Source organism: Micromonospora globbae (genome assembly GCF_003610785.1).
Classification (GTDB): domain Bacteria; phylum Actinomycetota; class Actinomycetes; order Mycobacteriales; family Micromonosporaceae; genus Micromonospora; species Micromonospora globbae.
The window spans coordinates 1-56,416 of record NZ_RAQQ01000029.1; the positions used below are offsets into that span (position 1 = coordinate 1).

The following is a 56,416-nucleotide window of genomic DNA, read 5'->3' on the forward strand; positions in this document are numbered from 1 at the left end:
CCCGTACGGCACCAGCACCGTCTGGAACCGCATCGGCACCAACCGCTGGGTCTCCGACGCGTACGTCCTGACCGGGCACAGCGGATACATCCCGGGCGTGCCCCGCTGCTGACGACGTCGGGCGGTCAGGTGGTGGTCCGGACGATCGCCGAGCACTCCCGGTCGACCTGGTCGGCGCTCGTGCAGGCCCGGAAGCGCACCTCGCTCCCCTCGTACATGTTCTTGTTGCAGTAGCCCCAGTCGCCGTGGTTGTTGACGCACTTGCCCTGCCGGTAGAGCGCGCCGCCGCGGTAGTTCCACCACCAGCCGACGGCCTGGGAGCCGTAGCTGAGCACCCAGACCACGTCGCCGTACGGTTCCCAGCAGGCGAGCGCGCTGTTCGTCCAGTCGAAGTCGCCGCAGACGACGTCGTCCGGCGGCGTTCCGGGGGTGGTGAAGTCGATCTCGTAGTCCACGGCGGCGGCCGCGGCGGCGCCGGGCGCGGAGCCGGGGACCGGAGCCGTCGCGGCGGTGGCCCCGACGGTGGGAACCGGGGCCGCGGCGGCCGGGGCGGTCCCGGCCGCGGTGAACGCCAGCAGGCCCGCCAGCACGGTGGCGAGGGAAGCGGTGATGATCCTTCGGTCGGTCATGGCACGAGGGTGCGGCGGGACTGTTTGGCCCGCGTTCGCGGCGGTGTTTGGCCGGGACGGTCAACCGGCGACGCGGTGGCGGAAACGCGGATGGGCCTCCCGCAGCAGCGCCTCGATCAGCGGGGTCCACGTGTCCTCGCCGGTCGCCGCGCCCAGCACGACGAGGGCGCGAGCCTGCTCCAGACGGCAGCCGAGGCGGTCGAGCAGGTCGGCGGCGCCCCGGGCGAGCCGGGCGGCGGCCGCGCGGTCCCCGAGACGGAGGGCCACCTCCGCGAGCACCGTCACGGCCATCCCCTCGTAGGGCCGGTAGCCGCACGCGCGGGCGAGCGTCGCGGCCTCGGCGGCGCTGCCCCGCGCGCGCTCCGCGTCGCCGGCGGCCAGGTACGCCCGGCCGAGGCCGAGCAGGGCGAGCGCGCGTCCCTGCGCCGCCTCCGCCCGTTCGGACAGGTGCCGCGCACGCCGGAAGTGCAGCACCGCGAGCCGCCGGTGACCGAGTTCGAGGCGTACGGTGCCGAGGCTGTGCAGCACCAGGGCCTGCGCGAACGGATCGGTCACCGTACGCAGGGCGGCCAGACCGGCGACGGCCGTGCGCACGGCGCCGGTCAGGTCGCCCTGGTACAGGCGGACCAGCGCGAGGTGCCCGGCCGCCGCCGCCCGGCCCTCCACGTCACCCAGCTCCTCGTACCGGGCGGCGGCCTGGCTCAACTGCCCGTGCGCCTGCTCCAGGCGACCCCGGTACAGGCTCAGCACGCCGAGGTTGATGCGCGCGGAGGCGGCCCCGCGCCTCGCCCCGGCACGCTCGTGCCGCCGCAACGCCGCCTCCAGGTCGGCCTCCGCGGCCTCCAGCCGCCCGGTGAGCAGCCGGATGACGCCGAGGTTGTTGAACGCCACCGCCACCTGGGCGGTGTCCCGGCCGCCGTACGCGGCGAGCGTCTGCGCCAGCTGGCGTTCCGCGGCGCGGGTCCGGCCCGTACGGGACAGCTGCACGGCGATCAGCGAGCGGGCGGAGAGGTCGCCCTCCGCCCACCCGATGCGGCGGCTGAGCCGCCGGCTCCGGGCCGCGTGCGCGATGGCCTCGCCGGGATGGCCCTGGAGCACGTGTGCGATGGCGAGGCTCAGCCGCAGCGCCGCGACGGCCCTGACCTGCCCCTCCGCCTCGGCGGCCCGCAGCCCGGCCCGGGTCACCGCCAGCCATCCGGCGATGTCCCGCGTGGCCAGGAACTTGACCCGGAGCCCGAGGGCCAGCCGCCAGGCCAGGTCGGGCGCGCCCCGGTCGGCCGCCGTGAGGGCCAGCGAGCGCAGGTGGTCGTACTCGCCGTCCAACCATTCGACCGCCTCGGCCGGACCGGCGAACACCGGCGGCGGGTCGTCGGTGTCGACGCGGAGCAACTGGGGTGCCAGGAGCCGGCTGGCGGCCCACACCCGGTCGAGGTACCAGCGGTGGACGCGCCGGACCGCCGCCTCCCGCTCGCAGGCGGGGTCGCGCTCGGCGGTGAGGTTCGCGGCGTACTCGTGCAGCAGGTCGTGCAGCACGAGACGCCCGCCGGGGCCGACGGTGAGCAGGTGCGCGTCGACCAGGCGGAGCAGCAGCGGCTCGACCTCGCCGGCCGGCCGACCGGTCAGCGCGACCGCCAGGGAGCGGTCGAACTCGCTCACCGGGAGCAGCCCGAGGAACCGGAACACGCGCTGGACGGGTGGCGCCAGCCGGCTGTACGAGTGGTGGAACACCGCGGTCACGCCGCTGGCGCTGTCGTCGCTCGTGTGCAGCAGCGGCAACCGCGACTCGCCGGCGAGCTGGTCGGCGCGGGCGGCGACCGGACGCGCGGCGGCGGGCAGGTCGACGGCGGCGATGCGCAGCGCCAGGGGCAGCAGCCCGCAGCGGCGGGCGAGGGCGCGGGCCGCGTCCGGCTCGGCGGCGACCCGCTCGGGGCCCGCGATCCGGCCGATCAGTTCGACGGCGTCGGTCTCGTCGAGGGCGTCGATCTCGACGCGCTCGGCGCCCTCGCGCACGACCAGGCCGAGCAGCCGCTCCCGGCTGGTGACGAGGACGCGCGTGTGCGGCCCGCCCGGGAGCAACGGCCGCACCTGTTCGGCGGTGCGGGCGTCGTCGAGGAGCACGAGCAGGCGCAGGTCCGCGGTGAGGGAGCGGAAGAGCGCGGCGGCCTGCTCCACGTCGGGTGGCACCTGGCGGGCCGGCACGCCGACGCCGGCGAGCAGGTGGCCGAGCGCGTCGCGCGCCGTCAGCTCCGGATCGGCGCCGTAGCCGTGCAGGTGCACGTAGAGCTGCCCGTCGGGGAAGGCGTCCGCGGCCGCGCGGGCCGCCCGTACGGCCAGCGTCGTCTTCCCGGCTCCGGCCATGCCGGAGATCACGGCGATCGCCGGGCCGGACGCCGGGCCGGTCAACAGGCGCGCGATGCGGGCGAGTTCCCGTTCCCGGCCCACGAAGTGCTGACCGACGGCGGGCAGTTGCCGGGGCCGGGGCGCCGGACCCGGCGGGACCGGGGGCGCGGTCACCGGCTCCGGCGCGGCGGCCGGTGGCGCGGCCGCCGTCACGGGCGCCGGCGGGGCGGCCAGCGCGGGATCGCCCGCGAGGATCCGCTGGTGCAGACGCTGCAGTGTCACGCCGGGCTCGATGCCCAACTCGGTACGCAGCAGCCGGCGCCCGCGCGTGAACACGTCGAGCGCGTCGGCGCGCCGGTCCGCCCGGTGCAGGGCGAGCATGAGCTGGGCCTGCAACCGTTCGTCGAGCGGCCGTTCGGCGGCCAGACGGTTGAGCTCGGGGAGCAGGTGGACGTGCCGGCCGAGCGCCAGGTCCGCCTCGATGCGCGCGGCCCGCGCCGCGGCGCGCAACTCCTCCAGGGCCGGGCCCTCGGCCGCGGCCAGCTCCTCGGTGACGTCGGCCAGCGCCGGTCCCCGCCACAGGCCGAGCGCCTCGTCCAGGAGCGCGGCGGCCACCGCCGCGTCGCCCGCGTCCAGCGCCGCCCGGCCCGCGGACGTGAGCGACCCGAACCGCACCGCGTCGACGGTCTCGCCGGGCACCTGGAGCACGTAGCCGGCCGGCCGGCGGACGATGACACCGGCGGGGAGGGACCGGCGCAGCAGCGACAGGTACTGGTGCAGCACCCGCCGGGCGGTGGGCGCCGGGTGGGTGCCCCAGGTCAGGTCGATCAGACGGGCGGCGGGGACCGGCCTGTTCGCGGCTACCGCCAGGGCGGCGAGCACCGTCCTCGGTTTGGTGCCCGACAGCGGGAGCCGGGTCCGGTCGTTCCACACCTCCACCGGACCGAGGATCCGAAACTCCACGCGCCAATCCTGGCACGGTCGTCGATGCCCAACCAGTTGATCGACGTCGTCGCAGGCAGGGGACCAGCGTGGGAAGATCTAAACAACCGGTCGCACACCACCGCAACAGTCCGCCCGCATCGTCCTTCCGGAAACCCCCTCCAGGAAGGCGACGACATGCACCGAATGCTCCACAGGGGACGGCGCGGCCACCTCCGGCGCCGCGCCGTCCTCGCCGCGCTGCTCGCCCTGACGTCGATCGGCGTGACGGTCACCATGGCCGCGCCGGCCCAGGCGGCCGAGCCGCGCGGCACCCGGATCAGCCGCGCGGAGATCATCGTCCGGGCGTACGACTGGTGGCAGCGCCGGATTCCCTACGACCAGGAAGCCTCGGCCACCGACGTCGAGGGCGTCCGCTACCGCACCGACTGTTCCGGGTTCATCTCGATGGCCTGGCGGCTGTCCAGCAGCCGGACCACCGACACCCTCGACGACATCTCCACCCCCATCTCGAAGGCGAACATGCAAGAGGGCGACATGATGATGTGGGACGGCGCTGGCACCGATGGGCACGCGGTGCTCTTCGAGAAGTGGGCCAACGCCGAGAAGACCCGGTTGTGGATCTTCGAACAGGCGAGCACGGCGGAGGACATGAACCACCGTGAGGCGGCGCTGTCGGAGTTCTCCCACATGACCGCCTACAAGTACGGCGACGGCGACGGCGCGGCCGACTCGCGTAACGAGTCGTTCAACCAGGTCGCGGGCACCGAGGTGCCCAACCCGGGAATCTCCGCCCCGGCCTGCAACTCACGGACGCTGCCGCTGTTCCGGCTCACCGGCTACCGCAACGTCGAGATGAGCTACCACAGCTGCATCCGGGCGGAGTCGTCCACCACGTTGACCGGGTGGATCGCCGTCTCCTGGCGACCGTACTCGGGCACCGACGACGACAGCACAGTCACCGTCGGCACCAAGTTCGACGGCTTCGGGATCCATCCGCAGTTGCAGGTGGACGACATCACCAAGAAGGAATGGGAGTGCTGGGTCGGCGGTGACATCAACGCGGCGGCCTCGGGCGTACGCGGCTGCTCGTTCTCCGCGACCCGCCCGACCAGCGGAACCGTCACCGTGGACGGGTTCCTGAACTGGGACGAGAACAACGACGGTCTGTTCGCGTTCGGCCCGCACTACGTCTACGGCAGCCCGGTCCTCTGACCGGCTCCCACGAGTGGCCGGGGTCCCCGTGGACCCCGGCCACGCCGGCTCCACCCGTCGTTCCGGCTCAACCCTTCTGCTTCTGCTGGCACGGCACGCAGAACCGGGCGTGCGGCAGGATCTCCAGCCGCTCGGTCGGGATGTCACCCTGGCAGCGCTCGCAGACGCCGTAGGTGCCCTCGGCGATCCGCCGCAGCGCGCCGGAGATCTGCTCCAGGCTCTGCCGGGTCGCGGCGATGAGGGCCGACTGGGTGTGGGCCTGGTTGGGGTCGCCGGTGTCCGCGGTGAGTTCGGTCAGTCTCGCCGTCTGGACCTCGAACTCCTGGCTGAGGGACGCGTGCAGGTTGTCGAGCCGGTCCTGGTCGGCCCGTCGGTGGGTGCCGGTGCTCATGATGGTTCTCCTTGTCCGGATAACGAAAAAGGGCCGAAGCTGTGAAGCTTCGCCCCTGGCGTCCGTTGCGTGATGTGACGGATTCGCCGGTGGGCCACGACCCGGAACGGGGCTCGGCAGCCCCTGGGTGACCGGGGTGGGCACGATGCGCGCACCGGCGCAGCGGCCCCCCGGCAGCGCGGCCCGGACCGGCCGGTGGGCAGCCGGCATCACCGTCAGCAGCGTGACGGTTGCGGCATCCTCACGGACCGGTGGCATCCGACCACCATAGGTGGCCGCCGCGAGAATGCCAACCGGCTTCGGCGGTATCACCCGGCCAGGGCCGGGATCGGCTCGGCCGGACGCAGCCGGCCCCGGGCCACCAGCTCGACGGTGATCACGACGGCGACGGCCTCCACGGCGAGCAGCCCGACGAGGACGAACAGCTGGGTCACCCCGGCCTCGACGGGGCTCGCACCGCCCAGCAGGACCCCGACGAACGCTCCCGGCAGGGTCACGAGCCCGACCGTACGGGTCTGGTCCAGCGCCGGGATCAGCGCCTGAGCGGCCGCGTCGCGGCACACCAGCAGCACCGCGTCCCGGGGCGACAGTCCGAGCGCGAGGGCCGCCTCCACCTCGCCCCGCCGGCCGGTCACCTCGTCGAGCGCCCGGCGCCCGGCCAGCGAGGTGGCGGTCATCGCCCCGCCGATCAGGATGCCCGCCACCGGGATGATCGCTATCCCGCGCAGGGGGACGAGGCCGGCGGCCAGCAGCGCCGCCACCACGGCGAGACTCCCCGCGACGATCGGGACCGCCGCCCACCAGCCTCTCGTACCGCTCGTGATCCGGCGGGCCGCGGTGCCGGACGCGACCGCGCACATGAGCACGACGAAACCGGCCGTCGCCGGGAGGGAGGCCACGATCGCGGCGATGAGCAGCGACACGGCGGTCAGTTGGGCGGCCGCGCGGACGGCGGCGACCACGATCTGGCGTCCGTGCCCGAGCCGGCCGATCCTCGCCACGGCCGCCGCGGTGGCGGTCAGCGCGGCGAGCGCCACCCAGAGCTTCGGCCCGAGCACCAGCATCGTCGAGGACATGGGCACGAGTCTTCCGGCCGCCGAGCGGCACTGCACGGGTGGGTGCGGCGTGACCCGGCCGGCGTAGGTGGTGGCGCCACCCGCGCGCGGGGGTCAGCCGACGGAGAGGCCGGTGGGCAACGGCAGCGTGGGAAGGGACGGCAGCGGCAGGGACGGCAGGCCGCTCGGATGCAGGGGAAGCGACGGGAGAGGCAGGATGTGCGGTGATCCGGGCGTGGACGACGACGGTGCCGGCGGTGGCCCGGACGGGGCAGGTGGTGCCGGGGCGGTTCCGGTGGGGTCGGGTGCGGGGGCGGTCGGCGCCGAGGAGCCCGGAGCGGGGTCACTGGCCGGAGTGCGCGGGAGAGCGGGTACGGCCGCGACCAGGTCGCGCTCCAGCGCGTCGAGTTCGGCGCGCAGCCGGGCGGCGACGGCCGGATCGTCCACGCCGGCGAGGTCCCGACGGGCCTGGACGAGCAGCGCGCGCGCCTCGTCGAGGCGGCCCTCCGCAACGGCCGTGCGGGCCTGGGCCAGCGTGTTCTCCACGCCGCGCACCTGCGCCTGCTCGGGGTAGAGCACGCGGGTCAACGACCACAGTGGGCTGGAGGGTCCGGCGTTCCGGCTGCCCAGGCCGAGCCCGGTGGCGACCGCGAGCAGTGCGATGACGGCGGCGGCGACGCGCAGCGCTCCCCGACCGACCGGCGCCGCACCGATGGCGGGCAGCGGGGCGGCCGCCTCCGCCCCCGCGCGGATCAGCCGCTTCTCGGCGTCGCTGTCGACGTCCGTGCGCCAGGCGGCCAGCATCGCGGCGACCTGGTCGCCGGCCGGCGGGGGCTCGCCGCGGCCGAGGGCGTCGAGGAGCGCGTCGTCCCGGGCGATCGTCGCCAGGTCCAGCTCCTCACCGCCCTCGCGGTGCTGCCGCTCCGTCATGCCGCCACCTCGCCGAGTGTGTCGCCCGCCAGCGTACGGAGGCGGGCGAGCGCGCGGGACTGGGCCACCCGGACCGCGGCGGCGGACATGCCGACGATCGCGCCGACCTCCTCGGCCGGAAGACCGACCGCCACCCGGAGGACCACGATCTCCCGCTGTGTCTCGGGCAGCTGGTCCAGTAGGTCCGAGAGCCGGCGGGCCAGGTCGGTGGCCACGGCCCGCTGCTCCGGCCCCGGTTCCGAGTCCGCGGTCTCCGGCGGCGGCTCCGTGGTGGTGACCGAGGCCGCGCGGACCGCCGCCCGCTGCGCGTCGGCCACCTTGTGCCCGGCGATGGCGTAGACGAACGCGGAGAACGGCACGCCCTGCTCCCGGTAGCGGGGCAGTGCCCGCAGGACGGCGAGGCAGATCTCCTGGGCCACGTCGTCGGCCGTGGTGTACGCCCCGCCGACGCGGCCCAGCCGTGCGCGGCAGTAGCGCACCAGGCCGGAACGGATGTCGGCGAGCAGCGTCGCGGTGGCCGCCCGGTCACCCTGGGCGGCCCGGTGGACGAGTTGGGGCTCGATGGTGGTCGTCATCGCGTCGGGGGGCACCTTCGTTACCGGCCGGTTAACGGGCACGCTATCGAGCCGCCTGCCGATTTGCCTAGCGCACGGTCGGTGACGTCGCGGTGTCGGAAAGAAGTGTGTTGCGTCCGGACGGTCCGCCGCGATGTCACCAGTAGCGACGGGAGGAGGCGACCATGGGCGTCGAGGTGGCCGTGCGGGGGCTCACCAAGTCCTTCAATGGCCAGCCCGTCTGGTCCGACGTCAGCCTCACCCTGCCGGCCGGTGAGATCTCGGTGCTGCTCGGCCCCTCCGGCACCGGCAAGTCGGTGTTCCTCAAGACCCTGGTCGGGCTGCTGCGCCCCGACCGTGGCTCGATCCTCATCGAGGGGCTCGACCTGCCCCGGCTCTCCGAGCGCGCCCTCTACGAGGTCCGCAAGCTGTTCGGCGTGCTGTTCCAGGACGGCGCGCTGTTCGGCTCGATGACCATCTACGACAACGTCGCCTTCCCGCTGCGCGAGCACACCCGCAAGACGGAGGCGGAGATCCGCGCCGTGGTCACCGAGAAGCTGGACATGGTCGGTCTGATCGGCGCCGAGCGGAAGCTGCCCGGGGAGATCTCGGGCGGCATGCGGAAGCGGGCCGGCCTGGCCCGGGCGCTCGTCCTCGACCCGCAGATCATCCTCTTCGACGAGCCCGACTCCGGGCTGGACCCGGTGCGTACGGCGTACCTCAACCAGCTGATCATCGATCTCAACCAACGGACCGAGGCGACGTTCCTGATCGTCACCCACGACATCAACACGGCCCGCACCGTGCCCGACAACATCGGTCTGATCTACCACGGTCACCTGGCCATGTTCGGGCCCCGGGAGATGCTGCTCTCCAGCACCGAACCGGTCGTGCGGCAGTTCCTCAACGCACAGCGGATCGGTCCGATCGGCATGGCCGAGGAGAAGGACGCCGAGGAGCTGGCGGCGGAGGCGCAGTCCGGGGCCGAGCTGCCCCCGCTGCCGCCGATCCCGCTCCAGCTACCGCCGTCCGACGGGCGGCCGCGCCGGGCCGAACGACCGCCGGGGCAGTGGTGCCGTGAGCACGGGGTCACGCCGCCACCCGGCTCGTTCGCGGACGGGGCGGGGGCGTCGCCCCGCGCACGCGAGCCCGAGCCCGCGGGTGGGCCGGCCGGTACGGGAGGTGGGGCCCGGTGAGCACCGCGGTCGACGTCGTCCGCCGGTCCGGCGAGTTCTTCGCGTTCTGCCTGGACACCCTGCGTGGGCTCGGCCGCAGGCCCGTGCAGGTACGGGAGTTCGTGCAGCAGGCCTGGTTCATCAGCTCGGTGTCCATCCTGCCCGCCGCGCTGGTGTCGATCCCGTTCGGGGCGGTCATCGCGCTGCAACTCGGCTCCCTGGTGCGGCAGCTCGGCGCGCAGTCGTTCACCGGCGCCGCCTCGGTCCTCGCCGTCGTCCGGGAGGCCGGGCCGATCGTCACCGCGCTGGTCATCGCCGGGGCGGGCGGCTCGGCGATCTGCGCCGACCTGGGCGCTCGGAAGATCCGCGAGGAGCTGGACGCCATGCAGGTCCTCGGCATCGACCCGATCCACCGGCTGGTGGTGCCCCGGGTGCTCGCCTCGATGCTGGTTGCCGTACTGCTCAACGGGCTGGTGAGCGTCGTCGGCGTCAGCGGCGGGTACGCCTTCAACGTGCTGTTGCAGGGCGGCACACCGGGCGCGTACCTGGCGAGCTTCCAGGCGCTCGGCCAGCTGCCGGACCTGGTGGTCGGCGAGGTGAAGGCGCTGCTGTTCGGTGCCGCGGCGGCGCTGGTCGCCTCGTACAAGGGGATGACCGCGAAGGGTGGGCCGAAGGGCGTCGGCGACGCGGTGAACCAGAGCGTGGTCATCACGTTCATGCTGCTGTTCGCGCTGAACTTCCTCGTCACGGCCGTGTACTTCCAGGTCGTACCGCAGAAGGGAAGCTGACGTGGCGCTGCTGCGACTCCTCGACGGGCTGGGCGGGCAGCTCGCCTTCTACCTGCGGGCGTTCGCCTGGAGCCCGCGCACGCTGCGCCGCTACAAGCGCGAGGTGGTACGGCTGCTCGCGGAGATCAGCTTCGGCAGGGGCGCCCTCGCGGTGCTCGGCGGCACCGTCGGGGTGATCTGCTTCCTCACCTTCTTCACCGGCACCGAGGTGGGATTGCAGGGCTACCAGGCGCTCCACCAGCTCGGCAGCAGCGCGTTCACCGGATTCGTCTCCGCGTACTTCAACACCCGGGAGATCTCGCCGCTGGTGGCGGCGCTGGCCCTGTCGGCCACCGTCGGCTGCGGGTTCACCGCACAGCTCGGCGCCATGCGGATCTCCGAGGAGGTGGACGCCCTCGAGGTGATGGGCGTGCCGTCGCTGCCGTTCCTCGTCACCACCCGGATGATCGCCGGCTTCATCGCCGTCATCCCGCTGTACGTGGTGGGCCTGCTCGCCAGCTACCTGGCCACCCGCACCATCGCCGTCTTCTACTTCGGACAGTCCGCCGGCACGTACGACTACTACTTCCACCTCTTCCTGCCGCCCGGTGACGTCCTCTGGTCGTTCGGCAAGGTGCTGGTGTTCAGCGTGATCGTCGTGCTCGTGCACTGCTGGTACGGCTACACCGCGAGTGGCGGCCCGGCCGGCGTCGGCGTCGCCGTCGGGCGGGCGGTCCGGCTGGCCATCGTGGCGGTCAACGTCGTCGACTTCTTCCTGTCCCTGGCCATCTGGGGCGCCACCACCACCGTCCGGATCGCGGGGTGAGCATGAGACATCGTGTCCTCGGCATCGTGTTCATCGCCGTGCTGACCGCGGCGCTGACCGCCTCGGTGCTGCAGTACCGCAAGGCATTCACCCCCGTCGCCTGGGTCACCCTGCACGCCGACCGCGCTGGCCTCCAGCTCACGGAGGGCGCCGACGTGAAGGTACGCGGCGTGCTCGTCGGCGAGGTGCGTTCGGTGCGCGGCACCGGCCAGGGCGCCGTGCTACGGCTCGCGCTCGACCCGGCCCGCACCGGCCGGATCCCGGCCGACGTGACCGCCCGCCTGCTGCCCAAGACTCTCTTCGGCGAGCGCTACGTGGAGCTGGTCCCGCCGGCCGGCACGGACGCCGGACCGATCCGCGACGGCTCGGTCATCGGCCAGGACCGCAGCCGCACCGCGGTGGAGCTGGAGCGGGTGCTGGACGAGGCGCTGCCGCTGCTGCAGTCGATCCGCCCCGACCAGCTCGCCGCCACGCTCGCCGCGCTCGCCACCGCGCTCGAGGGACGCGGCGAGCAGCTCGGCGCGACCGTCGAGCGGCTGGGCGCCTACCTGCGGGAACTCAACCCGGCGATGCCCACGATCACCGAGGACGTACGGAAGCTCGCCACTGTGCTGGACAGCTACGACGCCGCGCTGCCGGACCTGCTCGCCCTGCTGCGCGACGTCACCGTCACCGCCACGACCGTCACCGACCAGCGCACCCAGCTCGCCGCGTTCCTCGCCGACACGACCGGAACGGCCGAGGTCGCCGAGGGCTTCCTCGACCGGCACGGCGACCAGCTCATCCGGCTCGGCGCGGTCAGCCGGCCGGTGCTGGAGCTGCTCGCCACGTACGCCCCCGAGTACCCGTGCCTGGTCGACGGACTCGTCGCGCTGCAGCCACGGGTGGAGGAGGTCTTCGCGGGCGGGCGGATGCACATCACGCTCGAGGTGACACGCGACGGCGGGCCGTACGAGCCGGGCCGGGACGAGCCCGTGTACGGCGCGCGGAACGGGCCCCAGTGCCACGGTCTGCCGCACCCGCCGGTACCCGCGCCGGAAGTGCCGGTCACCGACGGTTACGACTACTCGGGCGACCGGCCGCACCCGCTGCTGCACGTCGGTGTGCCGACCCGGGAGCCCGCGAAGCAATCCGCTGCCGCGCGGCCCGACCTGCCCGCCGACGGCAGCCTGCCCGTCGAGATGGGCCGGGCCGGCACCGACGAGGAGCAGGCCCTGGTCAAGCCGCTCGTCGGCGCGCTCACCGGCCTTCTGCCGGAGGAGGTGCCGGACGTCGCGGTCCTGCTGTGGGGGCCGCTGCTGCGCGGAGGGGTGGTGAACGCCCGATGACCGGGAAGACCGTCGCCCCGCTGGTGAAGCTGCTGATCTTCGCCACCGTCACGGTGCTGCTGACCGGGCTGCTGGCACAGACCCTCGGCGCGTTCCCCGCCGGCGGCGTCACCTATCGGGCCCGGTTCACCGACGTCACCGGCCTGCTTCCCGGCGACGACGTCCGGGTCGCGGGGGTGCGGGTAGGCAAGGTCACCGACATCCGCGTGGTCGACGACAGCGTCGCCGAGGTGGCCTTCACGGTCAGCGCCGACCTGCCGGTGGCCACCAGCGTCCGTGCCAAGATCCGCTACCGGAACCTGGTGGGCCAGCGCTACCTCGCGCTGACCGAGGGGCCGGGGGACGGCCGGCCGCTGCCCGCCGAGGGCCTGATCCCGCTCGCCCAGACCACTCCGGCGCTCGACCTCACCACACTGTTCAACGGGTTCCGGCCGCTGTTCACCGCGCTGGACCCGGACGACGTCAACAAGCTCGCCTACGAGATCATCCAGGTGTTCCAGGGCGAGGGCGGGACCGTGTCGAGCCTGCTGCAACGCACCGCCTCGCTGACCAACACCCTCGCCGACCGGGACGCCGTCATCGGCCGCGTGATCACCAACCTCAACCAGGTGCTCACCACCCTCGCCGGCCGGGACGCCGAGCTCGACCGGACGATCAGTCAGGTGCAGCAGTTCGTCTCGGGTCTCGCCGCGGACCGCACCGCCATCGGCGACGCGCTGACCAACCTCGGCGAACTCACCGACGTGACGGCCGGGCTGCTCCAGGACGCTCGACCCCCGCTCGCCGCCGACGTACGGGCACTGGGCGAACTCGCCGACACCCTCGACCGCAACGCCGCCGTCATCGACGGCACCCTCGGCCGGTTGCCGGAGCGGTACGAGTCGCTCACCCGGGTCGCCTCGTACGGCTCCTGGTTCAACTTCTACCTGTGCGACTTCGACGGGCGGGTGGCGGTCGCCGGCCACGCCCCACTCAACCCGGCGACCTTCAGCGCCCCGGCCGCCCGCTGCAGCTCCGGAGGAAGCCGGTGAGATCTTTCCGCGAACGCAATCCCGTCGTCGTCGGCGCGGTCGGGCTGACCGTGGTCCTGGCAGCCCTGCTGGGAGCCTTTCAGCTCGACCGGCTGGCCGCGCTCACCGGCCGGACGTACCAGGCCGCCTTCCGTGACGCGAGCGGGCTCGCCACCGGCAACGAGGTGCGGGTGGCCGGCGTACGGGTCGGCACGGTGACGGCGGTGGAACTCGCTCGCGGGTCGCAGCCGTACGTGCGGGTCCGGTTCCGGGTCGACGACGACGGCGTACGGATCGGCCGGGACACCGCCGCCACCATCCGCATCAAGACCGTGCTCGGTCAGAAGTACCTGGCCCTGGCACCGGCCGGACCCGGCCGGCTGCCCGAGGGCGGGCAGATCCCGCTCGATCGTACGGCCGCTCCGTTCGACGTGGTGCAGGCGGTCACGGGGCTGGCCGACACCCTCGACCGGGTCGACACCGACCAACTGGCCACCGCGTTCCGCACGCTCACCGACACGTTCGCCGACACCCCCGCCGGCGTCCGCTCGTCCCTGACCGGGCTCTCCCGGCTGTCGCGGACGGTCGCCGAGCGGGACGCGGAGCTGCGGTCCCTGCTCGGCCGCGCCCGTCAGGTCACCGACGTGCTCGCCACCCGCGACGAGGAGTTCCGCAAGCTGGTCGCCGACGGCGAGGCGCTGCTGGCCGAGGTCAGCCGGCGCCGGGACGCCATCCACCGACTGCTCGTCGGCACCGACGAGCTGGCCCGGGAGCTGTCCGGACTGGTGGCCGACAACCGCGCTCAGCTCGAACCGGCGCTGCGCAAGCTGCGCGACGTGGTGGCCGTCCTGCAGCGCAACCGCGACGAGCTGGAGCGGACCGTCCAGCGGATGGCCCCGTTCGTCACCGCCTTCGCCAACGTGGTCGGCAACGGCCGCTGGTTCGACTCGTACGTCAGCGGTCTGTTGCAGCCCTACGCGCCGACGGGAGGACGCTGATGCCGCACCCGATCCGAGGCTGGCGCCGGCCGGTGGCCGCCGCCACCGTGCTGGTGACCGCGCTCGCCGTGGGCGCGGTGCTGTGGCAGCGGCAGGAACCGCAGCGGCGGGTGGTCGCCTACTTCACCCGGGCCGTGGGCGTCTACCCCGGCTCCGACGTGCGGGTGCTCGGCGTCCGGGTCGGCGAGGTGGAGGCCGTCACCCCGCAGGGGCGGGTGGTCCGGGTGACCATGCGCTACGACCCGGCGGTGGCCGTTCCCGCCGACGCCCAGGCCGTGATCGTCCCGCCCAGCGTCGTGAGCGACCGGTACGTCCAGCTCACGCCCGCGTTCACCGGTGGCGCCGCGCTTCCCGACGGCGCCGAGATCCCGGTCACCCGCACCGCCGCCCCCATGGAGATCGACGAGATCTACCAGGCGCTCGACGACTTCAACCGGGCGCTCGGCCCGCAGGGCGCGAACGCGGACGGCGCGCTCTCCGACCTGCTCGCCGCCGGACGGGCCAACCTGGACGGGAACGGCGACGACCTTCACGAGACCCTGGACGGGCTGTCCCGAGCGCTCGACACGCTCTCCGACGGACGACAGGACCTGTTCGGGTCGGTGGCCAACCTGCAGCGGTTCACCACTGCGCTCGCGCGCAGCGATCAGCAGGTGCGGGGCTTCCAGCAGCAGCTCGCCGACGTGGCCGAGCAGCTCGCCGGGGAACGGGACGAACTGGCCGCGGCCCTGCGCAACCTCGCCGCCGCGCTGGCCGACGTCACCGCGTTCGTCCGGAGCAACCGCGACGAGCTGACCGGCAACGTCGCCGCGCTGGCCGACGTCACCGGCGTGCTCGTACGGCAGCAGAAGGCGGTCATCGACATCCTCGACGTGACGCCGCTGGCCCTCAACAACCTCGCGCTGGCGTACAACCCCCGTTCGGGGACGTTGGACACCCGGGACAACGTCATGGGCCCGTACGACCCGGCCGGCTTCGTCTGCTCCCTGATCGTCGACCAGCTCCCGGGCACCGAGGTGCCCGAGACCTGCAGGGCGCTGGCCCAGACCCTGCACGCCCGCGGACTTCCCATGACCGACCAGCTCCGCGGGCTCCTCAAGCTGCCGCCCGGCACCAGGTCGACCGGCTCGACACCACCGGCGAATCCTCCGGTCAGCTCCTCCTCCGGTGGTGCCGGCCCCGACCTGGTGCCGGGCGGCCCCGGCATCACCCGTGATCTCACCCTCGGCGGCATCCTGCGAGGTGCGTCGTGAGCGCGACGAGCAAGCTCGCACGGCGCGTCGCCGGGAACCGACGGCTGGCTCGCCCCCGCGCCGGGAGGGACAGCGTGAACCGCGCGGCGGCGAACGGAGGGCGGCGTGCGGTCGGTGCCCGGGTGCGGCGGGCGCTGACCGGCGCACTCGCGGCGCTGCTGCTGCCCGCCGGGTGCGGCCTGCCGGAGCTGGCCGACCTGCCGCTGCCCGGCGGCGCCCCGGCCGGCGCCGGCTACACCGTCACCGCCGAGTTCAGCGACGTGCTCGACCTGGTGCCGCAGGCCGCCGTCAAGGTCGACGACGTGACCGTGGGCAGCGTGGAGAAGATCTGGCTGGCCGGCTGGACCGCCCGGGTCCGGCTGCGGATCGACCGCGCGGTGCGGCTGCCCGCCAACGCCACCGCGGCGGTGCGCCAGAGCAGCCTGCTCGGCGAGAAGTACGTGACGGTGGACGCGCCGCCCACCGGGGCGTCCGGTCGGCTCGCCGACGGCGACGTCATCCCGCTGTCGCGCACACAGCGCGGCGCCGAGGTCGAGGAGGTGCTCGCCGCCCTCGGTCTGCTGCTCAACGGCGGTGGGCTGGCCCAGCTACGGACGATCAACGAGGAGTTGGCCGGGGCGCTGGACGGGCGGGAACCCGCCGTCCGCGACGCGCTGCGGCAGCTCGACACGTTCGTGGGTGGCCTGGAACGGCAGAAGGCCGACCTGGTGCGTGCCATCGAGGCGCTCGACCGGCTGACCGACCGCCTGTCCCGGCAGCGGCAGGTGGTCGGCGAGGCGCTCGACTCGCTCGCACCGGGGCTGACCGTGCTGGCCGACCAACGCGCCCAGCTCACCGCCGCGCTGACCGCCCTCGGTGAGCTGGGCCGCGTCGGCACCCGGGTCGTCAATCGCAGCCGGGACGACACGCTGGCCGGCGTGAGGGCGCTGCAACCGATCCTGGAGCAGCTCGCGCGTGCCGGGGACGATCTGCCGAAGTCGCTGGACTTCATGCTGTCGTACCCGTTCCCGCCGAACGTCACCGGCGCGATCGTCGGCGACTTCGTGAACCTCTCGATCACCGCCGACCTCGACGCCGCCACCATCCTGGCCAACCTGGTCGTGGCGGGGCCGCCACCGGAACGTGCGACGGCGCGGCCGTCCGCGCCCGGCTCCCGCCGGCCGCCGTCCGGAGGGAGCCCGACCGCCCCGCGTCCACGACCCGACGGCCCCGATGACGACGAGAAGCCCGCGCCCGAGGTGCCGCCGTTGACCGGGTGTCTGCCCGACCTGAAGCACTTCCCGTCCACCTGGACGCCGCCCACCGACTGCCTGCTGCCGAAGGGCTGCAAGCTGCTGAAACCCGGCTCGGAGGTGCCGCTCGGCGGGTTGATCCTGCCCAAGGGTCTGGTGCCGCCCGGCACCGCGTTCCCGGCTGGGACGGAACTGCTCCCCGGGACGGTGCTGACCGCCGAGTGCCTGCTGCCGGTGACCGGCGCGGTGACCGGGCTGATCGGTGATCTGGATGACGTGCTGGGTGGAGGGTTGCTGCCGTGATCGGACGTACCACGAAGCTCCAGGTCCTCGTGTTCGTGCTGGTGAGCCTGCTCGGTATCGGGTACGTGGGCGTCCGCTACGTCGGGCTCGGTGACCGGCTGCTCGGCGCCGGGTACCTCGTCCACCTCGACCTCGCCCGGGCCGGCGGCATCTTCCCCCATGCTCCGGTCACCTACCGCGGCGTGCCGGTGGGTCGCGTCACCGCCGTGGAACTGCGCGACGGGGGTGTGCGGGCCGACCTCCGCATCCAGCGCGGCGTACGGGTCCCCGTGGCGCTGCGGGCGGTCGTCACGCAGCGCTCGGCCGTCGGCGAGCAGTACGTCGACCTGCGCCCGGACCGGGACGGCGGTCCCTACCTCACCGACGGTGCGGTGATCCCGGCCGATCGCACCGGCGTTCCACTCGCCCCGGAGACGCTGCTGACGAACCTGGACGCGCTGGTGCGCTCAGTGGACCCAGAGGACCTGACCGTGGTCGTCAGCGAACTGGGCGCGGCGTTCGAGGGCAACGAGCAGGCCCTGGCCCGCATCCTCGACGCCGGCGACGCGTTGCTCGCCGACGCCGCCGCGCGGCTGCCCGAGACACTGGCTCTGATCCGCGACGGGCGTACCGTGCTGACCACCCAGGCCGAGTCGACCGAAGCCCTGCGCCGCTGGTCGGCGGGCCTCGCAGCGCTCGCGGCCACGGTCCGCTCCGCCGACCCGGACCTGCGCCGGCTGCTCGCCGAGGGCCCGCCGGCCGGCGCGGAGCTGCGGGCGTTGCTGCGCGGGCTGGAGCCGACGGTCGGCACCCTGCTCGGCAACCTCGTGACCACGGGCGGGATCGCCGCCCGGCGTCTGCCCGGCATCGAGCAGCTGCTCGTGGTCTATCCGATCGCCGTGGCCGGCGGCTTCACGGTCACCCCGGGCGACGGCACGGCCCACCTCGGCCTGGTGCTCAACGTCAACGACCCGCCCTCCTGTGTGTACTCCGACGGCGAGAAGCGGTGCACCGACCGGGACCGAGCGGCCGGCGGAAGCGTGCGCGGCGCCGGCAACGCCCCCCGCCCGGGCGGCCCGAAAACTTCTCCGGCATCCGGTGCCGCTGGACCGTCGCCGGCCGCCGTCGTCGGGTACGACCCCGCGAGCGGCCTGGTGCTCGGCTCGGACGGGCGACCGCTGCAGTTCGGCGGCACCGGCGGGCAGTACCGCACGGCCGGAGACCAGTCGTGGAAGCAGTTGCTGCTCGCCGGGGTGACACCGTGACCGGCGACGACGAAGGAGGTGACGGCGTGCCGACCCGCAGGGAGCGGACGTTCAGAGTGATCAAGGGGGCGAAGGCCGGCACGCCCGGCCGGCCCGTGCGGCGCCGGATCGTCACCCGGACCCCTCCGGTCCCGGCCGGACGCATCGAGGATGTGCTGGAGCGACTCGACCAGGAACCGGTGGAGGACCCCCTGGAGGCCGGTGACCTGACGGTTGTCGGGGACCCGGCCGAGATCGAGGACCTGCCGGACCCGACCGTCGGCGACGGTGACCGCGGACCCGCGGCCGATCGGGACGTGTCGGCCGTCGACGGCGAGGCCGCGACCGACCCTGCCCCGGCCGGGCGGACCGCCGGTGACGGCCGTCGGGGCGCCGGCTCCGGTCGCCGTCGCGCCCTCGCCGGCCTGCTGCTGGTGCTGCTCGCCGCGACCCTCGCCGCTGCCGGGGTGTACGGGCATCGCTGGTACTCGGCACGGGCGACCGAGCAGTCCCGGCAGGGCGCTCTCGCCGCCGCCAAACAGGCGAGCGTCAACTTCGTCTCGGTGAGCGCGGCGAGCGTCGACCGTGACCTCCAGCGGATCACCGCCGGCGCGACCGGTGAGTTCAAGGAGGAGTTCACCCGCGGCCAGGCGCAGGTGCGCACCGCCGTGGTGGAGAACAAGGTGGAGTCGCAGGGCACCGTGCTGCGCGCCGGGCTGGTGTCGGGTGACCGGCGGCGGGCGGTGGTGCTGGTCGCCGTCGACGCCACAGTGAAGAACGTCAAGGCGCCACAGGGCCGGCCGTCGCACTACCGGATCCAACTCGACATGGTCCGCGACCGTGACTCCGGTGACTGGCTCGTGGCAAAACTGCAGTTCGTCGGTTGACGCGGAGGAGGTCCGTCATGCGTGTCCCGCGCCTCTCGCGGCGAGCCGGTGCCCCGCACCGCCGCCGGGTCCCCCTCGTGGCGGCGCTCGCCGTCGCGACCGTGCTCGCGGCGGCCGTCGCGGCCCTGGGCTGGTACGGCGACCGGACCGTCGCCCGACGCGACGAGGCGGTACGGCAGGCACTGGCCACCGCGCCGGCGGCGGCGAAGGCCATCTTCTCGTACGACTACCGCACGTTCGACGAGAGCGTCGCGAACGGGCGGACCTTCGCCACCGGCGCCTTCGCCGACGAGTACGCCAGGACCACCGCGACCCTCAAGGAGACGGCCGGCAAACAGCAGGCGGTGGTGCTGGCTGAGGTGTCGGCCACCGGGGTGGTGAGCGCCGAGGCAGACCGGGTGGAACTCCTCGTCTACCTCAACCAGTACCGGCGTAACGTCAGCACGGCGGGGGAGAAGGTCGACCAGAACCGGGTGGTGCTGACCCTGGTGCCGGTCGGTGACGAGTGGAAGGTCGCCCAGGCCACGGCGATCTGAACCGGGCTGTCGCTTCCCGCCGGTCGGCTCAGCCGCCGCGGCGACCGTCGTACCGGCCAGCCGAGTCGGTGAGCTGCCAGAAGTCGGCGGGAAGCTGGGTGATCACGTCGTCGTACGCGCCCGGCGGGATGGCCTCGCGCAGCGTGTCGAAGACCGCGCGCACCCCGTCCCGGGCCGTCGAGTCGTCCACCTCGGCCCGGCCACGCACCTGGTTGATGAACGAGGTGAAGCTGAACCGGCCGGTCTCCCCGGCGGGCCCGTGGGCGTACGCGCGCAGTTCCTCGGGGAGCTGGGCGGCGAGATCCTTCGCCTCCCCGCTCTCGATCCGCTCGGCCAGCGTGGTGAGCGTGGCGCGCGTGATGGCCGTCGCCTGCTCGGGCGAGGTCCGCAGTCGCTTCGCCACCGAGTCGATGAACTCGCTGTTCTCCACCTTCGCGGCCTTTCTCTCCGACGGACAGCGGCGACTACCCGCGCGCCGGGGGCCGCAAACCGCGGCGCGGGACGTCCGCGGTGCGGGGCGGGCGCGACCCGCCCCCGTCAGCCGGACGCGTCGACACGCCGGACGGCCAGGACGGCGACGTCGTCCGCGGCGGCGGCCTCGGTGAGCAGGGCCGCCATCGCCCTGCTGCACATGGCGTCGGCCGGCTGGCAGGTGAGCGAGCGGCGCAGCAGGTCGACGCCTTCGTCCAGTGCCCGGGTGCGGCGTTCGATGAGGCCGTCGGTGTAGAGGAACAGGCAGCCGCCGGGCGCCAGTTCGGCGCGCGTGGTGCGGCGGGGCGTGTCCCGGTAGGCGCCGAGGGGGAGGTCGGGGACGACCTCGATGATGCGGGTCGGCTCGCCCGGCTCGGCGACGAGCGGCGGCAGGTGACCGGCGCTCGACATGACCATCGTCCGCAGGCTCGGGTCGAGGACGGCGTAGATCACGGTGGCCATGGCGCCCGGCTCGAAGAGCTGCACCTTGCGGTCGAGGCGGGTGAGGACCTCGGCGGGGTCGTCCGTCTCCAGCGCGTACGCGCGCAGGGCGCTGCGGATTCGGCCCATCACCACGGCCGCCCGCAGGCCGTTGCCGGCCACGTCGCCGATGGTGATTCCGATGTGCCCGGACGGCAGGGGGAAGAGGTCGTACCAGTCGCCGCCCACGCCGACCTCGGTGCCGGGCACGTAACGGGCGGCCACGTCGAGCCCGGGCACCGCCTGCGGACGTGCCGGCAGCAGGCTCCGCTGGAGAGCCACGGCGGCGGCGCGGTCGAGGCGCGACATCCGGGCCTGCGTCGCGAGGCTGGCCCGGTCGGCGACCAGCCGGAGCAGCTCGACGTCGTCGGGTGTGAAGCGCCGCGGGGTCAGCGTGCCGACGTGCAGGACGCCGATGACCTGCGCGCCGTTCAGCATGGGCACGCCGAGCACGGAGACCACACCTCGGGTGACCAGGATGGGGTTGAGCACGGTCGTGTCGTCGACCCGTTCGATCATGACCGGTTCGCCCCGGGCCGCCACCGTGCCGGCGAAGCCGCGGCCGACCGGGAGCCGTACGCCCTGCCGGACCTCCTGCTCGAGGCCGCTCGCGGCGGTGGCGACCAGCTCGGTGCCGGTGGGGTCGACAAGCAGGATCGCGGCGGTGTCGGCTCGGAGGAGGTCGCGGGTCCGCTCCAGCAGCTCGTCGAGCAGGTCCTCGAGGCCGAGCTGGGAGAGGGCGGCGTCGGTCACGCTCTGGAGCCGGCGAAGCTTCTCCTCGCTGCCGGCGTGTGAGATGTCACCGTTCATCACCATCGCATCCTCGACCGCCCGTCCGTCCCTGCCGGAGGCGTTCCGTCCCGGCGCGAAGCCGCCCCTTCCTGCCGCAATGCGTTACCCGCCCTCGGGTGCGCAGAGATGGTCCCACACCCCGGTCATGCGCAGGAGTTGGCGGACGATCCCCTGGGCGTTGGTGACGTGGTAGGGCTTGCCGTGTTCGTCGGCGAGCCGTCGCCCCCGGAGCAGCACGTTGATCCCGGCCGAATCCAGGAAGGTCACCTCACCGAGATCGACGGTGACCGCCGTGGAGTCGCCCCGGACGGCGGCCTCGACCTCCCGCTGCAGGTCGTCCGCGGTGGACAGGTCGACCTCACCGCGCGCCATCACCGTGACGACACCGGTGTCACGGTGTTGGGAGAACGACAGCGCCACGCCGCGCTCCTCCTCTCGCTGCCGATGCTGGGCGAACGTGCTGACTTTATAGTGAGGCACCGGCAGCGCGCCGTCTCCGGCGCGTGACGCCGGCGGCGGTTAATCTCCGGCGATGAGGACGTTGTGGATGTGACATCACCCGGAACACCCCGTCCCGGTGCGGACGGGGCGACGCTGCACGGCGTCACGGCGCCCGGTGTCGCCGCCGTACGACACCGCGTGACGGACGCGGCACTGGGCGTGGGGCTGGCGCCGGAGCGGGCGGAACAGTTCACCATCGCCGTGAACGAGGTGATGATCAACGCCATCCAGCACGGCGGGGGCAGCGCCGACGTCACGGTCGAAACCAGCCCGGGTGCGGTCGTCGTCACGGTCCGGGACCACGGCGCCGGGATTCCGGGTGACCTCTCACCCCGCCTGCCGTCACCGCAGACGCTGGGCGGCCGCGGGCTCTGGCTGGTGCACCACCTGTGCGAGAACGTGACCATCGACACCTCCACCGCCGGTACCGTCGTCACCTTGAGCGCCGCCGTGTCCCACCGTGTGACATCCGACCGCCCCGTCGACACCCGCTGATCGCCTCCGGGTGAGTGGCCGGCCAGGTCAGACGTCCGTCGGCCGGGCGACCGCGCTGGGCGAGGCCGGTGGGCGGCGCCGGACCGCGCCGGGCGAGGCCGGTGGGTGGCGCCGGGCGACGCGCCATGCTGGCCCCTCCCGCGTACGCAGAAGGGGCCCCGCGGCGCGGTGCCGGCGCCACGGGACCCCGTCCGGGTGGGGGTTTCTCAGTGGGACAGGGACGCCGTCCGGGCGGCCTCCTCCTGGGCCCGCCGCTCCTCACCGCTGAGGGTGTGCAGCGGCTTCTCCCGGATGAAGAAGACCACGACCATGGCGAGCAGGGCCAGCGGCGCGCCGATCAGGAACAGCTCGGCGGTGGCGGTGCCGTAGACCTCCTGCACGACGCGCAGCACCGGTTCCGGCAGCAGGGAGAGGTCCGGCACCTCGGCGGTCGAGCCTCCACCGGCCGCGGCCGGGCCGAGCTTCTCGGTCATGAGGTCGGTGACCCGGTTGGCGAGGACGGCGCCCAGGGCGCTCACGCCGATCGCGCCGCCCATGCTGCGGAAGAACGTGAGCACCGACGTGGCCGCGCCGAGCTCGTGGGCGGGCACGTCGTTCTGCGCCGCGAGGACCAGGTTCTGCATGAGCATGCCGACACCGATGCCGAGCACCGCCATGTAGATCGACAGGACGACCAGGCTGGTCCCCGCGTCGATCGTGCCGAGCAAGACCATGCCGACGGTCATGATCGCGGCTCCGGCCACCAGGTACGCCTTCCAGCGACCGTACTTCGTGATGAGCTGCCCGGCGACGGTCGACGAGACGAGCAGGCCGAAGACCATCGGGAGGCTCATGAGGCCCGCCACCGTCGGCGACTTGCCGAGCGAGATCTGGAAGTACTGGGACAGGAAGACGGTGCCGCCGAACATCGCGAGGCCGACCAGCACGCTGGCGATGGTGGCCAGCGAGACCGTGCGGCTCCGGAAGATCTCCAGCGGGATGATCGGCTCGGCGGCCCGGGACTCCACGTACACCGCCACCGCGAGCAGGACGACGCCGCCGATGACCATCAACGCGGTCCAGCCCGACGCCCAGGCGAACTTGTTGCCGGCGAGCGACGACCACACCAGCAGCACGGAGACGCCGGTCGTGATCAGCGCGGCGCCGAGCCAGTCGATGCGGACCTCGCGGCGGACGACCGGCAGGTGCAGCGTCCGCTGGAGCAGGAAGATCGACAGGAGGGTGAACGGCACGCCGATCAGGAAGCACCAGCGCCAGCCGAGCCAGGACGTGTCGACCAGGACGCCGCCGATCAGCGGGCCGGCGATGGTGCCGACACCGAAGACGGCGCCGAAGATGCCCGCGTACCGGCCCAACTCCCGGGGCGGGATCATGGCGGCCATCACGATGGTGGCCAGGGCCGTCATGCCACCCGCGCCGATGCCCTGGACGATCCGGCTGACGAGCAGCACCTCGACGTTCGGGGTGAGACCGGCGATCAGCGAGCCCACCACGAACAGGGCCAGGGACAACTGGATGAGCAGCTTCTTGCTGTAGAGGTCGGCCATCTTGCCCCAGAGCGGCACGGTCGCCGTCATGGCCAGCAGTTCGGTGGTGACGATCCAGGTGTAGACGGTCTGGCTGCCGTTCAGGTCGGCGATGATGCGTGGCAGCGCGTTCGCCACGACCGTGGACGCGAGGATCGACACGAACATGCCGACCATCAGGCCGGAGAGGGCCTGGAGGACCTCGCGGCGGGACATGCGTGCCGCGCCGACCTCGGGAGCGTCGGCGGGCGCGGTGGGTAGGGACATCAACTTCCTCACGTTGTCGCAGCGGCAGGTTGCGGGGTGGCGGTGCGGGGGTCGGGCAGGCCGGCGGCGAGCGCCTCGAACACCTCGTCGACCAGTTCCGCCAGCGAGCGGGCGCCGCCGGCGGCGGCCCAACGGAGCATGGCGGTGCGGAACGCGGCGCCGGTCACGGCCACGAGCAGGGCCGGAAAGCCGTGGTCCGGGGGTACGCCCACCCGGGCGGCGACGGCCTCGATCATCGCGCGTTCGACCTCGGCGCCGGCGGTGACCAGGCGGGGCAGCAACGAAGGGTTGCGCTCGATGACCACCATCCGCAGCAGCCAGCTCTCCCGGTCGGCCTGGATCCGTTCGATGACCCCGGTCATGGCCGCTCGGACGGCCGCGAGGGCGGGCACGTCGGACGGCACCTCGGCGAGGTCTGCCACGAACCGGGCGCTGTCGACGGACGGGTCGGCGATGAGCGCGTCGTCCTTGGACGGGAAGTAGTTGAAGAACGTCCGCGAGGAGACGTTCGCCGCGGCGCTGATCTCCTCCACCGTCACGTGCTCGAGACCGCGCTCGGCCACGAGGCGCAGCGCGGCGGTGGCCAGCGCCTCCCGGGTCTGTCGCTTCTTGCGGTCCCGTAGCCCGTCGGCAGGGGAGGGCGGGGAGGTCACCGGGCAACGGTACGGACGATCTTTCAGCTCGCGCAAACTTTCACCCAGTGAAGTGACCATCACCACCCCCGGGGGGCGCACACCCTCCCGGGCCCGCACCCTCCCCGGTGATCATGAAGTTGTTGCCATCGGCATCGGCGTGTCGTGGCAATAACTTCATGATCAACGCGGGTCTGGGCCCCCGGGGGGCGGGGGTGTCACTCCTCGTTCAGGGCGTTTCGGAGGTGGTGGCGGGGACCGCGGCTGACCACGAACTCGGTCACCGCGGTGACCGTGCAGATCACCGCGAGCCACCCGAGCGCCGCCAGGGCGGAGATCCGGGCGGTTAACGGCACCATCACGAGCAGGACCAGCACCGCGACGAGCCGCGGCCAGACCACCGGCAGGACGAGGCGGTTCAGCCGCAGCTGGAACATGGCGTGGGCGAGCAGGTACAGCGCGACGCCGCCGTACATGGCGTACCGGCCGAACGCGTCGAGCGGGTCGCCGCGATGGTGGGCGGGCGCCGCCCCGACCAGGGCGGGCACGTGCTTCAGGCCGGCCGCCAGCAGGATGATCCCGGCGATCATCGGCAGGTGCAGGTAGCTGTACGCGTCCCGGGCGAGGCCCACCCGGCCGTGCTGGTCGGCGTCCCGCAGCGCGTGCTCGCCCACGAGCGCGGAGAGGTCGAGGTAGATCCACTCCAGTGCCGCCGCGACGACGACGGCGAGGGCCGAGGCCTCGATCAGGCCGCGTGAGTTCGGGATGTCGGCGCCGGCGATGCCGATCGACACCAGCACCTCGCCCAGCGCCACGATGATGATCAGGCTGTGTCGTTCGGTCCAGTGCCGGGCCGAGAAGATGGCCCGCTCGGGTACGGGCAGCGCCAGGGCGGCGCCGTAGTCGACGCCGATCGCGAGCACCCAGAGCGCCACCTGTCCCCAGCGCACCGTCGCGTCGTCCAGCCCGGATCCGGGCAGCCGGGCGGCGATCAGCAGCAGGCCGACGGCCAGCAGCATCGGCACGGTGAGCGCCACGGCGTCGCGGGCCCGCAGTGGCGTGGACGCGTAGAGGCGCAGGGCGAGGTAGAAGAGCCGCAGGACGAAGAACGTCGCCACGAACACGGTGGGGGTGTACGGGCCGCCGCCCGGCGCGTCGCGGAACGCCTCCCGGGTGTTGACCGCCAGCACGAACATGACCGGCACCGTCGCGAGCAGCACCAGCCGCACGCAGCCGTAGTTCGCGCGTACGCGGTTGCCCAGCCAGGCGAAGAGCGACCACGACCACCACAGCATCGTCAGGACGAGCAACCCGTGCAGCACGCCCAACTCGTTCGTCCCGCCGGTCATCAGCGTGGTGACCTGGATGAAGGCGAAGACGAAGACGACGTCGAAGAAGAGTTCGGCCGTGGTGACCCGGGTCTGCTCGGTCACCGGCCGCAGTCCGCGGCGCAACGGTGCGGTCAGCGGGGTGGCCCCGCCCGGATCAGGTCCGCCCACCGGTGACGTGCGGGTGCGATACCGGAACGGTCACGGACGCCTCCTCGCTCTGCCGGGCTGCTCGGGCGCGCGTTCCCGCCGGCCCGCCCGGCAAACCGCCGGGCGCCGTTCCGCCGCCCGGCAAACCGCCGGGACCGGTCAGGACTCCTCCGTGGGCGCCGTGTCCCGCGCGCGGGCGTCCTCGTCGGTCATCGCGTCCTCGTCGGTCTCGGCGGGCTGCTCGGGTTCGCGGCGCTCCGCCCGCTCCGGCCGGTCCGGAACGGGCTCGTGCTGCTCGTCGGAACCCTGCGACATCCGCCCCTCCGCTGCCGTGTGCCGCCCGCGGTGCGCGGGCCCGCTCCGGATACCCGTGACCGCCCCGCCGACACCCGAGTTGCCGGCGACCGGCGACACCGCGGACCCGCCGGTTGTGTGGGACGCACTCATATGGACTGTGATGCATGTCTCGGTACCGTCGGCGCACGCCGGGCGTTCCCGGCGTCGGGCGACAGGAGTGCATCATGAAGCTTCGCTGGAAGGCCCTGGCCGCCGCCGTCGGCCTGCTGCTCGTGCTGCCGCCGGCGGGCGCCGCGCGCGCCGCCACCCTCTACACCGTCCCGCCGGTGCCGGGTCCGCTCCCCACCTACCACGTCTCCTCGGTGTACGTCGCGGGCGTCTCCTCCGGCGGGTACATGGCCACGCAGCTCCAGGTGGCGTACTCGGGGCGGATCCGCGGGTCGGCCGTCTTCGCGGCGGGCCCCTACTACTGCGCGCAGAACACGGTGACCCAGGCGCTCTACGCGTGTGGCGACAACGTCTACCCGACCTACCTGCCGACCCTCGAGGCGTACACCCGCACCTGGGCGTCGTACGGCTGGATCGACCCGGTGGGCAACCTCGCCGCGCGCCCGGCGTACGTCTTCCACGGCAACTCCGACGCCACCGTGCGCACGTCGGTCACCGACGACCTGGTCCGCTACCACCAGCACTTCGGGGCGAGCGTGCAGTACGACAGCGGCTCGGCGGCCGGCCACGCCTGGGTGACCCCGTACGGCACGGGCGGCTGCACGGTCACGGCCGCACCGTTTCTCAACAACTGCGGCACGGACCCGCAGAACGCGTTCCTGCGCAAGCTCTTCGGCGCGGTGCAGGCTCCGAACACCGGGCCGCTGCGTGGCACGCTGATCCGCTTCGACCAGAACAGCTTCGCGGTCAACGGATGGGCGCCGGGCCTCAGCATGGACACCGCCGGTTTCGCGTACGTGCCGCCGTCCTGCGCGGCCGGCCAGTCCTGCCGGCTGCTGGTCGCGCTCCACGGCTGTCTGCAGGGTTACGGCCGGGTCGGCACGGCCTTCGTCGACCGGGCCAACCTCAACCAGTACGCCGACACCAACAACATGATCGTGCTCTACCCGCAGGCCGTCACCTCGGCCGTGAACCCGAACGGCTGCTGGGACTGGTGGGGCTACCTGGGCGGCACGAACTACCCGATCAAGGGTGGCGCCCAGGTCGAGACGATCATGAACATGGTCCGCCGGCTCGACGGCTGAACCGCCCGTCGACGGGGACGCCGTCCGACCCGCGCCGGCCCGGCCAGCCGTGGCCGGCGCGGCCGTGTCACCGCTCGGGGTGGCGCCGGACGAAGTCCTGGTACGTCTCGTTGGCCAGCTCGATCTCCCGGATCTCGGCCTGGCGCAGCTCGGCCGCCGCCCGGGCCTGCGCCAGCCGCAGCTCGTGACGCCGGTCGCGGGCGCGGGCCCACCCGCGCGCGAGCCCCCAGGCGATCCAGCCGCCGCAGGCCACCAACCCGGTCAGCGCGAAGGCGAGGAGAAAGTCCACGGTGGCACCCCTTCCGGTCAGCCGACGTCCCGCCGTGCCGTGAGCCAGATACCCAGCCCGAACGTGACCAGCACGTACCCCAGCAGGACGGCCACGGGGAGCGCGGCGTTGCCTGATTCGAGCACACCCGGCGTGCCGCCGTCGAACTGCGACCGCGCTCCCAGCGCGCCGGCCAGCGCGCCCGAACTTGGGGCGAGCAGCAGGTTCCGCACCGCCGTGAGCGGGCTCAGCACGAGGGCGAGCCCGCTCACCGCGTTCTCCAGCACGAGCGTCCAGACCAGGCCGACCGCGATGGCGGTGGCGGTGCTGCGGAACGCGATGGCGAGCAGGAACCCGAGCGCGGCGTGCGCCGTGCAGATGAGCCAGGCGGCGGCCACGGCGGCGGCCAGCCTGCCCGGCGACGGCAGGCTCGGGGCGCGCCCCTCGACGAGCGCGATGACGGTGGTGACCGCGGCCAGCGCCGCGAACGTGAGGACGGCCAGCAGCAGGGTGAGGACGCAGAGCGCCACGGCGTGGCCGGCCGTCACCTGCCACCGGCGGGGACGCTGCGTGAAGATCAGGTTCAGCGTGCCCCAGCGGTACTCGTTGCCCACCACCAGGGCCCCGAGGATCACCACGATCGCGCCGCCGAAGAGCGGGAAGAGCCCGATCCCCGTGGTGACGAGTTGGCCGGGCAGTACGCCGTCCAGCAGCGACGCGGCGGCGTCGGCCTGCTCCGGGTCGCCGGCCAGCGTGAGGTGTACGAGGTAGGGGACGCCGATGCCGAAGACCAGGGCCAGGGCCGTCCAGGTGAGCGTGACCGTCCACACCGCCGGCCGTTTCCGGTCGGCGAACCAGGCCGCGCGTACCGAGGCGATCATCGCGTGCCTCCCGTCGTCGTCGCGTCCGCCAGGACCGGCTGGTCCGGGCCGGTCAGCTCCAGGAAGGCCTCCTCCAGCGAGTGCCGCACCGGCCGGAGTTCCGTCACGTCGACGCCCGCCTCCACGAGCCGGCGGTTGAGCTCCGCCGCGAGCGTCGGGGAGGCGGTGACCCGAAGCCGCCCGTCGACGACCTCGACGGCGCGGACGGCGGGATGCCCGCGCAGGCAGGCGACCGCCTGGTCGACGGGGTCCGCGCCGATCAGCAGCGACCCGTCGCCGAGGACCGCACGCAGGTCGTCCGGGCTGCCCTCGGCGACCAGCCGGCCCCGGTTGATCACGCCGATCCGGTCGCAGACCTGCTCCACCTCGCCGAGCACGTGGCTGGAGAGCAGCACGGTGCGCCCGTCCCGGCGCAGCGAGCGGAGCAGTTCCCGCATCTCCGCGACGCCGGCCGGGTCGAGGCCGTTCGTGGGTTCGTCGAGGATCAGCAGGTCCGGTTCCTTGAGCAGCGCGGCGGCCACGCCGAGTCGCTGCTTCATGCCCAGCGAGTACGTCCGGAACGCCGAGCGCGCCCGCCCGGTCAGCCCCACCTCGGCCAGCGCGCGGTCGGCCGCGGCGTCGGGCACGCCCGCGTACCGGGCGGCGAGGCGCAGGTTGTCCACTCCGGACAGGTGCGGATAGAACGTCGGCGACTCGATCAGGGCGCCCACGCGGGCGAGTTGGCGCGGTGTGCCCGGAGGCTGGCCGAGGACCGACACGCGACCGGACGTCGGCCGGACGAGCCCGACCAGCATCCGCATGGTGGTCGTCTTGCCGGCGCCGTTGGGCCCGAGGAACCCGAAGACCGCACCCTGCGGGACCCGCAGGTCGAGGTCGTCGACCGCGGTGATCCCGCCGGGATAACGCTTCGTGACCTCGTGCAATTCGATGGCGAAACGGTCATTCCCCAACGGACTGCCGCAATCGATCGAAGGTGCGCACTGGCTCGTCGACGGGATTTCGTGCACCGTTCATGCGAGAGTCCTTCAAATTCCGGCCGCGGACGTTTATTGCGTACCGTCAATTAACTGTGGCGACAGCGTCGAGTGCCGGCGGACCCGCACCGACGCCGGAGGGGTGACGTCACCCCGGTGTCGCGCCGGCCCTCGCGAGACAACGATGTAAACGCTCCTGACCTGCGGTGGCGCGGACGACGCCCACAGGGTAGCGGAGGTTGATCGGCTCGGGAAGGGCCTTCGGCTATCGACGGCCGCAGTTCCTGTCTTAGCCGCAGCTCACTGCCGTGCAATTCACTTCTGCCACTATCCGACTCGAAACAATCTGTTGACGTACCAATCGATCTTGGGCAGCATGAAGGCACTTTCGATTCGATGACGATCGTTGGCCGAGGAGCCCGGATGAGCCTGCCACCGGACGGTGCACGGACCTTGGAAATGCGGCCCAAACTGCGCCACGACGTGGTCTTCCTGGACGCGCCCGCCGGCGCGTACCTCCGGGGTCCGGACACGGCGTTCCTCATCAAGGGGCGCTCGGCGTTCCGGTGGCTGACGACGCTGAGCCCCTACCTCACCGGCGAGCACACGCTGGCGCAGCTCACCGCCTCCCTGGACCAGGGGCAGCGGCAGACCGTCGTCAGCCTGGTGCGCGCCCTGCTCGACCGGGGCTTCGCCAAGGACGCCGGGCGCCGCACCGATCTGCCGGAGGCGGTGGCCCGACGGTTCGCCCCGCAGATCGAGTTCGTCGACCACTTCGCCGACGACCCCACCGGCCGATTCCAGCGCTTCCACACCGCCCGGGTCGTGCTCGGGGGCGGGGGAGCGGTGCTGCTCGCCGCGGCGGGCGGCCTGCTCCGCAACGGGTGCCTGCACCTGGACCTGCACCCCGACGACGACCCCGCCCGGTACGCCGACGCGCTGCGCGCCGAGGTGGCGGAGCTGCGCGCCGACGGGCTGGCCGCCGAGGTCCGCGTCCACGACGGACCGGTCGACCCCGGCGGTGCGGACGCCGTGCTGCTCTGCACCGACCGGGCCGGGCTTCGCGGGCTGGCCGACCTGGCGCGCACCTGCCACCGGGACGGTCCGCTGCTCGTCCCGGTGGTCGTCGACGACGACCGTGCTGTGCTCGGTCCGGCGGTGTCCGCCGGGACGACCCCGTGCTGGTTCTGCGCCCAGCTCCGGCTCACCGACGGCGCCGACCCGGCCGCGGCCGCCGAGTTCTGGCGCCAGCTCGCCCTCGGCGCCGGTCCCGACCGGCCCGCGCCGCTGCCCGAGGTGACCGCGCGGATGGTCGGCAACGCCGCCGCGTTCGAGGTGTTCCGCGCGCTCACCGGGGCGCTGGCGGCGGACACCGCGGGTGGCGTGCTGCTGCTCGACCGCTCCACCCTGGAATCCGTCCGCGAGCCGGTGCTGCCCCACCCGGCCTGCCCGGTGTGCCGTGACGTCGCGGTCGCCGGGCCGGTCGAGCCCGCCGGCTCCGAGGAGGAGACCTACCAGCGGGCGCAGGCCCTCGTGTCACCGAACGCCGGGGTCTTCACCCGGTTCGTGGACGACCCGCTCGAACAGGCGCCGCTGAAGACGGCCCGCCTGCGGCTGCCCGGCCGGCGCGGGCCCCGCGAGCTGACCGCGTTCGACGTGCACACCGTCATGGGCGCCCGGCTCGCCGCCTACCGGGTGGCCGTGCGGGACCACGCCCTGCGGTACGCCGACCCGGACACCGGCGTCGTGGCCACCGCCGCGCAACTGGCCGACCGGGGCGAGCACCCGGTGCCGTGGACCGAGCTGGACACCGCGACCGGCGCGGTGGCGTACGACCCGGACCGGCCGCTGCGCTGGCTGCCCGCGACGGTGCTGGGCGGCACGGGCACCGTCTGGGTGCCCGCCGGGGCGGCGCTGCCGACCTCGGCCGCCGACGGCGAGGGTCTCACCGAACCGACGGTGGCCGGCGCGGTGGCCGCCGACAGCCTCGACGACGTGATCGACCAGGGGCTGGCCGACGCGCTCGCCTACCGCGCGCTGACCGCCGCCCTGCGCGGGGCCTCCGGCCTCGTCCGCCTCGCCGACGAGGAGCTGACCGGCGACGACGACACGGCGTTCGTGCTGAAGGCGGCCCACCGGTTCGGCCGCCAGGTCGCGGCCTACGTCCTGCCGGGCGCCGCGCCCGCGTACGCCGTCCTCGCCGTCACCGAGGAGCCGGACGGGGGCCGGCGCGACTGGCGGCTCGCGGCGAGCTTCGACCCGGTGACCGCCCGGCGGGCGGCCCTGCGCGAGCTGGTGGGGCTCATCCAGGTGCGGCACTTCGAGAACACCGAGCCCGATCTCGGCGCGCCGGTCCTCGCCGACCTCGACCCGGTGGTGCTCACCGCCACGGCGGCCGAGCCGTCCGGGACCGCGCCGGCGGCGGGCGGTCGCACCGACCGCGCGGCGGTGCTGGCCGCGCTGGCCCGGCGCGGGACGAGCGCCCTCCTGGTCGAGACGACCACCCGAGACGTCCGCGCCACCGGGGCCTTCCGCAGCGGCGTCGTCCTGCTGCGCACCGACGGCCGTACGGCCGCCTGAGCCACCACGTCAGTGGTCCGAGCGAGGCACGCACCCTGGAAGGAGGTGGACACATGCCGATCACCCTGAACGACGAGCTCCGCGAGCTGGAGACCGAGACCTTCGAGATCGAGGAGGTCGAGGACGGCGGCGAGGCGCTCGCCGCCAGCAGCTCCAGCTGCTCGTGCTCGAGCTGCTGCAGCTGCAGCACGTCGAGCTGCTGCAGCACCAGCACCAGCACCTCCAGCTGCGGCTGACCGGGTGACCGGGGTCGAACCCCGACGCTGACGAGACCCGGTCCCGGTGGGACCACCGCACGACGCACCATCCGCCGCCGGCCGACACCGGCGAGTAGCCCCGCGCGCCTCCGCTGGAACCACCGTGGTGGTGCGGACAGGACCCGACCGGAACCGGCACCGACCGCGGCTCAAGGAGAGGCCCGTGACATCACCCCTGGCAGCCGTCACACTGCCCGACTCGGTCCGTAGCGAACTGCGCGACCTGCAGGCCGAGACGTTCGAGGTCGAGGACATCGCGGATCTGACCGCCGACCTCATGGACATCTGCAGCAGCAGCACCAGCACCTCGAGCTGCTCCAGCTGCAGCACGTCCAGTTGTTGCAGCTGCACCTCGTCGAGTTGCAGCAGCACGAGCTGAGCCACGACCCCGCACGGCCGATCCGGACGGACGTGCGGTGGCGGGGCCCGGACACCCCCGGAGGGAGGTAGACGAGATGCCCGAACTGACCGAGGAGCTGCGCGCACTGGAGAGCGAGACCTTCGAGATCGAGGACGTCGACGCGATCGACGCCATGGTCATGGACTGGTCCAGCTCCAGCTGCTCGTGCTCGAGCTGCTGCAGCTGCAGCACGTCGAGCTGCTGCAGCAGCAGCACCAGCACCGGATGCGGCGGCGGCTGACCGTCCCACCGCAACCGTCCCCGCCGGCGAGCCACGCCGGCGGGGAGCCCCGGTCCCCACACCCCGCACCGCAGCGACCAGACAGGTGAACCCGCATGATCGTCGACGTCCGGACCACCTCCACCGCCTGGGACGCCAGTCTCAAGCAGCTCGGCGAGGCGTTCCACGAGCGACTCCCGGACCGCGCGGAGCGGCCGTCCGACCCCGACACGCCGCCGGCCGGGGTCACCGTCCGCATCGCCGCCCTGGGGCTCGCCGACGCGTACGCCGACACGGGCGACGGCCTCACCGGCGACGTCGTCCCCATCTGGCTGCACGGCGCGACCGCGCTGGTCGGCCCCCGCTGGTCCGGCGACACCGACCGGCACCCCGGCCCGTGCCCGCTCTGCGTCCAGCGCCGCTGGCAGGCCATCCGGCTCCGCGAGGAACGACACGCCCTGGAGCACGGCGCCCGCGTCGGCGTGGTGGCTCCGCTGCCACACCTGACCCCGTTCGCCGTCGAGGCGCTCTGGGACCTGCTGCGGCAGGCGTGCCGGCCGGCACCCGTCCGGCCCGGAGTGGGTCGGGTCCACCAGCTCCGGATGGACACGCTGGAGACCAGCGTGGTCGAGGTGCTCGCCGACTCCGAGTGCCCGGCCTGCGCGCGCCCGCGCCCGGACACCGCCGAGGCGGCGGTGCTCACCCTCACCCGCCGGCCCAAGCCCAGCCCGACGACGTACCGGCTGCGGGCCGCCGACGAGCTGGACCTGCCGGTGGCCGCGCTGGCCAACCCGGTCGCCGGGGCGCTCGGCGGCAATGCGCTGCGCGCCTACAACGCCACGGCCACCGCGCCGGTGAGCGGGTACTTCCGGGTCCGCAGCCGCTACGACCTGCACGAGATGTGGTGGAGCGGACACGCCAACAGCTACGGCGGCAGCGAGACGTACGCCCTGCTGGAGGGGCTGGAGCGGTATGCCGGCCAGTTCCCGCGGGCCAAGCGGACCGAGGTCTTCGACAGCTACGCCAACCTCGCACCGGACGCGCTGGACCCGGCGGGCCTCGGCTACCACCCGGCGTTCTACCACGGCCACGGGCTCTACTACGCCCCGTACTCGCCGGACGAGCCGATGCACTGGGTGTGGGGGTGGTCGCTGCGCGACCGCCGGCCGAAGCTCGTCCCCGAGCAACTCGTCTACTACCTCGACCGCCGCACCGACCAGCGCAAGTTCGTCCAGGAGTGCTCCAACGGCTGCGCCAGCGGCAGCTGCCCCGAGGAGGCGCTGCTGCACGGCATGCTCGAACTCGTCGAGCGGGACGCGTTCCTGCTCGCCTGGTACGGCTCGGCGCGGCTGGCCGAGATCGACCCGGCCAGCTGCCGCGACGAGCGGGTGCACTTCATGCTCGACCGGGTCGACCTGCTCGGCTACGACGTACGCCTCTTCGACACCCGGGCCGACCTGCCGGTGCCGGTCGTGACGGCGGTGGCGGTCAAGCGCGGCGACGGTCTCGGGCAGCTCTGCTTCGCCGCCGGCGCGAGCCTCGACCCCGACGACGCGGTCCGCGCGGCGCTGTGCGAGACCGCCTCCTACGTGCCGGGCTTCGACGAGCGCGTCGCCGCCAGCGAGCCGGAGCTGCGGGAGATGGTCCGGGACTACACCAAGGTGACCGAGCTGAGCCACCACGCGCTGCTCTACGGCCTGCCGGAGATGGCCCGGCACGCCGCCTTCCTCTTCGACGACCCGCCCCGGCGCTCGATGGCCGAGCTGTACGGCGACTGGCTCGCCACCCGCCCGGCCCACGACGACCTCCGCGCCGACACCGAGTACCTCGCCGGGCTGATCGCCGGCCTCGGCGGGGACGTGGTCGCCGTGGACCAGACGTGCCCCGAGCAGGAGATCGCGGGGATCCACACGATGGCGGTGGTGGCGCCGGCGCTGGTGCCGATCGACTTCGGCTGGCAACGGCAGCGGGTGCTGTGGAGCGACCGGCTGGAGCGGTACCTGGCCCGGGGCCGGCACGGACCGGACGGGCTCGGCGCCACCGGCCGCAACCCCCACCCGCACCCCTTCCCCTAGGAGCACCGACATGCAGCAGGAGGCCCGCGAGGTCGTCCGGGACTACACCGAGGCGGTGTTCCGCCGCGCCCGGGTTCCCATGGAGCCCCTCAACTACGAGGTGGACTGGGCCGACCAGCCGTCCCGGCACAAGAGCTACCCGGGCGCGCCCCGGCTGCCGCTGCCCGCCGACCCGCCGGCGCTGCCCAGCCTGCGCGACCTGCACACCGGGGAGCACCTGCCGCCGGTCACGGGCTGGTCGCTGCCGCGGCTCGCGGCGCTGCTGCGCCTGTCGTACGGGGTGCTGGACCGGCGCCTGGCGGTCAACTGGAACCAGGACGCGGCCAAGCGGGCGCACTTCGAGCACGCCGTCTGGGGACGGGGCACCGCGTCCGGCGGTGGCATGTACCCGGTGGAGCTGTACCTCGTGAGCGGGGCGGGCGGGCCGCTGCTGCCGGGCGTGCACCACTACCACACCGGGGCGCACATGCTGGAACGCCTGCTCCCCGGCGACCTGACGGGCACCGTACGCGCCGCCCTGGACGTGGCCGGTGCCGACGGGGAGGCACCCGGGCCCGGCGCGAGCTACCTGCTGGCCACCATCCGGTTCTGGAAGAACTCGTTCAAGTACAACAGCTTCTGCTACCACGTGGTCACCCAGGATCTGGGCGCCCTGCTCGGCTCCTGGGACCTGCTGGCCCCGGCGCTCGGCGCCTCCGTACGCCGGCTGCTCCGCTTCGACCCGGCGCCCCTGGACCGGCTGCTGGGGCTCGACAGCGACGAGGAGAGCGTCTTCGCGGTCGTACCGCTGGACTGGGCCGGCGGCACGCCGGCGCCCGGGTCGGCCGCGGCCACGGCGCCCGAGTCGGCCGCGGCCACGGCGACCGGGCCGGCCGCGGCCACGGCCGCCGGGCCCGCTGCTCCCACGGCGACCGGCGGGTCGCGGGCCCGGGTCCGGTACCACGCCTTCGAACGCTCCCGCCGGGTACGGGAGTTCCCCGCCGTGACCGCCGTCCACCGCGCCGCGGCGGCGCCCGCCGCACCGGGCACGGTGGACGCGGCCACGCCGCGCGACCTGCCGGGCGAACCGGTCGCCCTGCCCGAGGCCCGGCTGGACCGGCTCGACCGCCCGCTGTCGACGGTGCTGACCACCCGGACCAGCAGCTTCGGCCGGTTCCGCCGGCCGCCCGAGCTGACCGCCGCCGACCTCGCCACCACGCTCGCCTTCGCCGCCGCCGGCCGGCGCTACCCGGCCGACGTCAAGGGTCCCGACGGCGGGCCGGCGCTCACCCGGCTCTGGGTGTTCGCCAACCACGTCGACGACCTGCCCGCCGCCGCCTACGCCTACTGCGCACGCCGGCACGCCCTGCTGCCGGCCGGGCCCGAGCCGGACGAGGGCATGTCGGCCTTCCTGCAACGGCAGTACTTCCTCACCAACTACACGATGGACCAGGTCGGCGCGGTGCTCGCCATCTCCGGCCGCCCGGACGCGGTGCTCGACGCCCTCGGCCCGCGCGGCTACCGGGTCCTCAACGCCGAGGTGGGGACGGTCGCGCAGCGCGTCTACTGCGCCGCCACCGCCCAGCGTCTCGGCTGCGGGGCCGTGCTCGGCTTCGACAACGTGGCCATGAACACCGCCCTCGGGCTGGACGGCACCGACGAGCGCACGGTGCTCTTCCTGCTCCTCGGGCGGCATCCGGAAACCGCCGCCGACCTGGTGTACCGGCTGTGAACGCCCACCGCCGACGCGGGGCAGCGGGCGCGCGCGGCCCGGTACGGCCCCCACACCCCCGACCCGTGACCCCGCGACGAAGGAGAGACCCGTGACGGTGTCCCTGCCCGCACCCCCGGCGACCGCCGTCTCGTGGCGCACGCCCGAGGTGTTCATGCTGCGCACCGCCGGTCTGCCGATCGAGGTCGCCGACCGGTTGGCCTTCCCGCGCAGCGCCGAGTGGGCGCGCCGGGTGCTCGACCTGGAGGAGCGGCTGCGGACGGGCGGGCGGGAGCTGGCCGACGCGCTGGAGACGGCGGTGGCCCGCAACCTCACCGACGACCGGCTCCGGCAACGGCTCATCCGGCTTCGCCGGGACGTGTTCAACCTCCGCCCGCCCCGCCCGGCCGACCCCACGCAGTGGCCGGTCGAGGCGCTGGGCGCGCGGACCCACGCGGACCTGGCGCACTGGTTGGAGACGCTCTCCGTGTACCACCGGGAGCTGGCCGCCGGCCCGGCGGTGCTGGCCGACGAGCTGGCGCGGCGCCGGGAGGTGCTGCGCGGCCTCGCCGACGACCCGGACCTGCGTGGCGGCATCCTGCTCGCCTCCCCGTCGCTGGACCGCTACCTCCCCGGCTACCTGGCCGGAACCGGCCCGCTCGGCAAGCGGGCCCGGCGGGTCGAGCGGTCGCTGCTGGAGTACGCCTACCGCACCGCCACGAAGACCAGCCCGTTCAGCCGGCTGACCACCGTGAACCTCGGCACCTTCACCGACGCCGGCACCGGCTCGCTGCTGCACGTCGTACCGGCCGGCGGCGCGGCGGCGAAGCGGGCCCGCGCCCGGCTCAACCTGGCCGCGCTGGGCCGGCTGTCGGCCATCGTGCTCGCCGACGAGACGCTGCGCGCCGACCTGCCCGTCACCGTCACCAGCGGCTGGCGGATCAGCCACGGTCGGCTGCGCTACCTGCGGCGGCGCCGCACCAGCTCCGAGGACGGCGACGCCGCGATCACCCTCGAGTCGATCCACGAGTCGCTCTTCGTGCTGCCCACCGGCCGGGTGCTGCACGACATCCTGGCCGCGCTCGACGGCGGCCGGGTACGCCGGCTGGCCGACCTGGTCACCGAGCTGACCACCGACGCCCGCCCCGCCGACGAGATCGCCCAGTACCTGCACCACCTGCTCCGGGTCGGCCTGCTCGTCGTGCCGAACCTGCACCTCGACATTCACGCCGAGGACCCGGTCGAGGAGTACCGGGTGGCGCTGCGGCGGATCGGCCGGGAGTGGGCCGACCGGCTCGCCGCGCGGGTGGACGCGGCCAACCGGCTCGCGGCCGGCTTCCCGGACCTGGACGTCGACGGACGCCGCCGGGCGCTCGACGGGATCCGCGACGAACTGGTCGCCGCGCACGGGGAGCTGGGCCGCCCGGACGTGCCCGCGCCGCGGACCCTGCTCTACGAGGACGCCACCCTGCGCACCGGGGCGCCGGTCACCGCCGACCGGACGCGCTGGGAGCGTGACGTGCTGCCCGGCCTGCGGGCGCTCGCCGCCGTCATGCCGGTGTTCGACGTCAACCTGCCCCGCCGGCTCGCCACCCGCGGCTTCTTCCGGGCCCGCTACGGCGACGGCGGACGCTGCGACGACGTGCTCACCTTCGCCCACGAGTTCCAGCAGGACTTCTTCGAGCACTACACCGGCCGCATGATGCGCCGGCGGGCGTTCGACGCCGAGAACCGGTACGTCCGGCAGGAGAACTGGTTCCGGCAGGAGGAGATCACCGCGCTCGACGACGCGCGGATCGAGGTGGCCCGGCGGATGAACGAGGCGTACCGGCGGCTGCCCTCCGGCGCCGAGGAACTGGTCCTCGACCCCTCGTTCCTCACCGACGTGGCCGCCATGGTGCCGCGGACGCTCGGCACGCTCGACCCGCGGTCGTTCTTCCTCCAACTCGCCGACCAGGGCGGGCGGCACCGGGTGGTGGTCAACCGGATCTACTCCGGGATGACGCTGCTCTTCTCCCGGTTCGCCCACCTCTTCGCCGAGGAGGACCTGGCCGGGACGCTGCGCGCCGAACTCGCCCGCCTCCAGCCGCCCGGCGCGGTGCTCGCCGAACTCAAGGGCGGCTACGACGCCACCAACCTGAACCTGCACCCGGCGGTCACCCCGTACGAGCTGGTCTGCCCGGGCGAGATCAGCTTCCGGCCCGAGGCCGAGCAGATCCACATGGACGACCTGAGCGTCGTCCACGACCCGGTGGCCGACCGCCTGCTGCTGCGCTCGCGCCGGCTCGACGCCGAGGTCATCCCGGTCTACCTCGGCTTCCTGCTGCCGATGGCGCTGCCCGAGGTGCAGCAGGTGCTGCTCACCTTCGCCTACCTCGGCATGGCCCAGCCGGACCTGTGGGCGGGCACCGAGGTGCCGCTGCCCGGTCGCGGCATCGTGGGCTACCCGCGCGTCGTGCACGGCGACCTCGTGCTGCAACGGCGGATGTGGAAGCTGCACCCGGACTGCCTGCCCACGCGTACGCCCGGGCAGGGCGACGCCGACTGGTTCCTGGCCTGGCAGCGGTGGCGGCGGGAGCACGGCCTGCCCCGCCGGGTCTTCGCCACCCCGGAGGGCACCCGGCTCGCGCCCGCCGAGAAGGAGGGGACCGCACCGGCCGCGGCCGGCGCCCGGCCCGACCACAAGCCCCTCTACGTCGACTTCGACAGCCACTTCTCGGTGCAGTTGCTGGACACGACGGCCCGCGCGGCGGGCAGCCGCCTCGTGCTCACCGAGATGCTGCCGGGCCGCGACGAGCAGATCCTGCACGGCGCGTCCGGCACGTACGTCACCGAACTCACCGTCGAACTCAACGGTGTCGCCGATGGGAGCGGACGATGACCGAGTACCCCTCGCCGGTCGACCACGGCTGGCTCAGCGTGCACGTCTTCTACGCCAGCAACGCCAACCCGATGCTGGTCGAGGGCGTCCGGCCGCTCGTGGACGCGCTGCGCGACGAGGGCCTCATCAGCCGGTACTTCTTCATCAAGTACTGGATGGAGGGGCCGCACGTGCGGCTGCGGGTGCTGCCGGCGCCCGGCGTCGACCCGGACCTTGTGCGCGCCCGGGTGGACGACGCGGTCGCCGCGTTCCTGCGCCGCCGCCCCGCGCTGTACGAGGTGGACAGCGACGGGCTCGGCGACCTCTACAAGCAGATGTTCCTCGCCGAGTACGGCCAGGCGCGCTGGGACGAGGAGTACGGCCCGGACGGCGTCATGCCGATGCGGGCGAACAACAGCTTCCACCACATCCCGTACGAGCGGGAGTACGGCCGCTACGGCGGGCCGGCCGGCATCGAGATCGCCGAGTGGCACTTCGCACACTCCAGCGACGTGGTCCTCGACCTGCTGGCCACCACGAACGTGCACGTCCGGCCGGTGCTGCTCGGGCTCTCCGCGCAGCTGACCATGATGATGTGCGCGGTGTTCCTCGACGACGACCGGCGCATTGCCGACTTCCTGGAGCAGTACCGCCGGTTCTGGGAGGTCTCCTACTCGGAGCCGAGCGACGAGTACCACGCGAGCTTCGACACCAGCTATCGCCGCATGGACGCCGCGCTGCGCAACCGGCTCGCGGACATCCGCGCCGCCGCCCGGGGCGACGCCGACGTGAGCCCCGGCGGGGTCGAGGGCCGCTGGCGGGCCCACTGCCGCGAGCTGCGCGACCGGGTCGAAGCCGCCACGCTCCGGGGCGAGCTGGTCTTCCAGCGCGGCGACTCGCCCCCCGCCGCGGTCACCGACCTCGACGCGGCGCTGCCGATCCTGCTCAGCTCGTACGTGCACATGACCAACAACCGGCTCGGGGTGAGCATCCTCGACGAGATCTACCTCGCCTACCTGATGTCCGCGGCCCTGCGCGACGACGCCCCGGCCGGTGCGCGGTGACCACCGTCGACGCGACCTGGGCCCGTCCCCGGCTGCGGGCCGACGTGGTGCTCGGCCCCGGCCAGTGGCGGGGCGGCCGGCTCGTGCACCACGTCAAGGACCGGGAGACCGGGTGGTTCTACCGGATCGGCCCGCGCGAGCACTTCCTGCTCTCCCGGATGGACGGCACCCGGACGCTGGACGACCTGGCGGCCGAGTACGCGGAGGCGTACCGGCGGCGCCTCGGGCCGGAGAACTGGCAGCAGCTGTTCGGCATGCTGCACCAGCGGCAGCTCCTCGACGGCGCCACCGACCCGGCGGCCCTGGCCCGGCTCACGGAGTCGGCGGCGCAGGGCGCGGCCCGCCACCGCCGGCGTCCGCTGTCGGCCCGGTTCCCGCTCTTCGACCCGGACCCGCTCTTCGACCGGCTGCTGCCCCGGCTCCGTCCGCTGTTCGGCTGGGGGTTCGTGGCGCCGGCGCTGGCGGCCGTGCTCGCCCTCGTCGGGTACGTGGCGCTGCACCTGCCGGAGCTGGTCGACGGGGTCGGCCGGGGCCACCGCCCGCTCGCGGCGATCGTGGCCGCCGTCGTGATCACCTGGGTGATCGTCTTCCTGCACGAGTGCGCCCACGGGCTCACCTGCCGGCACTTCGGGGGCCGGGTCGGCGAGATCGGCGTGATGTGGCGGTTCCCGCTGCTCGCCCCGTACTGCAAGGTCGACGACATCGTGCTGTTCACGCCGCGGCGGCGGGTCGCCACCGCGTTCGCCGGCGTGTTCGTGAGCCTGCTCGCGCTGGTGCCGTTCGCCGCCGTGCGGATCTGGGCCGGTCCCGGGGTGCTGTACGACCTCGCCGGCACCATGCTGCTCTTCGGCACCGCCACCGCCGCGCTCAACCTCGTGCCGTTCCTGCGCCTCGACGGCTACTACATGCTCAGCCACGCCCTGAACCTCGCCGACCTGCGGGCCGACACGTACGCCTTCTGGGGCCGGCTGCTGCGCGGCGGCCCGGCCGCGGTGGCCGGCTACCGCCGCCGGGACCGGCTGGTCCACGCCGTCTACGGGATCGCCTCGGTGGTCTTCGCGGCGACCGTGCTGACCCTGCTGGTCCGGTTCTGGTACGCGTCCCTGGCCCGCTGGATCGGGCCGGGGCCCGCGGTGGCGGTGCTCGTCGCCGAGGCCGTCCTCCTGCTGGCCCTCGCCGCCGTCGTCGCCCGCCGCTCCCGCCGCCACGCCACCCAGGCCGAGGCCTGACCCGTGCTCCCACCCCGCTGGTGTGCGGGTTTCGGCGGGGGAGAGGGGGGAAGGCAGGCGCCCCGGTGGGCGTGGCGCCTGATCCGGGCACCGCCCCGGTGGGCGTGGTGCCCGGATCGCGGCCGACCCGCACCGACCCGGGACACGCGCGGGGAGGTGCTCATGGGCGGCGGCGGACACCTCGATTCGGAGGAGGGTGGTTTCGGGCGCCGCCTGGACGAGCACGAGCACGGCCCCGGCGGGCACCGTCCGGGCGAGCCACCCGTCCGGCCGGGTGGCCTCGTCGACAGCGCCGTCTACACGCGCGGTCTGCGGTACGCCTCGCCCACGACGCTCGCCGACACGTACCGCTGCCTCCAGGAACTCGGCGACGCGATGGCCTGGATCGGCCTGCACCGGCCGGACCGGGAGCAGATCACCTCGCTGGCCCACGAGTTCCGCCTGCACGACCTGGCCGTCGACGACGCGATCAACGCCCACCAGCGGCCGAAGCTCGAACGCTACGGCGACACCCTGTTCGTGGTGCTGCGCGCCGCCCGCTACGTCGACGCGCTGGAGGTGGTCGAGTTCAGCGAGGTGCACCTGTTCATCGGCCCCGGCTTCGTCATCACCGTCCGCCACGGCGAGGCACCCGACCTGGCCGCCGTCCGGCGGCGGCTGGAGGGCGAGCCGGAGATGCTGGCCCGCGGCCCGCAGGCGGTCCTCTACGCGATCCTCGACCAGGTGGTCGACGGGTACGCGCCGGTGGTGGCCGGGCTGGAGCACGACATCGACGAGATCGAGACCGAGGTCTTCGGCGGCGACCCGAACGCCAGCCGCCGCATCTACGAGCTGAGCCGCGAGGTGATCCAGTTCCAGCGGGCGGCGCGTCCGCTGCTCGGCGTGCTCGACGCGCTGGCCGCCGGCTCCGGCAAGTACGGCAGTGACGAGGAGCTCCAGCGCTACCTGCGGGACGTCACCGACCACCTCACCCAGGTGGTGGAGCGCGTGGACAGCTTCCGGCACCTGTTGCAGAACATCCTCGCCGTGAACGCCACGCTCGTCACCCAGCAGCAGAACGAGGAGATGCGCAGCCTCACCGCGGCCAGCTACGCCCAGAACGAGGAGCTGAAGAAGGTCTCGTCCTGGGCGGCGATCCTGTTCGCCCCCACCCTGATCGGCACCGTGTACGGCATGAACTTCGTCCACATGCCGGAGCTGCACTGGCGGTTCGGCTACCTCTTCGCGCTCGGCCTCATGGCGCTCGTCTGCGGCGTCCTCTACCTCGTCTTCAAGCGTCGCGGCTGGCTCTGACCCCCGGCACGGGCAGCGGCCATCGGCGGGTCGCGGGCGCCTGCCCACCCGGGATCCGTCGGGAGCCCCCGCGCCTACTCGAAGCCGCGCAGGATGTGCCGCTCGTCCTCGATGTCGTCCTCGTCGACGCCCATGCGGCCGTGGAGGGCGGCCGCGGCCCAGATGGCGAGGGGGGTGGACGGGCCGGTGGTGCCGGCGATCTGCACGTCGTCGCTGGTCGGGCCCAGCTCGACCGGTGGCGCGCTGCGTTGAGCCTGCATGGCGATGCCTCTCTCTTGCAGCCGTGACCGTCCGATGCCCACCGGGAACGGTGAGCGGCAGGTGGGCGATCCCGCCCCCTTGCGGCCCGCACGCCGGCCTGTGACACGGCTCACTCGAACGATCCCACGTCAGGGAGCGTCCGCACACGCGGTTTTCCCATTACCCGACTCCCGGCGGCACCAACCTCGCCGCCGGGACGCTCCCCGAGCGCCCTGCGTGAGCGGGCCGGCGCCGTCCGCGAGCGGCTGGGTCGGTCCCCAACCGGCCCCTCGCCGGGCGGGCCGGCGCCTCTGCGGCCGGGCTGGCGCCTCTGCGGCCGGGCCGGCGCCCTCCCGGGGGCGGGCCGGCGTCGGTCAGGACAGGGGACGGGAGATACCGCGGGCATGGTCGGTGAGCGCCGCCCCGACCACCGTCGCGTCCATCGGCAGCACCTCCAGGCACCGGCGGACGGCGGCGGCCATCAGCGCGTTCGGCACCCGCATCGACAGCGTGCAGTGCGGCACCCACCGCCCCGGCCGGTAGTGCGCGAGCAGGTCCACGCCGGCCGCGGTGAGCCGGGCGTGCACCTCCCGGTGGTGGGCGAGCAGTTCGGCCGTCGGGACGGGGCCGAGCCAGAGCACCCGCCCGACGAACTGCCCGGCGTGCGCGAACGACAGCCGCAGCGGCGCGGCGACGACCATCCCGTGCAGCGCGGCGGCCACCCGGTCCGGGTCGAACCGGGACGCCACCGCCAGCGAGACGTGCGGGCGGTGCCGCCGCTCCAGCAGGGACCGCATGCTCTGCACACCCTCGGACTCCAGGGCGTCCCAGAGCACGCGGATCCGCCGGGTGGCGTCCGTGTCCAGGTAGAGCTCCAGCGCGGCGACCACATGATCACGGTAACGGGCTGGTCCGGCCGGGCACCGGAGGCCCACACCGGGCCGGTACGGTGTCCCGGGAGGCGTGACGACGTGGACGTGAGTGACCTGCTGATCGAGACGTACGACCGACTGCCCGGCCTCGTGCGCGCGGCCGTCGACGGCCTGACCCCGGAGCAGCTGCGACGCGCGCCGGGTGCGGGGGCCAACCCGGTGGGCTGGCTGGTCTGGCACCTGACCCGGGTCCAGGACGACCACGTCGCCGACCTCATCGGGACGGAACAGCTCTGGGTGACCGGCGAGTGGGCCGGCCGCTTCGGGCTCGCCGCCGATCCCCACGACACCGGGTACGGGCACACCCCGGAGCAGGTCGCCGCCGTCCGCCCGGAGAGCGCCCAGGTGCTGGTCGACTACTACGAGGCCGTCCACGCCCGCACCCGCGACTTCCTGGCCGGCCTGCGACCCGGCGACCTGGACCGGGTCGTCGACACGTCGTGGGACCCGCCGGTGACCCTCGGGGTCCGGCTGGTCAGCGTCGCCGAGGACGATCTCCAGCACGTCGGGCAGGCCGCCTACGTGCGGGGCCTCGTCACCGCCGCCTGACCGGCCCGCGGCCGGCGCCCTGGCTGACGGAGGTGCCGGCCTGCCCGTACAGGGCGCATCGCCCCGACGACGGCCGTGGGTCACGGCACGATGACGGCGCGTCCCTCCAGGGATCCGTCCCGCATCTTCCGGTAGGCGGTGAGCGCGTCGTCGAGCGTGAACCGGGTCGTCTTCGGCCGGACCAGCCCCCGCGCGCCCAGGTCGAGCACCTCGATCAGCTCGGGCCGGCTGCCCCAGTAGGTGGTGGCCACGCTCATCTCGTACGGCACCGAGAAGTACGACACCGGCAGCGTGCCCCCGCCGATGCCGACGATGGCGAGGTCGCTGACGGTCCGCGCGACCGCGGCGCCCAGACGCAGCGTGGCGTCCACCCCGACGAAGTCGAGCACCAGGTCCGCGCCCCGCCCGCCGGTGGCCTGGCGGATCTCCTCGGCCGCCGTCTCACCGGACATCACGGTGAGGTCGGCGCCGCACTCCTGCGCCAGCGCGAGCGCGTCGGCGCGGGTGTCCACGGCGATCACCCGGGCGGCCGACGTGGCCTTCAGGATCTGCACGGCCACGTGCCCCAGGCCGCCGATCCCGATGGCCACGGCCGTGCTGCCCGGGGCGAGCCGGTGCCAGGACCGGCGGATCGCGTGGTACGGGGTGAGGCCCGCGTCCGTGAGCGGCGCGGCGTCCACCGGTTCCAGCCCGGCGGGCAGCGGGACGACGTGCCGGGAGTGGGGGACCAGCTCGTACTCGGCCATGCCGCCGTCCAGGCCGAGGCCACCGCCTCCGCCGGGCACCGGCGCGCCGGCCGGGTTCTCGCAGTACGGGTCGACACCCACGCGGCACCGGGCGCAGGTGCCGCAACCCCACGGGCCGTAGACCGCCACCGGCTGTCCCACCTCCAGCCCGGTCACGCCGGCGCCGAGCGCGTGCACCCAGCCCGCGTTCTCGTGCCCGAGCGTGAACGGTGGGTTCCACGGCACCGAGCCGGGCTCGAACTCGTCCATGAGGTGCAGATCCGAGTGGCAGGCGCCGGCGGCGCCGATGCGCACCACCACCTGCCCCGGACCCGGTGTCGGCTCGGGCATCTCCACGAGTTGCGGCTCGGACTTCCACTCCTGCAGGCGCAGCGCACGCATGACTCATCTCCCGTCGGTGGCGTCTGGCGCGCCTGCCCGATCCGGGCCGGGTCAAACGACCCGTCGGTCGACCCGCGCGGCGGGTTCACCCGATGCGGGTGAGCCGGTCTCACCCGCACCGCTGCGACGGTGTCCTGCGGGGAAGCCGGTGGGCGGTGTCCGGCGGAGGGGGGATCGGAACCGATGGGCACGACCGCGGCGGACTATTTGCGAGAGCTGGGATCCGGCCGGCGTCCGGACCTGCCGGAGACGACCACGGGGACCGTGCGGCTGGACGTGCGGGAGGACGGACGGACCGAGCACTGGCGTCTGGACATCGCCGACCAGCACGTCGAGGTGACCCGCTCGGGCGAGGACGCCGATCTGGTCGTCCACGGCGACCGCGACGCGTTCGACCGGGTCGCCGCCGGCGAGATGCACGTGTCGGCGGCGCTGCTGCGCGGCGACCTCACCGCGTCCGGCGACATCTGCCTGTTCATGATGCTGCGCCGGCTCTTTCCCGGCCCGGCGAACGCCCGGCATCCCCGCGAGGCCGCGCGGGCCGTCGCCGAACGGGGTGGTCGCCCATGAGGCAGGAGCGCGTGTACGTGACCGCGGGGAGCGCCTTCGCGCTGAGCGACTCGCGGGGTGACATGGTCGTCGACCCGCACGCCCCCGTCGGTCTCTGGTCGTTCGACACCCGCTTCCTGTCCCACTGGGTGCTCCGCGTCGACGGTGAGCGGCTCAACGCCCTCTCCCGGGACGACATGACCTACTTCGAGACCCGGTTCTTCCTGGTGCCCGGCGCCGCCAGCCACTACGTCGACGCCGACGTCTCGTTGATCCGGCACCGGTCGATCGACGACGCGTTCCACGAGCGGATCACCGTGCTCAACCACTCGGCCGAGCCGGCCGACTTCACCGTGCGGCTGGAGATCGGCAGCGACTTCGCCGACACCGCGGAGATCCGGCAGCCGCGCGAGCGCCCGGTGGAGGTCGTCGCCGACCCGGCCCGCAACCAGCTCCGGCTGCGCTACGCGCGGGGCCGGTTCGCCCGCGAGACCACCGTGACGAGCACCGCTCCCGTGGACGTCGACGAGGGCGGGATGACGTTCCGGATCCGCGTGGAGCCGGAGGGCGAGTGGATCACCGACCTGCACGCCGTGGCCATCATCCGGGGCGCGGGCGGTCGGGACCTGCGCGCCGACCTGGCGCAGCACCGGCACCACGTCCGTCGCGGCATGCGCGACGAGCTTCGGCAGTGGCTCGACCGGGCGCCCACGCTGGCGGCCGAACGGGGCGCGCTGGAGGCGGCGTACGCGCGGTGCCTGGTGGATCTCGCCTCGCTGCGGTACCTGCCGCTGGTGAACTTCGGCGCCGTGCCGGTGGGCGGGCTGCCGTGGGCCATGACGCTGTACGGGCGGGACGCGATCATCACCTGCCTCCAGACCCTGGCGTTCACGCCCGAGCTGACCCCGGCGACGCTGCGCATGCTCGCCGCCTTGCAGGGCGGTCGGCTCGACGACGAGCACGACGAGGAGCCGGGAAAGATCGTCGGAGAGCTGCGCTACGGGGAGGCCGCCGCGTTCGGCGAGAAGCCGACCGCCCTCTACTACGGCGCCGCCGACACCACCCCCCTCTTCGTCGTCCTGCTCGACGAGTACGAGCGCTGGTCCGGTGACGCCGACCTGGTCCGGGAACTGCGGCACCCGGCCCGGATGGCGCTGGACTGGATCGACGAGTACGGCGACCTGACCGGTGACGGCTACCTCCGCTACCTCACCCGGAACACCCGTGACGGCACCGTCAACCAGGGGTGGAAGAACTCGCCGGACGCCGTCGCGTACGCCGACGGGCGCCTCGCGGGCTTCCCGCGCGGGACGTGCGAGCTGCAGGGCTACGCGTACGACGCCAAGCGGCGCGGCGCCCGCCTGGCCCGGGAGTTCTGGGGCGACCCGGCGTACGCCGACCGGCTGGAGCGGGAGGCGGAGGAGCTGAAGCGGCGCTTCAACCGTGACTTCTGGCTGCCGGAGCGGGAGTACTACGCGCTGGCGCTGGAGCCGGACGGCACGCCGGTCGACGCGCTCACGTCCAACATCGGGCACCTGCTGTGGAGCGGGATCGTCGACGACGACCGCGCGGAGGCCGTCGCCGCCCACCTGGTCGGCCCGCAGCTCTTCAGCGGCTGGGGCGTCCGGACGTTCGCCGCCGGGCAGCGCCGCTACAACCCCGTCGGCTCCCACCTCGGCGCGGTCTGGCCGTCGGACAACGCCCTGATCGTGGCCGGGCTGCGGCACTACGGGCGGGACGTCGAGGCGGCCCGGATCGCCGCCGGCATGTTCGAGATGGCGTACCTGCTCGGTGGTTCGATTCCGGAGATGATCGCCGGGTACGGCCGCGACCTGACGAAGTACCCCGTCCAGCTGCCGGCCGCCGGGCGGCCGCAGGCATGGTCCTCGGGCGGGCTGCTGATGCTGCTCGGCGCCCTGCTCGGGCTCCGGCCCAGCGGCGACAACCTGCTGGTGAACCCGGCGTTGCCGCCCCACTTCGGCCGGGTGGAGCTGCTCGACGTGCCGGGCCGCTGGGGCCAGGCGGACGCCTACGGGCGGGACCGGGCCGCGTCCGGGTTGGCCCGCCGGCCGCGGGTGCGTTGAGGGTCGGCGTTCGGCCTCAGCGTCCGCGGCGGGACGGTGGGTCGGCGGGGACGCGGGGCGCGTCGCCACGCGGGGCACCGTCGGGACGGTTCCCCGGCCCGTCGGTCACGGCACCGGCCGGCTGCGCGCTGGCCGTCGGGTGGACGCGCTCGGGCGGCGTGGCCGGCGGACTGGCGTGCCTGGGCGGTGCGGTCGGCGGACTGGCCGTCAGACGGGCATGCCCGGGCGGTGTGGCCGATGGCGTGGACGGGTGCCTGCCGGACTGCGACGGGTGCGGCGACCGGCCCGGACCGTACGGCACGTCGTCGGCCAGCACCTCGTCGCAGTAGCCCGGCACCCGGTCCCGGCCGCCGGCGGCCGCGACGAGCGCCGCGAAGGCTTGGCCGTCGAGGGCACGCGCCGGATCGTCACCCGTACGCGCCCGGAAGGCACGGCAGAGCCCGGGCAGGGCGGCGTCGGGCACGCCGCTGTCCGTGCCGGCGTGCCCCGTCGACGGTGGCGTGCCGGGGGTCACCCCGGTGGCCGGGGCGGACGGCGGTGTCGTGGCGGGCGCGCCGGGCGGCGGCGCCGGCGGCCGCGTGCCGGGCAGCGTGCCCGTGGCGGCCAGCGCGACGCCGCCGGTGGTGGCGACGGTGAGGGCCACGAGACCGACCCGGGCTCCCGTGCGGGTGAGCCTGCCCCGCCCCTCGCCGGCGCGTGCCGTGATCGCGGTGACGGCGCCCCACAGCCGCGACGGCGCGCCGGCCGGCTCGGTGGCCGGGACCGGGCCCGGGTGTCCGGCGAGGGCGCGGCGGTAGGCCGCCACGGCGGCCGCCTCGCCGGCGAACTCACCGGGACGTGGCGCGGCGCGAAGAGCGCCCAGGAGCAACACGAGAGGGCCGGCGTCCGCCGGCCCGGCATCCGTGGGACCGTCGAGGAGCCACTCGGCCGTCCTCCGGTCCATCCGGTCTGTCTTCATCTCGTGTCCCTCAGCGCCACGCGCCGGCGGGACGTCACATCCACCCGTTCCCGGGGGCGGCGTCAACCCATCGTCTTGGCGCCGTCGATCGCCTCGCGCAGGATGTCGGCGTGCCCGGCGTGCTGCGACGTCTCCGCGATGACGTGCAGCAGCACCCGGCGGACGGACCAGCTCACGCCCGGCTCGAACCAGGGCGCGACCGGCAGCGGGTGCGCCGTGTCGAGGTCGAGCGTGGCGACCAGTTCGTCGGTGGCGGCGGCCACCCGCGCGTACGCGTCGAGCAGCCCGCCGAGCGTCTCGCCCTCCAGCATCCGGAACTGGCCGGCCCAGTCGACCGGCTCGCTCTCCATCGCCTCGGCGCCCCCGACGGCGAAGAGCATCCAGTGCTTCTCGGTGACCGCCACGTGCTTGATGAGACCGCCGAGGCAGAGCTCGCTGACGGTGGTGCGGGCGGCGGCCTGGGCGTCGGTGAGGCCGTCGACGGTCTGCCGCAGGAAGCCACGGTGCCGGCGCAGTGCGTGCACCAGGTCGGCCCGCTCGCCGGTGAGGACCTGCTCGGAACTTGTCATGACAACTGCCCTTCCGTCGGAGGTGGACGGTGCGGCCGAGGTGGGCCGTGCCCAGGCTAGGCGGAGGCACCGACATTTCCGGGCGTACGGGCGGCCCTCGGCGGTTGTCGATCGGTCTGTCCGGGTACCGGAATGACATGGGTGTGATTCGAGTGGGCACGTCGTCCTGGGCCGACCAGGACCTGTTGCGGTCCGGCTGGTACCCGCGGTCGGTGAGCACGCCGGCCGCCCGCCTGCGCTGGTACGCCGAGCGGTTCCCGCTCGTCGAGGTGGACACCTCGTACTACGCCGTCCCCGCACCGGAGACCACGCGCGGCTGGGCCGAGGCCACCCCGGACGGGTTCACCTTCGACGTGAAGGCGTTCAGCCTCTTCACCGGGCACCCGACGCCGGTCGCGGCGCTGCCGCGCGACCTGCGCCCGGCCGCCGGCCCCGCCCGGGTGCGCCGCCGCGACCTGCCCGCCGGGGCGTACGACGAGCTGTGGGCCCGCTTCCGCGCGGCGCTGGACCCGCTCGCGGCGGCCGGCCGCCTCGACGCCGTGCTGCTGCAGTTCCCGCCGTGGCTGGTCCGCGGCGCCGCCGCCCAGCGGCGCATCGCCGAACTGGCCGAGCGGTGCCGCCCGTGGCGGGTCGCCGTGGAGCTGCGGCACGGGTCCTGGTTCGAGGAGCGGGCCGCCCTGGACACCCTGGACTTCCTCCGCGCCAACGGACTGGCGCTGGTCTGCGTCGACATGCCACAGGGACACCCGTCCTCCGTCCCGCCGATCCTCATCGCCACCGCGGAGCTGGCGATGGTCCGCTTCCACGGCCACAGCGACGACTGGGCGACGGGCGACAAGCGGGAGAAGTTCCGCTACGCGTACGGCGAGCGCGAGCTGCGCCACTGGTCCGTGCTGCTCGCCGAGCTGGCCGGGCAGGCCGACGAACTGCACGTGCTGTTCAACAACTGCTGTGCCGGTCAGGCGCAGCGCGACGCCGAGCGGATGTCCCGGCTGCTGGCACGCGCCGGGAACCCGGCGGTGGCCGGCGCCGCGGGCTGACGCCGGGCCCCGTCCTCAGGCCGCCGCGCGGACGTCGAGGAGCACCCCGCTGTGGGGGCGGGTGGGGATGCGGGACAGCGGGATGCGCAGATCCTGCGGCGGCAGGGTGCAGTCGAGCCGGGCCAGGCGGACGACGAGGTCGCGCAGCAGCGCCACGGTGATCATCTCGCCGGGGCAGCGGTGACCGGTGCGCGGGTCGCCGCCGCCCTGCGGCACCAGCTCGAAGGGCCCGATCTCCCGGCCCACGAACCGGTCCGGGTCGAAGCGGTACGGGTCCGGCCAGATCCGGGGGTCGTGGTTCTGCCCGTAGATGTCCAGCAGCACCATCGCGCCGGACGGGATCCGTACGCCGCCCCACTCCAGGTCGGCGACGGCGCGGCCGCCCACGAACGGCGCGAACGGGTAGAACCGCCGGACCTCGTGCGCGTACGCCTCGGCGAACGCGGGGTCGCCCGCGCGCAGCCGCTCCCGGTGCTCCGGCCAGCGGTGCAGGGCGTGCCCGGCGAACGCCACGAACCAGGTGACCGCCACCGTGGGCCGGAGGATGTTGAGCAGCTCGACGGCGGCGGTGCACGGGTCGAGCCGGTTGCCGTCGACGTCCCGGTGCTCCGCCACCTCCCGCACCGCCGAGCCGGCCGGCGCCACCGCGTCCCCCCGGCGTACGCGTTCGACGAGACCGGCGAGCCAGTCCTCCCGGCGGGTCCGGGCGCGGCGTGCCCGCCAGTGCCGTGGCGCCGCGGTGGCGAAACCGTCCACCATGGCCACCAGGTCGGCGGCGAGGGCCGGCAGATCCTCCGGAGCGACGGGAACCCCGGTCCAGTCGGTCACGGCCCGGGTCAGCACCCGGCTCACCTCGTCGAAGAGCACCACCGGCCCGCGGCGGTCCGCCCAGTCGCGGGCCGCCGACTCCCAGGCCGCGCCGGCCCGCGTGACGAGGGTGTCGATCCCGCCGTCCATGAGCAGCGCCACGAACAGCGCCTTGCGCACCCGGTGCGCCTCCCCGTCGAGAGTGTGCACGGCGTGGTGCCCGAACAGCGTGCTCCGTACCGGGCCGGGGATCGCGCCCTGCCGGCGGACGTGCCGCTCGTCGTAGAAGAAGCGGGCGGCCTCCGGCCCGTGCAACGCCACCGCGCGCTGGCCCAGCACCCGCGTGCGCAGCGCGTCGGCGCCGCCGCGCCGCAGCCGGTTGGGCAGCCAGGCGAAGCCCTCCAGGGCCAACGCGAGGGTGTTGTCGAGATGGACCGTACGCCGCGACATGCGCACACACGTGCCCACGCGGTCGTCTGGCAAACCACCGGGGCGTGGGTCAGGCGGATCTGCGGCCACGGCTGCGGAAGGCGCCCTGCGCGCGCTCGTCGATGTCGGCGTCGTCGGGAAACGGCCGGCGTGCGGGCGCCGGGTCCGGTGGCGCTCCCGGACCGGCCTCCGGCGCGCGGGTGGGCTCCACCGACCCGAATCCGTGCCGCCCCTCAGGGCCGGACGGCCCGGACGGCGCGCCGGCCCGGCGCTCGCCCCGGCGTCCCTCGGGCACGGCCGTCTCCTCGCCGCCCTCGTCCATCGGGTCGTTCTCGTCGACGCCCCAGGGCGGTTCCGTGTCGTAGATGTCCCGGGTGCCCCACGGGACCGTCGCCTCCGGATCGCGCGGGGCCTGACCGCCGCCGCGTCCCTCGTCCGCCGTCATGTCCACCTCGCTGCTCGTCGGGCGGGTACCGGCGCTGATTGCCCGCCAGCAGGCCCGTCATGCCCACGGGCGCTCTCCGCGAGGGCCGCGCCGGGGCGAGTGCGGGTCCCACGGGGGCTCTCCGGTGGGGGCCGTGCCGGGGTGCGGGGCGAGTGCGAGCCCCATGGGCGCTCTGCGGCGGGGCCGTGCCGGGGCGCGGGGCGAGTGCGCGCGAGCACGGTGCGACTCCTGGTCCCATGACCGCCGCCGGCCCCGGCTGACGTGCCGGGGCGCGCGATCGCACCGCGACAACTGGCCGAGCCGCCGCCAGCGGTCGGCACCCGGACACGCGACCGGCGCCCCGGCCGAGGAGTCGGTGGGGCGCCGGGCGGGTTTCGTCAGCGGCCGGACATCGCCATCGGCCGCCTCATCGCGCTCCTGCCCATGCCACCGGCCTTGTGCATCCCGGCCATCTTCCCCATGCCGGCCATCTTGCTCACTTCGGCGATCTTGCTGACGCCGGCGATCTTGGCCATGCCCTTCGGGGCGCTCATCAGACCGCCCGCGCGGCCGATCAGGCCACGCCACATCTGGCCGGGCTTCTGCTGCTCGCTCATGTACGCGGTCACCACGACCAGCGCGCCCGTCAGGGCCGGGACCGCCCACTGGAGCATCTTCATCTGGCGCTGGCTCGCGGCGACCTGCGCCGGGGTCTGGTGGTTCGGCTCGGTCACCCCGTCGACGGGCGGGCCACCGGCCTTCTGCAGCCGCATGCCGAGCAGCCGGCTGTAGCCGGTGACCGCGAGCGCGCCGACCGTCAGCGCCGTCTTGATGGCGCTGGCGCGGGCGACGCCCGCCTGCGCGGCCACCCGTGGACTCTCCGTCACCAGCTCGCCGACGGCCCCCGCGAGGTGCGCGCCGATCGCCGCGGCGTTGACGGGGGTCCACCGGGACCAGCCGGCGGATGCCACCGGAAGCCGCTGCGTCGCATCATTGATCTTCGCCGCCGCGCCGTTGACACCGAGCGCCCCCATCAGGGACCCCCCGAACCAGGCCGCCAGGCCCAGATCGTGCATCGAACGCAGGGCGGTGTGCCGTTCCGACATCTGATCCCCTTCCACCGTGTCGGGCGGTGCGGCTTACCCGCCGCCCGGGCGGCTAACCCCGTCGGTCATGGGTGGATCCCTCCGGTCGGGGGACGGACCGGACGGGCGGTGCCGAGCCCGCGCAGTCTCCCCGCGATCTTGCACTTTCCGCCCCGACAAAAGTGCGTTATCGGGTCATTCCGAGGGCACAAACTGCAAGATCGACGGGGCGGGGGCGGGGCGGGGAGAGGGGGCGGGAGAGGGGGCGGGAGGAGTTGACCTGGGCTGTGGGGGTAGAGCAGGGGGCGAACACGAGCGAGCAGGAGCGCTGCAGGAGTGCTGCAGGAGCGCGGCTGGAGCGGAGCGGGAAGGGGTACGGCGATGACGCAGCCGGACGAGAGCCGGGAGAAGACGGCCGACACCGACGCGGTGCTGATGCACCCGGGCAACGACCCCAACCGGACCACCGCCGAGGTGCCGCCGCGGCGGGACCCGGGCGAGGTCCGGGTGGAGCGGGACGGGGAGATGGTGCCGCTCGAACCCGAGGAGTGACTCAGCGCGGTGGCAGGCCGGCGGCGAACCCGGCCACCCGGGCGGCCAGCGGGGCCGAGGCGCGTACCCAGGTGAAGTGGTCCAGCGGACCGCCGGCCGCCGCCACCGTGTAGTGCTCGCGGACGACGGGAGCCGCCGGCAGCTTCGCGCAGAGGTGGTCCGTCGTCGACTCCGGCGTGTACTGGTCGTCCTCGACGCTGACCGCGAGCACCGGCGTGCGGACCGTGCGCAGCGCGGCTTCCGCGTCGACGCCGTCGAGGACGGGGAACCGGCCGGTGCGGGCGGTGTACGCCCAGTCCCGGATCACGCCGTGCGCCTGCCGGCCGCCGAAACCCCACCCGGGCCAGACCCGCAGCAGCGCCGCCGTGGCACCGATCCACTGGGTGTACGCCAGGATCTGGTACCGCGCGCGGCCCGGGTACACGCGCCAGTAGGGGAGGCCCACGGCGACCAGGGCCACCCCGTCCACCGCGTCCCCACCGGACAGGGCGAGGTGCAGCAGCGCGGCCTGACCGCCCAGCGAGTGCCCGAGCAGCAGCCGGGTGCGCCCGTCCAGGCGGGGCTTGAGGGCCTCCAGCACGCTGCCCACGTCGCCGGCCAGTTCGGCGTAGCCGTAGCGGGACCGGCGGCTCGGGGCGGGCGTGCTCGTCCCGGTGCCGCGCAGGTCGGCGACCACCACGGCGAGCCCCTTGGCGCGCAGCGCCGCCGCGAGCGGACGGTAGTAGCGGGCGCGGACCCCCATCGCCGGCCAGATGACGACCACGGGCGCGCCCGGCGCGTCCGGCTCCGGGTAGACGTGCAGCCCGAGCCGGCCGCCCTCGACGTCGACGAACTCCTGCGCGTACTCGGTCGCCTCACTCATCGGCACAGCCTACGAGCCGGCGGCTACCGGCGGGTAGCCACCGGCGCGCCGGCGCGCCGCGGTGACGGGACACCGGGCGACGCCGCACGCTCCACGCGGTCCACGGCGGCGAGGACGTCCGGCACGTCCAGCGCCGCGAGCGCCGGGTGCGGCACGTCGTCCGGCCCGTCCGGCTCGCGCGGCCCCACCCAGAGGGCCTCGTGCCACGGCCGGTCCGGCGGCGGGCCCCACTGCGCCGGTGGCGCCGGGCCGAACAGCAGCACGGACGGCGTGGCGTACGCAGTGGCCAGGTGACCGATCCCGGTGTCGCCGCAGACCACGAGCCGGGCGTGGGCCACGAGAGCGGCGAGGTCGCGCAGGTCCGTCCGGCCGGCGAGCACGGCGTCGCCGGGCAGCCCGGCCAGGGTGGCGACCCGGTCGGCCAGCTCCCGCTCGGCGGGGTTGCCGGTCACCACCATCCGGTGCCCGCGCCGGGCCAGCTCGCGGGCCACGGCGGCGAAGCGGGCCGGCGGCCACCGGCGCTGCGCCGCCTTCGCGCCCGGGTGCACGATGCTCACGCCGGTCGGCAGCCCCGCGGGGTCGGGCCGGCGCAGGGCCAGGTCCGTCCGGTCGGCGGCGACGCCGTACCAGGC

Annotated in this window: 55 protein-coding genes (1 of these 55 cut by a window edge); 29 read left to right on the forward strand and 26 right to left on the reverse strand. The window is 74.1% G+C overall.

The window, feature by feature from the left end:
* Positions 1-125: 125 nt before the first annotated feature.
* Both D7I43_RS28465 and D7I43_RS34195 read right to left on the reverse strand, forming a co-directional pair.
* A complete protein-coding gene (locus D7I43_RS28465) occupies positions 126-629 on the reverse strand; it encodes a hypothetical protein (protein ID WP_120331675.1) in 504 nt (167 codons plus the stop codon).
* Between the two features lie 60 nt (positions 630-689).
* Entirely contained in the window at positions 690-3,932 is a 3,243-nt protein-coding gene (locus tag D7I43_RS34195; protein ID WP_120331676.1) for an AfsR/SARP family transcriptional regulator, read from the reverse strand.
* Between the two features lie 156 nt (positions 3,933-4,088).
* On the opposite strand from D7I43_RS34195, the gene D7I43_RS28475 reads away from it, so the two are divergent.
* Entirely contained in the window at positions 4,089-5,126 is a 1,038-nt protein-coding gene (locus tag D7I43_RS28475; protein WP_147427313.1) for an NlpC/P60 family protein, read from the forward strand.
* A 67-nt stretch (positions 5,127-5,193) separates the two neighbouring features.
* On the opposite strand, the gene D7I43_RS28480 is transcribed toward D7I43_RS28475, so the two are convergent.
* The 4 genes from D7I43_RS28480 to shbA all read right to left on the reverse strand — a co-directional run bounded on the left by D7I43_RS28480 (position 5,194) and on the right by shbA (position 8,077).
* A complete protein-coding gene (locus tag D7I43_RS28480) occupies positions 5,194-5,517 on the reverse strand; it encodes a TraR/DksA family transcriptional regulator (protein WP_120331678.1) in 324 nt (107 codons plus the stop codon).
* A 308-nt stretch (positions 5,518-5,825) separates the two neighbouring features.
* Positions 5,826-6,593, reverse strand: coding sequence for an ABC transporter permease (locus D7I43_RS28490; protein ID WP_240033208.1), 768 nt, complete (start codon positions 6,591-6,593; stop codon positions 5,826-5,828).
* A gap of 93 nt (positions 6,594-6,686) precedes the next feature.
* Positions 6,687-7,502 carry an anti-sigma-D factor RsdA gene (locus tag D7I43_RS28495; protein ID WP_120331679.1) on the reverse strand — a complete coding sequence of 272 codons (816 nt, stop codon included), beginning with the start codon at positions 7,500-7,502 and terminating at the stop codon, positions 6,687-6,689.
* A complete protein-coding gene (gene shbA / locus D7I43_RS28500; RefSeq protein WP_120331680.1) occupies positions 7,499-8,077 on the reverse strand; it encodes an RNA polymerase sigma factor ShbA in 579 nt (192 codons plus the stop codon). The genes D7I43_RS28495 and shbA overlap by 4 nt, the downstream gene beginning before the upstream one ends.
* A 164-nt stretch (positions 8,078-8,241) precedes the next feature.
* Between shbA and D7I43_RS28505 the strand changes: the two genes are divergently transcribed.
* From D7I43_RS28505 to D7I43_RS28555, 11 genes are all read left to right on the forward strand, one after another.
* Positions 8,242-9,252, forward strand: a complete 1,011-nt coding sequence (locus tag D7I43_RS28505) for an ABC transporter ATP-binding protein (RefSeq protein WP_120331681.1) — start codon at positions 8,242-8,244, stop codon at positions 9,250-9,252.
* Positions 9,249-10,019, forward strand: coding sequence for an MlaE family ABC transporter permease (locus tag D7I43_RS28510; RefSeq protein ID WP_120331682.1), 771 nt, complete (start codon positions 9,249-9,251; stop codon positions 10,017-10,019). The genes D7I43_RS28505 and D7I43_RS28510 overlap by 4 nt, the downstream gene beginning before the upstream one ends.
* A 1-nt stretch (position 10,020) precedes the next feature.
* The gene (locus D7I43_RS28515) at positions 10,021-10,824 is read left to right on the forward strand and encodes an ABC transporter permease (protein ID WP_120331683.1); all 804 of its coding nucleotides are present in this window, start codon (positions 10,021-10,023) and stop codon (positions 10,822-10,824) included.
* A gap of 2 nt (positions 10,825-10,826) precedes the next feature.
* Positions 10,827-12,152, forward strand: coding sequence for an MCE family protein (locus tag D7I43_RS28520; protein WP_120331684.1), 1,326 nt, complete (start codon positions 10,827-10,829; stop codon positions 12,150-12,152).
* Entirely contained in the window at positions 12,149-13,183 is a 1,035-nt protein-coding gene (locus D7I43_RS28525) for an MCE family protein (RefSeq protein WP_120331685.1), read from the forward strand. Before D7I43_RS28520 ends, D7I43_RS28525 begins: the two co-directional genes overlap by 4 nt.
* Positions 13,180-14,160 carry an MCE family protein gene (locus tag D7I43_RS28530; RefSeq protein ID WP_120331686.1) on the forward strand — a complete coding sequence of 327 codons (981 nt, stop codon included), beginning with the start codon at positions 13,180-13,182 and terminating at the stop codon, positions 14,158-14,160. Before D7I43_RS28525 ends, D7I43_RS28530 begins: the two co-directional genes overlap by 4 nt.
* The gene (locus D7I43_RS28535) at positions 14,160-15,413 is read left to right on the forward strand and encodes an MCE family protein (protein WP_120331687.1); all 1,254 of its coding nucleotides are present in this window, start codon (positions 14,160-14,162) and stop codon (positions 15,411-15,413) included. The genes D7I43_RS28530 and D7I43_RS28535 overlap by 1 nt, the downstream gene beginning before the upstream one ends.
* A gap of 74 nt (positions 15,414-15,487) precedes the next feature.
* A complete protein-coding gene (locus D7I43_RS28540) occupies positions 15,488-16,948 on the forward strand; it encodes an MCE family protein (RefSeq protein ID WP_240033210.1) in 1,461 nt (486 codons plus the stop codon).
* Complete coding sequence (locus D7I43_RS28545; RefSeq protein ID WP_120331688.1) at positions 16,945-18,192, forward strand: MCE family protein; 1,248 nt, start codon at positions 16,945-16,947, stop codon at positions 18,190-18,192. Before D7I43_RS28540 ends, D7I43_RS28545 begins: the two co-directional genes overlap by 4 nt.
* Positions 18,193-18,218: 26 nt before the next feature.
* Positions 18,219-19,058, forward strand: coding sequence for a hypothetical protein (locus D7I43_RS28550; RefSeq protein WP_158610172.1), 840 nt, complete (start codon positions 18,219-18,221; stop codon positions 19,056-19,058).
* Positions 19,059-19,075: 17 nt separating this feature from the next.
* Positions 19,076-19,594, forward strand: a complete 519-nt coding sequence (locus tag D7I43_RS28555) for a hypothetical protein (protein WP_120331690.1) — start codon at positions 19,076-19,078, stop codon at positions 19,592-19,594.
* Positions 19,595-19,622: 28 nt separating this feature from the next.
* On the opposite strand, the gene D7I43_RS28560 is transcribed toward D7I43_RS28555, so the two are convergent.
* From D7I43_RS28560 to D7I43_RS28570, 3 genes are all read right to left on the reverse strand, one after another.
* A complete protein-coding gene (locus D7I43_RS28560; RefSeq protein ID WP_120331691.1) occupies positions 19,623-20,024 on the reverse strand; it encodes a DUF2267 domain-containing protein in 402 nt (133 codons plus the stop codon).
* Positions 20,025-20,131: 107 nt separating this feature from the next.
* Positions 20,132-21,355, reverse strand: coding sequence for a PP2C family protein-serine/threonine phosphatase (locus D7I43_RS28565; protein ID WP_120331725.1), 1,224 nt, complete (start codon positions 21,353-21,355; stop codon positions 20,132-20,134).
* An 84-nt stretch (positions 21,356-21,439) separates the two neighbouring features.
* Positions 21,440-21,757, reverse strand: coding sequence for an STAS domain-containing protein (locus tag D7I43_RS28570; protein WP_120331692.1), 318 nt, complete (start codon positions 21,755-21,757; stop codon positions 21,440-21,442).
* Positions 21,758-21,886: 129 nt separating this feature from the next.
* Between D7I43_RS28570 and D7I43_RS28575 the strand changes: the two genes are divergently transcribed.
* Positions 21,887-22,333 (forward strand): ATP-binding protein, encoded by a 447-nt coding sequence (locus D7I43_RS28575; protein WP_275670863.1) that lies wholly within the window; start codon positions 21,887-21,889, stop codon positions 22,331-22,333.
* A 206-nt stretch (positions 22,334-22,539) separates the two neighbouring features.
* Here D7I43_RS28575 and D7I43_RS28580 read toward each other — a convergent pair whose 3' ends face one another.
* From D7I43_RS28580 to D7I43_RS32865, 4 genes are all read right to left on the reverse strand, one after another.
* Entirely contained in the window at positions 22,540-24,126 is a 1,587-nt protein-coding gene (locus tag D7I43_RS28580; RefSeq protein ID WP_120331694.1) for an MDR family MFS transporter, read from the reverse strand.
* An 8-nt stretch (positions 24,127-24,134) separates the two neighbouring features.
* Entirely contained in the window at positions 24,135-24,779 is a 645-nt protein-coding gene (locus tag D7I43_RS28585; protein ID WP_240033211.1) for an acyl-CoA-like ligand-binding transcription factor, read from the reverse strand.
* A 197-nt stretch (positions 24,780-24,976) separates the two neighbouring features.
* On the reverse strand, positions 24,977-26,191 hold the full coding sequence (locus D7I43_RS28590) for a low temperature requirement protein A (protein ID WP_158610174.1): 1,215 nt from the start codon (positions 26,189-26,191) through the stop codon (positions 24,977-24,979).
* Between the two features lie 204 nt (positions 26,192-26,395).
* Positions 26,396-26,551: a hypothetical protein gene (locus D7I43_RS32865; protein WP_158610175.1), complete on the reverse strand. Its 156-nt coding sequence runs from the start codon at positions 26,549-26,551 to the stop codon at positions 26,396-26,398.
* 206 nt (positions 26,552-26,757) lie between these two features.
* Between D7I43_RS32865 and D7I43_RS28595 the strand changes: the two genes are divergently transcribed.
* Complete coding sequence (locus D7I43_RS28595; protein WP_240033212.1) at positions 26,758-27,786, forward strand: extracellular catalytic domain type 2 short-chain-length polyhydroxyalkanoate depolymerase; 1,029 nt, start codon at positions 26,758-26,760, stop codon at positions 27,784-27,786.
* A 67-nt stretch (positions 27,787-27,853) separates the two neighbouring features.
* Here the strand turns inward: D7I43_RS28595 and D7I43_RS28600 are convergent, their stop codons facing one another.
* The 3 genes from D7I43_RS28600 to D7I43_RS28610 are packed head-to-tail and all read right to left on the reverse strand — an operon-like array spanning position 27,854 to position 29,885.
* Complete coding sequence (locus D7I43_RS28600) at positions 27,854-28,075, reverse strand: hypothetical protein (protein WP_120331696.1); 222 nt, start codon at positions 28,073-28,075, stop codon at positions 27,854-27,856.
* A 17-nt stretch (positions 28,076-28,092) separates the two neighbouring features.
* Positions 28,093-28,935 carry an ABC transporter permease subunit gene (locus D7I43_RS28605; RefSeq protein ID WP_120331697.1) on the reverse strand — a complete coding sequence of 281 codons (843 nt, stop codon included), beginning with the start codon at positions 28,933-28,935 and terminating at the stop codon, positions 28,093-28,095.
* Positions 28,932-29,885, reverse strand: a complete 954-nt coding sequence (locus tag D7I43_RS28610; RefSeq protein WP_120331698.1) for an ABC transporter ATP-binding protein — start codon at positions 29,883-29,885, stop codon at positions 28,932-28,934. The genes D7I43_RS28605 and D7I43_RS28610 overlap by 4 nt, the downstream gene beginning before the upstream one ends.
* Before the next feature lie 483 nt (positions 29,886-30,368).
* On the opposite strand from D7I43_RS28610, the gene D7I43_RS28615 reads away from it, so the two are divergent.
* The 10 genes from D7I43_RS28615 (at position 30,369) to corA (ending at position 43,577) form a co-directional block, all read left to right on the forward strand.
* Positions 30,369-32,489, forward strand: a complete 2,121-nt coding sequence (locus D7I43_RS28615; RefSeq protein ID WP_120331699.1) for a TOMM precursor leader peptide-binding protein — start codon at positions 30,369-30,371, stop codon at positions 32,487-32,489.
* A 53-nt stretch (positions 32,490-32,542) separates the two neighbouring features.
* The gene (locus tag D7I43_RS28620; protein ID WP_088993325.1) at positions 32,543-32,725 is read left to right on the forward strand and encodes a hypothetical protein; all 183 of its coding nucleotides are present in this window, start codon (positions 32,543-32,545) and stop codon (positions 32,723-32,725) included.
* Positions 32,726-32,909: 184 nt separating this feature from the next.
* Complete coding sequence (locus tag D7I43_RS28625; protein ID WP_240033213.1) at positions 32,910-33,125, forward strand: thiopeptide-type bacteriocin; 216 nt, start codon at positions 32,910-32,912, stop codon at positions 33,123-33,125.
* Between the two features lie 76 nt (positions 33,126-33,201).
* A complete protein-coding gene (locus tag D7I43_RS28630; RefSeq protein ID WP_120331700.1) occupies positions 33,202-33,387 on the forward strand; it encodes a thiazolylpeptide-type bacteriocin in 186 nt (61 codons plus the stop codon).
* Between the two features lie 95 nt (positions 33,388-33,482).
* A complete protein-coding gene (locus D7I43_RS28635; protein ID WP_120331701.1) occupies positions 33,483-35,441 on the forward strand; it encodes a TOMM precursor leader peptide-binding protein in 1,959 nt (652 codons plus the stop codon).
* 10 nt (positions 35,442-35,451) lie between these two features.
* Entirely contained in the window at positions 35,452-37,152 is a 1,701-nt protein-coding gene (locus D7I43_RS28640; protein WP_120331702.1) for a nitroreductase family protein, read from the forward strand.
* A gap of 91 nt (positions 37,153-37,243) precedes the next feature.
* Positions 37,244-40,012: a lantibiotic dehydratase gene (locus D7I43_RS28645; protein WP_120331703.1), complete on the forward strand. Its 2,769-nt coding sequence runs from the start codon at positions 37,244-37,246 to the stop codon at positions 40,010-40,012.
* Positions 40,009-41,055: a thiopeptide-type bacteriocin biosynthesis protein gene (locus tag D7I43_RS28650; protein ID WP_120331704.1), complete on the forward strand. Its 1,047-nt coding sequence runs from the start codon at positions 40,009-40,011 to the stop codon at positions 41,053-41,055. The genes D7I43_RS28645 and D7I43_RS28650 overlap by 4 nt, the downstream gene beginning before the upstream one ends.
* Positions 41,052-42,284 (forward strand): metalloprotease, encoded by a 1,233-nt coding sequence (locus tag D7I43_RS28655; protein ID WP_120331705.1) that lies wholly within the window; start codon positions 41,052-41,054, stop codon positions 42,282-42,284. Before D7I43_RS28650 ends, D7I43_RS28655 begins: the two co-directional genes overlap by 4 nt.
* A 162-nt stretch (positions 42,285-42,446) precedes the next feature.
* Positions 42,447-43,577, forward strand: coding sequence for a magnesium/cobalt transporter CorA (gene corA, locus D7I43_RS28660; protein ID WP_120331706.1), 1,131 nt, complete (start codon positions 42,447-42,449; stop codon positions 43,575-43,577).
* Between the two features lie 74 nt (positions 43,578-43,651).
* Here the strand turns inward: corA and D7I43_RS28665 are convergent, their stop codons facing one another.
* Entirely contained in the window at positions 43,652-43,837 is a 186-nt protein-coding gene (locus D7I43_RS28665) for a hypothetical protein (protein WP_120331707.1), read from the reverse strand.
* A gap of 354 nt (positions 43,838-44,191) precedes the next feature.
* A complete protein-coding gene (locus tag D7I43_RS28670) occupies positions 44,192-44,707 on the reverse strand; it encodes a 2'-5' RNA ligase family protein (protein WP_120331708.1) in 516 nt (171 codons plus the stop codon).
* 81 nt (positions 44,708-44,788) lie between these two features.
* Here D7I43_RS28670 and D7I43_RS28675 point away from each other — a divergent pair, with 81 nt between their 5' ends.
* Positions 44,789-45,298, forward strand: a complete 510-nt coding sequence (locus D7I43_RS28675) for a mycothiol transferase (protein ID WP_120331709.1) — start codon at positions 44,789-44,791, stop codon at positions 45,296-45,298.
* A gap of 80 nt (positions 45,299-45,378) precedes the next feature.
* Here D7I43_RS28675 and D7I43_RS28680 read toward each other — a convergent pair whose 3' ends face one another.
* On the reverse strand, positions 45,379-46,425 hold the full coding sequence (locus tag D7I43_RS28680) for an NAD(P)-dependent alcohol dehydrogenase (protein WP_120331710.1): 1,047 nt from the start codon (positions 46,423-46,425) through the stop codon (positions 45,379-45,381).
* Positions 46,426-46,608: 183 nt separating this feature from the next.
* On the opposite strand from D7I43_RS28680, the gene D7I43_RS28685 reads away from it, so the two are divergent.
* Both D7I43_RS28685 and D7I43_RS28690 read left to right on the forward strand, forming a co-directional pair.
* Entirely contained in the window at positions 46,609-46,995 is a 387-nt protein-coding gene (locus D7I43_RS28685; RefSeq protein WP_120331711.1) for an SCP2 sterol-binding domain-containing protein, read from the forward strand.
* A complete protein-coding gene (locus D7I43_RS28690; RefSeq protein WP_120331712.1) occupies positions 46,992-49,058 on the forward strand; it encodes an amylo-alpha-1,6-glucosidase in 2,067 nt (688 codons plus the stop codon). Before D7I43_RS28685 ends, D7I43_RS28690 begins: the two co-directional genes overlap by 4 nt.
* Before the next feature lie 16 nt (positions 49,059-49,074).
* Here D7I43_RS28690 and D7I43_RS28695 read toward each other — a convergent pair whose 3' ends face one another.
* Both D7I43_RS28695 and D7I43_RS28700 read right to left on the reverse strand, forming a co-directional pair.
* A complete protein-coding gene (locus D7I43_RS28695) occupies positions 49,075-50,016 on the reverse strand; it encodes a hypothetical protein (RefSeq protein WP_147427314.1) in 942 nt (313 codons plus the stop codon).
* 62 nt (positions 50,017-50,078) lie between these two features.
* Positions 50,079-50,585: a DinB family protein gene (locus D7I43_RS28700; protein WP_120331714.1), complete on the reverse strand. Its 507-nt coding sequence runs from the start codon at positions 50,583-50,585 to the stop codon at positions 50,079-50,081.
* A gap of 137 nt (positions 50,586-50,722) precedes the next feature.
* Here D7I43_RS28700 and D7I43_RS28705 point away from each other — a divergent pair, with 137 nt between their 5' ends.
* Complete coding sequence (locus D7I43_RS28705) at positions 50,723-51,625, forward strand: DUF72 domain-containing protein (protein WP_120331715.1); 903 nt, start codon at positions 50,723-50,725, stop codon at positions 51,623-51,625.
* Between the two features lie 15 nt (positions 51,626-51,640).
* On the opposite strand, the gene D7I43_RS34200 is transcribed toward D7I43_RS28705, so the two are convergent.
* The 3 genes from D7I43_RS34200 to D7I43_RS28720 form a co-directional block, all read right to left on the reverse strand.
* Complete coding sequence (locus D7I43_RS34200; protein ID WP_120331716.1) at positions 51,641-52,882, reverse strand: cytochrome P450; 1,242 nt, start codon at positions 52,880-52,882, stop codon at positions 51,641-51,643.
* Positions 52,883-52,931: 49 nt separating this feature from the next.
* Positions 52,932-53,306 carry a hypothetical protein gene (locus tag D7I43_RS28715; protein WP_120331729.1) on the reverse strand — a complete coding sequence of 125 codons (375 nt, stop codon included), beginning with the start codon at positions 53,304-53,306 and terminating at the stop codon, positions 52,932-52,934.
* A 377-nt stretch (positions 53,307-53,683) separates the two neighbouring features.
* The gene (locus tag D7I43_RS28720; RefSeq protein WP_120331717.1) at positions 53,684-54,391 is read right to left on the reverse strand and encodes a hypothetical protein; all 708 of its coding nucleotides are present in this window, start codon (positions 54,389-54,391) and stop codon (positions 53,684-53,686) included.
* A gap of 360 nt (positions 54,392-54,751) precedes the next feature.
* On the opposite strand from D7I43_RS28720, the gene D7I43_RS32870 reads away from it, so the two are divergent.
* Complete coding sequence (locus D7I43_RS32870) at positions 54,752-54,922, forward strand: hypothetical protein (RefSeq protein ID WP_158610176.1); 171 nt, start codon at positions 54,752-54,754, stop codon at positions 54,920-54,922.
* A gap of 1 nt (position 54,923) precedes the next feature.
* Here D7I43_RS32870 and D7I43_RS28725 read toward each other — a convergent pair whose 3' ends face one another.
* Together D7I43_RS28725 and D7I43_RS28730 are read right to left on the reverse strand one after the other, a co-directional pair.
* Positions 54,924-55,784, reverse strand: a complete 861-nt coding sequence (locus D7I43_RS28725) for an alpha/beta hydrolase family protein (protein ID WP_120331718.1) — start codon at positions 55,782-55,784, stop codon at positions 54,924-54,926.
* 23 nt (positions 55,785-55,807) lie between these two features.
* Positions 55,808-56,416, reverse strand: partial view of a glycosyltransferase family 9 protein gene (locus D7I43_RS28730; protein WP_120331719.1) — the 3' portion only. It continues 372 nt past the right edge of the window; 609 of the gene's 981 nt are visible here — the last part of the coding sequence; its start codon lies beyond the right edge, outside the window; its stop codon occupies positions 55,808-55,810.

Bases quoted from the DNA above. Each gene is read 5' to 3' on its own strand.
- D7I43_RS28465 (WP_120331675.1), bottom strand. From the start codon at position 629: ATGACCGACCGAAGGATCATCACCGCTTCCCTCGCCACCGTGCTGGCG.
- D7I43_RS28475 (WP_147427313.1), top strand. From the start codon at position 4,089: ATGCACCGAATGCTCCACAGGGGACGGCGCGGCCACCTCCGGCGCCGC.
- D7I43_RS28480 (WP_120331678.1), bottom strand. From the start codon at position 5,517: ATGAGCACCGGCACCCACCGACGGGCCGACCAGGACCGGCTCGACAAC.
- D7I43_RS28490 (WP_240033208.1), bottom strand. From the start codon at position 6,593: ATGTCCTCGACGATGCTGGTGCTCGGGCCGAAGCTCTGGGTGGCGCTC.
- D7I43_RS28495 (WP_120331679.1), bottom strand. From the start codon at position 7,502: ATGACGGAGCGGCAGCACCGCGAGGGCGGTGAGGAGCTGGACCTGGCG.
- shbA (WP_120331680.1), bottom strand. From the start codon at position 8,077: ATGACGACCACCATCGAGCCCCAACTCGTCCACCGGGCCGCCCAGGGT.
- D7I43_RS28505 (WP_120331681.1), top strand. From the start codon at position 8,242: ATGGGCGTCGAGGTGGCCGTGCGGGGGCTCACCAAGTCCTTCAATGGC.
- D7I43_RS28520 (WP_120331684.1), top strand. From the start codon at position 10,827: ATGAGACATCGTGTCCTCGGCATCGTGTTCATCGCCGTGCTGACCGCG.
- D7I43_RS28525 (WP_120331685.1), top strand. From the start codon at position 12,149: ATGACCGGGAAGACCGTCGCCCCGCTGGTGAAGCTGCTGATCTTCGCC.
- D7I43_RS28535 (WP_120331687.1), top strand. From the start codon at position 14,160: ATGCCGCACCCGATCCGAGGCTGGCGCCGGCCGGTGGCCGCCGCCACC.
- D7I43_RS28555 (WP_120331690.1), top strand. From the start codon at position 19,076: ATGCGTGTCCCGCGCCTCTCGCGGCGAGCCGGTGCCCCGCACCGCCGC.
- D7I43_RS28565 (WP_120331725.1), bottom strand. From the start codon at position 21,355: ATGAACGGTGACATCTCACACGCCGGCAGCGAGGAGAAGCTTCGCCGG.
- D7I43_RS28580 (WP_120331694.1), bottom strand. From the start codon at position 24,126: ATGTCCCTACCCACCGCGCCCGCCGACGCTCCCGAGGTCGGCGCGGCA.
- D7I43_RS32865 (WP_158610175.1), bottom strand. From the start codon at position 26,551: ATGTCGCAGGGTTCCGACGAGCAGCACGAGCCCGTTCCGGACCGGCCG.
- D7I43_RS28595 (WP_240033212.1), top strand. From the start codon at position 26,758: ATGAAGCTTCGCTGGAAGGCCCTGGCCGCCGCCGTCGGCCTGCTGCTC.
- D7I43_RS28605 (WP_120331697.1), bottom strand. From the start codon at position 28,935: ATGATCGCCTCGGTACGCGCGGCCTGGTTCGCCGACCGGAAACGGCCG.
- D7I43_RS28615 (WP_120331699.1), top strand. From the start codon at position 30,369: ATGCGGCCCAAACTGCGCCACGACGTGGTCTTCCTGGACGCGCCCGCC.
- D7I43_RS28620 (WP_088993325.1), top strand. From the start codon at position 32,543: ATGCCGATCACCCTGAACGACGAGCTCCGCGAGCTGGAGACCGAGACC.
- D7I43_RS28630 (WP_120331700.1), top strand. From the start codon at position 33,202: ATGCCCGAACTGACCGAGGAGCTGCGCGCACTGGAGAGCGAGACCTTC.
- D7I43_RS28635 (WP_120331701.1), top strand. From the start codon at position 33,483: ATGATCGTCGACGTCCGGACCACCTCCACCGCCTGGGACGCCAGTCTC.
- D7I43_RS28640 (WP_120331702.1), top strand. From the start codon at position 35,452: ATGCAGCAGGAGGCCCGCGAGGTCGTCCGGGACTACACCGAGGCGGTG.
- D7I43_RS28650 (WP_120331704.1), top strand. From the start codon at position 40,009: ATGACCGAGTACCCCTCGCCGGTCGACCACGGCTGGCTCAGCGTGCAC.
- corA (WP_120331706.1), top strand. From the start codon at position 42,447: ATGGGCGGCGGCGGACACCTCGATTCGGAGGAGGGTGGTTTCGGGCGC.
- D7I43_RS28665 (WP_120331707.1), bottom strand. From the start codon at position 43,837: ATGCAGGCTCAACGCAGCGCGCCACCGGTCGAGCTGGGCCCGACCAGC.
- D7I43_RS28680 (WP_120331710.1), bottom strand. From the start codon at position 46,425: ATGCGTGCGCTGCGCCTGCAGGAGTGGAAGTCCGAGCCGCAACTCGTG.
- D7I43_RS28685 (WP_120331711.1), top strand. From the start codon at position 46,609: ATGGGCACGACCGCGGCGGACTATTTGCGAGAGCTGGGATCCGGCCGG.
- D7I43_RS28690 (WP_120331712.1), top strand. From the start codon at position 46,992: ATGAGGCAGGAGCGCGTGTACGTGACCGCGGGGAGCGCCTTCGCGCTG.
- D7I43_RS28695 (WP_147427314.1), bottom strand. From the start codon at position 50,016: ATGAAGACAGACCGGATGGACCGGAGGACGGCCGAGTGGCTCCTCGAC.
- D7I43_RS28700 (WP_120331714.1), bottom strand. From the start codon at position 50,585: ATGACAAGTTCCGAGCAGGTCCTCACCGGCGAGCGGGCCGACCTGGTG.
- D7I43_RS28705 (WP_120331715.1), top strand. From the start codon at position 50,723: ATGGGTGTGATTCGAGTGGGCACGTCGTCCTGGGCCGACCAGGACCTG.
- D7I43_RS34200 (WP_120331716.1), bottom strand. From the start codon at position 52,882: ATGTCGCGGCGTACGGTCCATCTCGACAACACCCTCGCGTTGGCCCTG.
- D7I43_RS28715 (WP_120331729.1), bottom strand. From the start codon at position 53,306: ATGACGGCGGACGAGGGACGCGGCGGCGGTCAGGCCCCGCGCGATCCG.
- D7I43_RS28720 (WP_120331717.1), bottom strand. From the start codon at position 54,391: ATGTCGGAACGGCACACCGCCCTGCGTTCGATGCACGATCTGGGCCTG.
- D7I43_RS32870 (WP_158610176.1), top strand. From the start codon at position 54,752: ATGACGCAGCCGGACGAGAGCCGGGAGAAGACGGCCGACACCGACGCG.
- D7I43_RS28725 (WP_120331718.1), bottom strand. From the start codon at position 55,784: ATGAGTGAGGCGACCGAGTACGCGCAGGAGTTCGTCGACGTCGAGGGC.